The sequence below is a fragment of the Limosilactobacillus mucosae DSM 13345 genome (assembly GCF_001436025.1).
In the GTDB taxonomy this organism is placed as follows: Bacteria; Bacillota; Bacilli; order Lactobacillales; family Lactobacillaceae; genus Limosilactobacillus; species Limosilactobacillus mucosae.
This window is the reverse complement of sequence record NZ_AZEQ01000004.1, coordinates 57,672-111,791: the sequence shown is the minus strand read 5'-3', so window position 1 is coordinate 111,791 and position 54,120 is coordinate 57,672. Positions and strand designations below refer to the sequence as shown.

General features: G+C 46.1%; 56 protein-coding genes and 1 other annotated feature (1 of these 57 cut by a window edge). Of the genes, 5 read left to right on the top strand and 51 right to left on the bottom strand.

Going from position 1 to position 54,120, the window contains the following annotated elements:
* The first annotated feature begins 523 nt into the window (after window positions 1-523).
* A complete protein-coding gene (locus FC47_RS03010) occupies window positions 524-1,222 on the top strand; it encodes a VTT domain-containing protein (protein ID WP_006500198.1) in 699 nt (232 codons plus the stop codon).
* On the opposite strand, the gene FC47_RS03005 is transcribed toward FC47_RS03010, so the two are convergent.
* The 15 genes from FC47_RS03005 to ccpA form a co-directional block, all read right to left on the bottom strand.
* The gene (locus FC47_RS03005) at window positions 1,154-1,801 is read right to left on the bottom strand and encodes a TIGR01906 family membrane protein (protein ID WP_056967817.1); all 648 of its coding nucleotides are present in this window, start codon (window positions 1,799-1,801) and stop codon (window positions 1,154-1,156) included. The genes FC47_RS03010 and FC47_RS03005 overlap by 69 nt on opposite strands.
* Window positions 1,785-2,555 (bottom strand): TIGR01457 family HAD-type hydrolase, encoded by a 771-nt coding sequence (locus FC47_RS03000; RefSeq protein ID WP_056967815.1) that lies wholly within the window; start codon window positions 2,553-2,555, stop codon window positions 1,785-1,787. Before FC47_RS03000 ends, FC47_RS03005 begins: the two co-directional genes overlap by 17 nt.
* The gene (locus tag FC47_RS02995; RefSeq protein WP_033934482.1) at window positions 2,552-3,142 is read right to left on the bottom strand and encodes a YutD family protein; all 591 of its coding nucleotides are present in this window, start codon (window positions 3,140-3,142) and stop codon (window positions 2,552-2,554) included. The genes FC47_RS03000 and FC47_RS02995 overlap by 4 nt, the downstream gene beginning before the upstream one ends.
* Before the next feature lie 58 nt (window positions 3,143-3,200).
* Entirely contained in the window at window positions 3,201-3,806 is a 606-nt protein-coding gene (locus FC47_RS02990; protein WP_033934454.1) for a metallophosphoesterase, read from the bottom strand.
* Between the two features lie 64 nt (window positions 3,807-3,870).
* Window positions 3,871-5,070 carry an acetate/propionate family kinase gene (locus FC47_RS02985; RefSeq protein ID WP_006500203.1) on the bottom strand — a complete coding sequence of 400 codons (1,200 nt, stop codon included), beginning with the start codon at window positions 5,068-5,070 and terminating at the stop codon, window positions 3,871-3,873.
* A gap of 27 nt (window positions 5,071-5,097) precedes the next feature.
* Window positions 5,098-6,105: a class I SAM-dependent methyltransferase gene (locus FC47_RS02980; RefSeq protein ID WP_330945871.1), complete on the bottom strand. Its 1,008-nt coding sequence runs from the start codon at window positions 6,103-6,105 to the stop codon at window positions 5,098-5,100.
* A 219-nt stretch (window positions 6,106-6,324) separates the two neighbouring features.
* A complete protein-coding gene (locus FC47_RS02975; RefSeq protein WP_039945914.1) occupies window positions 6,325-6,861 on the bottom strand; it encodes a ComGF family competence protein in 537 nt (178 codons plus the stop codon).
* A 4-nt stretch (window positions 6,862-6,865) separates the two neighbouring features.
* Window positions 6,866-7,162, bottom strand: a complete 297-nt coding sequence (locus FC47_RS02970; protein WP_128513054.1) for a hypothetical protein — start codon at window positions 7,160-7,162, stop codon at window positions 6,866-6,868.
* Window positions 7,122-7,577, bottom strand: a complete 456-nt coding sequence (locus FC47_RS02965) for a type II secretion system protein (RefSeq protein WP_006500207.1) — start codon at window positions 7,575-7,577, stop codon at window positions 7,122-7,124. The genes FC47_RS02970 and FC47_RS02965 overlap by 41 nt, the downstream gene beginning before the upstream one ends.
* On the bottom strand, window positions 7,574-7,882 hold the full coding sequence (gene comGC / locus FC47_RS02960; RefSeq protein WP_006500208.1) for a competence type IV pilus major pilin ComGC: 309 nt from the start codon (window positions 7,880-7,882) through the stop codon (window positions 7,574-7,576). Before comGC ends, FC47_RS02965 begins: the two co-directional genes overlap by 4 nt.
* A 1-nt stretch (window position 7,883) precedes the next feature.
* On the bottom strand, window positions 7,884-8,915 hold the full coding sequence (locus FC47_RS02955; RefSeq protein ID WP_006500209.1) for a type II secretion system F family protein: 1,032 nt from the start codon (window positions 8,913-8,915) through the stop codon (window positions 7,884-7,886).
* Entirely contained in the window at window positions 8,875-9,849 is a 975-nt protein-coding gene (comGA, locus tag FC47_RS02950; RefSeq protein WP_052133567.1) for a competence type IV pilus ATPase ComGA, read from the bottom strand. Before comGA ends, FC47_RS02955 begins: the two co-directional genes overlap by 41 nt.
* Before the next feature lie 268 nt (window positions 9,850-10,117).
* Window positions 10,118-10,861, bottom strand: a complete 744-nt coding sequence (locus FC47_RS02945; RefSeq protein ID WP_006500211.1) for a YebC/PmpR family DNA-binding transcriptional regulator — start codon at window positions 10,859-10,861, stop codon at window positions 10,118-10,120.
* A gap of 82 nt (window positions 10,862-10,943) precedes the next feature.
* The gene (locus tag FC47_RS02940) at window positions 10,944-11,777 is read right to left on the bottom strand and encodes a hypothetical protein (RefSeq protein ID WP_048345513.1); all 834 of its coding nucleotides are present in this window, start codon (window positions 11,775-11,777) and stop codon (window positions 10,944-10,946) included.
* 17 nt (window positions 11,778-11,794) lie between these two features.
* Entirely contained in the window at window positions 11,795-12,811 is a 1,017-nt protein-coding gene (ccpA, locus tag FC47_RS02935; RefSeq protein WP_006500213.1) for a catabolite control protein A, read from the bottom strand.
* Window positions 12,812-12,980: 169 nt separating this feature from the next.
* On the opposite strand from ccpA, the gene FC47_RS02930 reads away from it, so the two are divergent.
* Window positions 12,981-14,081 (top strand): M24 family metallopeptidase, encoded by a 1,101-nt coding sequence (locus FC47_RS02930; RefSeq protein ID WP_056967814.1) that lies wholly within the window; start codon window positions 12,981-12,983, stop codon window positions 14,079-14,081.
* A gap of 61 nt (window positions 14,082-14,142) precedes the next feature.
* Here the strand turns inward: FC47_RS02930 and FC47_RS02925 are convergent, their stop codons facing one another.
* Window positions 14,143-14,619: a hypothetical protein gene (locus FC47_RS02925; protein ID WP_056967811.1), complete on the bottom strand. Its 477-nt coding sequence runs from the start codon at window positions 14,617-14,619 to the stop codon at window positions 14,143-14,145.
* A gap of 21 nt (window positions 14,620-14,640) precedes the next feature.
* On the bottom strand, window positions 14,641-15,057 hold the full coding sequence (locus tag FC47_RS02920) for a DUF948 domain-containing protein (protein WP_056967810.1): 417 nt from the start codon (window positions 15,055-15,057) through the stop codon (window positions 14,641-14,643).
* 119 nt (window positions 15,058-15,176) lie between these two features.
* Between FC47_RS02920 and FC47_RS02915 the strand changes: the two genes are divergently transcribed.
* A complete protein-coding gene (locus FC47_RS02915; RefSeq protein WP_033934447.1) occupies window positions 15,177-16,019 on the top strand; it encodes a mechanosensitive ion channel family protein in 843 nt (280 codons plus the stop codon).
* Between the two features lie 24 nt (window positions 16,020-16,043).
* Window positions 16,044-16,880 (top strand): HAD-IIB family hydrolase, encoded by an 837-nt coding sequence (locus FC47_RS02910; protein WP_048345508.1) that lies wholly within the window; start codon window positions 16,044-16,046, stop codon window positions 16,878-16,880.
* Between the two features lie 32 nt (window positions 16,881-16,912).
* On the opposite strand, the gene cbpB is transcribed toward FC47_RS02910, so the two are convergent.
* From cbpB to murI, 4 genes are all read right to left on the bottom strand, one after another.
* Complete coding sequence (cbpB, locus tag FC47_RS02905; protein WP_048345507.1) at window positions 16,913-17,395, bottom strand: cyclic-di-AMP-binding protein CbpB; 483 nt, start codon at window positions 17,393-17,395, stop codon at window positions 16,913-16,915.
* Window positions 17,396-17,481: 86 nt separating this feature from the next.
* Window positions 17,482-18,003, bottom strand: coding sequence for a metallophosphoesterase (locus FC47_RS02900; protein ID WP_048345506.1), 522 nt, complete (start codon window positions 18,001-18,003; stop codon window positions 17,482-17,484).
* A gap of 36 nt (window positions 18,004-18,039) precedes the next feature.
* On the bottom strand, window positions 18,040-18,633 hold the full coding sequence (locus tag FC47_RS02895; RefSeq protein ID WP_056967808.1) for an XTP/dITP diphosphatase: 594 nt from the start codon (window positions 18,631-18,633) through the stop codon (window positions 18,040-18,042).
* A 15-nt stretch (window positions 18,634-18,648) separates the two neighbouring features.
* Window positions 18,649-19,446 carry a glutamate racemase gene (gene murI / locus FC47_RS02890; protein WP_033934443.1) on the bottom strand — a complete coding sequence of 266 codons (798 nt, stop codon included), beginning with the start codon at window positions 19,444-19,446 and terminating at the stop codon, window positions 18,649-18,651.
* Window positions 19,447-19,698: 252 nt separating this feature from the next.
* On the opposite strand from murI, the gene FC47_RS02885 reads away from it, so the two are divergent.
* Window positions 19,699-20,256: a YslB family protein gene (locus FC47_RS02885; protein WP_006500223.1), complete on the top strand. Its 558-nt coding sequence runs from the start codon at window positions 19,699-19,701 to the stop codon at window positions 20,254-20,256.
* A 40-nt stretch (window positions 20,257-20,296) separates the two neighbouring features.
* Here FC47_RS02885 and trxA read toward each other — a convergent pair whose 3' ends face one another.
* The 30 genes from trxA to FC47_RS02735 all read right to left on the bottom strand — a co-directional run.
* A complete protein-coding gene (trxA, locus tag FC47_RS02880; protein ID WP_033934441.1) occupies window positions 20,297-20,608 on the bottom strand; it encodes a thioredoxin in 312 nt (103 codons plus the stop codon).
* Between the two features lie 104 nt (window positions 20,609-20,712).
* On the bottom strand, window positions 20,713-23,091 hold the full coding sequence (locus tag FC47_RS02875; protein ID WP_056967806.1) for an endonuclease MutS2: 2,379 nt from the start codon (window positions 23,089-23,091) through the stop codon (window positions 20,713-20,715).
* Window positions 23,092-23,149: 58 nt separating this feature from the next.
* Complete coding sequence (locus FC47_RS02870; RefSeq protein WP_056967803.1) at window positions 23,150-23,683, bottom strand: CvpA family protein; 534 nt, start codon at window positions 23,681-23,683, stop codon at window positions 23,150-23,152.
* A 137-nt stretch (window positions 23,684-23,820) separates the two neighbouring features.
* Window positions 23,821-24,138 carry a DUF1292 domain-containing protein gene (locus FC47_RS02865; protein WP_006500227.1) on the bottom strand — a complete coding sequence of 106 codons (318 nt, stop codon included), beginning with the start codon at window positions 24,136-24,138 and terminating at the stop codon, window positions 23,821-23,823.
* Between the two features lie 21 nt (window positions 24,139-24,159).
* Window positions 24,160-24,597, bottom strand: coding sequence for a Holliday junction resolvase RuvX (ruvX, locus tag FC47_RS02860; RefSeq protein ID WP_006500228.1), 438 nt, complete (start codon window positions 24,595-24,597; stop codon window positions 24,160-24,162).
* Window positions 24,594-24,857 (bottom strand): IreB family regulatory phosphoprotein, encoded by a 264-nt coding sequence (locus FC47_RS02855; protein WP_006500229.1) that lies wholly within the window; start codon window positions 24,855-24,857, stop codon window positions 24,594-24,596. The genes ruvX and FC47_RS02855 overlap by 4 nt, the downstream gene beginning before the upstream one ends.
* A 146-nt stretch (window positions 24,858-25,003) precedes the next feature.
* On the bottom strand, window positions 25,004-27,658 hold the full coding sequence (alaS, locus tag FC47_RS02850; RefSeq protein WP_056967801.1) for an alanine--tRNA ligase: 2,655 nt from the start codon (window positions 27,656-27,658) through the stop codon (window positions 25,004-25,006).
* 262 nt (window positions 27,659-27,920) lie between these two features.
* Window positions 27,921-29,297 carry a DEAD/DEAH box helicase gene (locus tag FC47_RS02845; RefSeq protein ID WP_056967798.1) on the bottom strand — a complete coding sequence of 459 codons (1,377 nt, stop codon included), beginning with the start codon at window positions 29,295-29,297 and terminating at the stop codon, window positions 27,921-27,923.
* A 23-nt stretch (window positions 29,298-29,320) separates the two neighbouring features.
* Window positions 29,321-30,265 (bottom strand): DHH family phosphoesterase, encoded by a 945-nt coding sequence (locus tag FC47_RS02840; RefSeq protein WP_006500232.1) that lies wholly within the window; start codon window positions 30,263-30,265, stop codon window positions 29,321-29,323.
* Between the two features lie 149 nt (window positions 30,266-30,414).
* Window positions 30,415-30,837, bottom strand: a complete 423-nt coding sequence (gene yajC, locus FC47_RS02835; RefSeq protein WP_006500233.1) for a preprotein translocase subunit YajC — start codon at window positions 30,835-30,837, stop codon at window positions 30,415-30,417.
* Between the two features lie 161 nt (window positions 30,838-30,998).
* Window positions 30,999-32,090 (bottom strand): tRNA-ribosyltransferase family protein, encoded by a 1,092-nt coding sequence (locus FC47_RS02830; RefSeq protein ID WP_056967796.1) that lies wholly within the window; start codon window positions 32,088-32,090, stop codon window positions 30,999-31,001.
* Window positions 32,091-32,129: 39 nt separating this feature from the next.
* Complete coding sequence (gene ruvB, locus FC47_RS02825; protein WP_370844339.1) at window positions 32,130-33,119, bottom strand: Holliday junction branch migration DNA helicase RuvB; 990 nt, start codon at window positions 33,117-33,119, stop codon at window positions 32,130-32,132.
* Between the two features lie 37 nt (window positions 33,120-33,156).
* Window positions 33,157-33,756, bottom strand: a complete 600-nt coding sequence (gene ruvA / locus FC47_RS02820; protein ID WP_006500237.1) for a Holliday junction branch migration protein RuvA — start codon at window positions 33,754-33,756, stop codon at window positions 33,157-33,159.
* A gap of 58 nt (window positions 33,757-33,814) precedes the next feature.
* Window positions 33,815-35,791, bottom strand: coding sequence for a DNA mismatch repair endonuclease MutL (mutL, locus tag FC47_RS02815; RefSeq protein WP_056967794.1), 1,977 nt, complete (start codon window positions 35,789-35,791; stop codon window positions 33,815-33,817).
* 11 nt (window positions 35,792-35,802) lie between these two features.
* A complete protein-coding gene (gene mutS / locus FC47_RS02810) occupies window positions 35,803-38,451 on the bottom strand; it encodes a DNA mismatch repair protein MutS (protein ID WP_006500239.1) in 2,649 nt (882 codons plus the stop codon).
* A gap of 105 nt (window positions 38,452-38,556) precedes the next feature.
* The gene (gene rny / locus FC47_RS02805) at window positions 38,557-40,116 is read right to left on the bottom strand and encodes a ribonuclease Y (protein ID WP_039945921.1); all 1,560 of its coding nucleotides are present in this window, start codon (window positions 40,114-40,116) and stop codon (window positions 38,557-38,559) included.
* A gap of 214 nt (window positions 40,117-40,330) precedes the next feature.
* Window positions 40,331-41,425, bottom strand: coding sequence for a recombinase RecA (gene recA, locus FC47_RS02800; protein ID WP_039945923.1), 1,095 nt, complete (start codon window positions 41,423-41,425; stop codon window positions 40,331-40,333).
* Between the two features lie 81 nt (window positions 41,426-41,506).
* Window positions 41,507-42,772: a competence/damage-inducible protein A gene (locus tag FC47_RS02795; RefSeq protein WP_006500242.1), complete on the bottom strand. Its 1,266-nt coding sequence runs from the start codon at window positions 42,770-42,772 to the stop codon at window positions 41,507-41,509.
* A gap of 114 nt (window positions 42,773-42,886) precedes the next feature.
* Window positions 42,887-43,471 carry a CDP-diacylglycerol--glycerol-3-phosphate 3-phosphatidyltransferase gene (gene pgsA, locus FC47_RS02790; RefSeq protein WP_056967792.1) on the bottom strand — a complete coding sequence of 195 codons (585 nt, stop codon included), beginning with the start codon at window positions 43,469-43,471 and terminating at the stop codon, window positions 42,887-42,889.
* Between the two features lie 25 nt (window positions 43,472-43,496).
* Window positions 43,497-44,516: a helix-turn-helix domain-containing protein gene (locus FC47_RS02785; RefSeq protein ID WP_006500244.1), complete on the bottom strand. Its 1,020-nt coding sequence runs from the start codon at window positions 44,514-44,516 to the stop codon at window positions 43,497-43,499.
* An 88-nt stretch (window positions 44,517-44,604) separates the two neighbouring features.
* The gene (gene yfmH / locus FC47_RS02780) at window positions 44,605-45,903 is read right to left on the bottom strand and encodes an EF-P 5-aminopentanol modification-associated protein YfmH (RefSeq protein WP_006500245.1); all 1,299 of its coding nucleotides are present in this window, start codon (window positions 45,901-45,903) and stop codon (window positions 44,605-44,607) included.
* A complete protein-coding gene (gene yfmF, locus FC47_RS02775) occupies window positions 45,903-47,159 on the bottom strand; it encodes an EF-P 5-aminopentanol modification-associated protein YfmF (RefSeq protein WP_006500246.1) in 1,257 nt (418 codons plus the stop codon). Before yfmF ends, yfmH begins: the two co-directional genes overlap by 1 nt.
* A 140-nt stretch (window positions 47,160-47,299) precedes the next feature.
* Window positions 47,300-48,142 carry an amino acid ABC transporter substrate-binding protein gene (locus tag FC47_RS02770; protein WP_033934429.1) on the bottom strand — a complete coding sequence of 281 codons (843 nt, stop codon included), beginning with the start codon at window positions 48,140-48,142 and terminating at the stop codon, window positions 47,300-47,302.
* A 17-nt stretch (window positions 48,143-48,159) separates the two neighbouring features.
* Window positions 48,160-48,801: an amino acid ABC transporter ATP-binding protein gene (locus tag FC47_RS02765; protein ID WP_033934428.1), complete on the bottom strand. Its 642-nt coding sequence runs from the start codon at window positions 48,799-48,801 to the stop codon at window positions 48,160-48,162.
* Window positions 48,802-48,816: 15 nt separating this feature from the next.
* Complete coding sequence (locus FC47_RS02760) at window positions 48,817-49,458, bottom strand: amino acid ABC transporter permease (protein ID WP_109588377.1); 642 nt, start codon at window positions 49,456-49,458, stop codon at window positions 48,817-48,819.
* Between the two features lie 175 nt (window positions 49,459-49,633).
* Window positions 49,634-49,864 (bottom strand) — a binding site (T-box leader).
* A 68-nt stretch (window positions 49,865-49,932) separates the two neighbouring features.
* Window positions 49,933-50,469, bottom strand: coding sequence for a rod shape-determining protein MreD (mreD, locus tag FC47_RS02755; RefSeq protein ID WP_033934427.1), 537 nt, complete (start codon window positions 50,467-50,469; stop codon window positions 49,933-49,935).
* A 12-nt stretch (window positions 50,470-50,481) separates the two neighbouring features.
* Window positions 50,482-51,333 carry a rod shape-determining protein MreC gene (gene mreC, locus FC47_RS02750; protein WP_039945926.1) on the bottom strand — a complete coding sequence of 284 codons (852 nt, stop codon included), beginning with the start codon at window positions 51,331-51,333 and terminating at the stop codon, window positions 50,482-50,484.
* Between the two features lie 116 nt (window positions 51,334-51,449).
* Complete coding sequence (locus tag FC47_RS02745) at window positions 51,450-52,457, bottom strand: rod shape-determining protein (protein WP_006500252.1); 1,008 nt, start codon at window positions 52,455-52,457, stop codon at window positions 51,450-51,452.
* A 170-nt stretch (window positions 52,458-52,627) separates the two neighbouring features.
* Window positions 52,628-53,266 (bottom strand): JAB domain-containing protein, encoded by a 639-nt coding sequence (locus FC47_RS02740; protein ID WP_006500253.1) that lies wholly within the window; start codon window positions 53,264-53,266, stop codon window positions 52,628-52,630.
* A gap of 51 nt (window positions 53,267-53,317) precedes the next feature.
* Window positions 53,318-54,120 carry the 3' portion of a bifunctional folylpolyglutamate synthase/dihydrofolate synthase gene (locus FC47_RS02735; RefSeq protein WP_039945928.1) on the bottom strand. It continues 517 nt past the right edge of the window, so the window shows 803 of its 1,320 coding nt (coding positions 518-1,320); its start codon lies beyond the right edge, outside the window — the gene reads right to left on this strand; it ends in the stop codon at window positions 53,318-53,320.

Here is a 54,120-nt window from a genome sequence, read left to right as displayed (position 1 = left end):
CAGTTTTCAAAGGTCTACCATGTAACCGATTCAATCGATCAGTTACAACATTTATTATTTTAACACTTGTTAGTTATTTGTCAAGAACTTTTTCAATTCTTTTTTCAAACGTTTTAAACAAGCGACTATAATAATATACCATGAAGTCATGTAGCTGTCAACAACATTTTTAAAGTCGTTAATAACTGTTAGAAACAAATCTGATTGTCATCAGCGTCTGCCTCATCGACAACGATAACTACTATACCGATATTCTGAGCTTTCGTCAACGCTATTTCCATATTTTTTAAACGTTTTTTCAAAACACAAACTTTAAAGCTCCAATACTATAAAATAATTCTCAAATTACGATCGATACGATCCAAAATAAGTACTATTGTCTATGTTATAAAAAGGGACTTTACTGAATGATTTAAAATTGTTTACGTTTTTGTTTAATTTGACGATTATTCTTCAAAAAGGCCCTAATTGCTGTTAAAATCTTAGCGATAATTGAATATAAGAAAAATAAAAGGAGTTTTATATGTCGACTTTAATCGATTTTATCCTTCACATTGACACCCATCTGATTCAGATTGTTAATCAATTTGGCGATGCCAGCTACCTAATCCTGTTTCTGATTATTTTTATTGAAACCGGTGCGGTAATTTTGCCATTTCTGCCTGGTGACTCGCTACTATTTGCCGCCAGTGCACTAGCTGCCAACGCAAGCTACCACTTAAATATCTGGATTTTTGCATTTGGCTTCTTAATTTCATGTCTTTTAGGCGATTCAATTAACTTCCTGATCGGTCAAAAAATCGGCAAGAGCCTATCAAATCACTCATGGTTCGGAAAATTGATCGATAAACAGAGTCTTGAAAAAGCAGAAGCATTCTTTGAAAAACATGGTGCTCCTGCGATCATCCTGGCTCGATATATGCCAATCATTCGTACTTTTGCTCCTTTTGCTGCAGCTGGATCCGGTTTCCCATATCGGCGTTTTATCCGCTACAGTATCGTTGGATGTGTAAGCTGGGTTGCCATCTGTTGCTCGTGCGGCTATTTCTTTGGTAATCTGCCTTTTGTCCAGGCCCATTTCTCGGCAATCATTCTGGCAATCATCGTGGTTACCCTGATGCCTGCCGTAATCAGCTTTATTAAATCAAAGCTCTCAAATAAGTCTGCTCAAGTAACGGTTGATTCGCCATTGAATCAAACTCAAGAGCAGGATGGTGAATAGCCACCAGATTCCAAACAGCATCGCGAAAAAATCATCGGGAAACAAATTAATAATTGGATTGCTGGTCGGTGAAAACACCCAATTCATATTAGAAAAAGCTAGATAATGGAATTTGATAAAAAAGTCATCAAAATCTACGATAATCATCATCCCGACGACTATCAACAATGCCAATAGATTCTTCAATGGACCTGACAGTTTCCAAAGCTGCCAGGTCTTTTTTTCATACTGTATGATTCCATATGCGCCAAACAATGCCAATCCAGTTATAGCAAGTGCCGTTATGATCAAGTGTCTGACATCGCTAAAATGCTCAACGGCACCTTCAGTCATTGGAATCCCGGCTAAGTGCAAAGGCGGCTGTGGCCAAGGCTGAACAAGATACATTAATAAATGACGATAATCTTTTAAAACCACTGCATTTGAAAGATTCAAAAAGTGCGATGGAATCCTTAAAATCAACGGCGAGATCATCAAGACTAAAAAAAGGGCAAGCCCAGCCGCCGCGACAGTTATCAACAGCAACGCAAGGATTGTCCCAATGGCTTCAACTATTTGTTTTCTAAACGTTCCATTCATCAAGCGTCTTCACCGTATAAGTTGGTTTAATTTCCGCATGTTCAATATCGGCTGGCTTTGAAAGACCGGTATAGACAAGGAGCGTGTCAACTCCAGTATTAATACCGGCTTGGACATCGGTCTGATAGTTATCACCGACCATCAGCACCTCTGATTTTTTCAGTCCACTAGCCTTTAAAGCCATCTCAACAATGGTTTTTTGCGGCTTGCCGATCATGATTGGTTCTTGCTGTGTAGCATAGCGAACCAGCTCAACCAAAGCACCAGCACTCGGAATCATCCCTTCTTCGCTTGGCAGATTGGTATCGCCATTCGTACCGATAAAAACAGCACCAGCTCGAATACAAAGCGTTGCAATCTTAAACTGCTCATAAGTCACGTTACGATCCAAGCCAACAACGACATAGTCAGGATCTTGATCAGTCAATTGCATGCCCTTATTTAACAAAGCATCTTTTAATCCTCGTTCCCCGATTACGTACACTCGGCGCTTTTGGCCAGCATGCTGTACCAAATAATCAGCGGTTGCCATTGCAGAGGTATATACATTAGCCGCCGTCACGTTAATATCATGATTTGTTCTTAGATTGGCAGCAACTTCTTTTGGACTGCGGGTACTATTGTTGGTAACAAACAGAATCTCTCGCTGATGCTCCTGCAAGCACTTGATAAAACGTGCAGCGGCTGGGATTCTTTCCTTACCGCGATAGACCGTACCATCTAAATCGATAAAATAGCCTTGATATTGTTTCATGCTTTCTCTCGCTTATTATTCTTATTTTTTACTATCAGTTTTTGACGATGCTTACCGGTTTTTACGCGACGCACTTCCTGGTTCTTACGTTCTTTTAAAGGCGGCTGCTTGAGCGATTGTCGAACCTCTTTGACAGCTGCGCCCGACTGATGTTTTTTACTGTTCCCAGAAACTTTGCGTCGATTTGAAAACCGTCTGCCAGGCCGCCGATTCTTTCTTGGCAGCTGCACCTCTTGATTATGGATGATGAAATAGGCACAGCCAAAGTTGCAGTCTTCATACAGATAGTCTTGAATCGTCTGCATCCCCTGCTCAGGATTATACTGTGGATTATCAGGGCCATAGAAGCCACGCAACCGCAGCTGTCCATATCCCCAATCACCAACTATATAGTCATACTTACCCAGAATGGAACTAAAACGATCAGCAAGTGCCTCAGAATTAAAAGCGTTTTTGTAGTCAGCAACCAGCGTGTAAGGATGATTGTTGATCAAAAAATGCTGCTGATCTTGCTGTAGAATCCGAAAAACGCCTTGCCGCTGCATCTGGCGACGTTCAATGTATTCTTCAACTTTACTGCGATTGATATCAGCCACTCCTTTCTTGTTTAATAAATATCCAAACCATTATACTCACTGCTATGATCTAATGTCGAGTCAGCTTTTCTGCCTTTATCCGGGCAATCGTCTCAACTTCTGCCAGTGTCAAGGGCTCGCCAAATGCCGGCCGTTTTTTTAGATATTCCAGTTCTGGGGAATCAATCCCGACATTAACGTTTTCTTTTACTGGAACGGCATAGTGATGAATATGACCATGCAGATTTATAATCCGAGGTGCAATCCCTAGCATCATTGGATAATGCGTCAGATAGTACTGACAATGATTATACTTAATCAAAGCCCCAACATCATGAAAACTGAATTTAGGCTGACCATTTAAGTCATAATTATGAGCAGCCAGATATTTAAACAGTTCTCTGCGATCATGGTTGCCTTTGATCAGCACCAGGTGACCATGCAGCGCATTTAAAATCTCAAAAATCGCTTCATCGGCTCGCTTGGCTGGCTTGGCAAAATATACGGCAATATCGCCTAAATGATATACAATGTCATTTTCGGCAACCTTAGCATTCCAGTGTTCAATAATCTGCTCATCCATCTGTTCGGTATCAGCAAACGGCCGTGGCGCAAAATCGTCAACTCCTAACAGATGCTGATCCAAAAAGTGGGTATCAGAAGTCACAAAACGCATCATTATCACTCCTAAACACAAAAATGGGACGCTCACCAGCGTCCCATTTTAATTTTAACAGCAACTACTTGCTGGCTTTTTTAAGTCGTTCGATATCATGAACGATCATTAATTCTTCGTTAGTTGGAATCAGCAGCGTCTTAATCTTAGCATCATCAGTCGACAGATCACGCTCTACGCCACGAATGTTGTTCTTTTCTGGGTCAATTGCAATACCAAAGTAGCCCAGCTTGTCAGCTACGGCCTGACGAACGGTGATGCTGTTTTCACCAACGCCCGCAGTAAAGACAATGGCATCTGCTCCACCCAGTTCAGCAATGTAGGCGCCGATGTAGCGAACGATCCGGTTGACATAGATATCCCAAGCCAACTGTGCGCGCTCGTTGCCTTCGTTTTTGGCCTTTTCAACATCGCGCATGTCGCTGGAAACTCCAGAAATTCCCAGCAGACCGGATTTGTGGTTAAGCATGTCAACCATTTCATCGCTAGAAACGCCCAGCTTCTTTTGGACGAAAGCAACCAGCGATGGATCAACATCCCCAGAGCGAGTGGCCATCGTAACCCCGGCTAATGGCGAAAAGCCCATCGAAGTGTCAAAGGACTTGCCACCCTTAATAGCAGTAATCGAAGCCCCAGCACCAATGTGGCAGGTAATCAGCTTTAGTTCTTCCAATGGTCGACCAAGCATTTCAGCTGCCCGGGCCGCTACGTAACGGTGACTGGTACCATGAGCACCATACTTGCGGGCACCGTACTTCTCGTACCATTCATAAGGAACACTATAAAGGGCATTCATTTTTGGCATATTGGCATGAAAAGCAGTGTCAAAAACGGCAACTGCAAATGCATCCGGCAAGACTTCCTTAAAAGCCTTAATACCTTGTAATTCAGCTGGGTCATGCAATGGTGCATATTCAGCCAGCGCATCGATCTTATTCATAACGTCTTCATCGATGACAACCGAATCCTTAAAGTATTCACCACCAGCAACAATCCGGTGACCAACAGCCGTAATTTCATCATAGCTGGCAACGATCTTCAAATCCAGCAGCTGCTTGAGCAGATATTGAACTGCAGCTTCGTGGTCAGCAAATGGCTTATCTTCTTTCAGCTTTTGACCGTCACCATACTTGATTTCGGCATGGCCAACTTCCAGACCGATACGTTCAATCTGACCTTCTGCTACTACTTCTTCGCTTGGCATGTCAAACAGCTTGAACTTGACGGTCGAACTGCCGGCATTAACAGCAATCGTTTTTGACATTGGCGTAATCTCTCCTTTTACTAACTCTCAACTTTTAAGATTTGCAGCAACCCATGCATCAATCTGATTCATAAAGGCTACAAATTCAGCACGCTTCTTGACTGACGGAAAACTGCCCAACAAAACCTGTTTGGCTTGATGACTGCCACCACCTTGACGCTGCAAAAGAAGAATCGATTTTTGAGCAGCTTGATTCTTAAAAAGATCAGCTGGCAGATTGATCAATCCTTGGAAATGCGCTACCGAGTGGATCCACTTAACAAAGCCCATCGTCTCTTCAGTCTGGAAGAGATTCGACGGTACCAAAAATATGCCAAAGCCGCCTGGTTTAAGGTAATTCATTGATTGTTCGATCAACAGATGATGAACGTATGAATGTCCTTTTTCAGCACGGGTCTGATAATTTTTTGTATTTTCATCAAGCGGGTAGTATCCAACTGGCAGATCTGAAACCGCCAAATCACTTTGCGGAATCGTCAAAGGCTCAATGGCATCTTGGTGAAACAGCTCAACCGGCTCTCTTTGTAATGAGACGCTGACGCTGGCAACTGCCAGCAGCTCATCATCATTATCGATCCCGTATCCCTGTACTGGCTGATCAATGGCCTCTTGCAGGTGGTTCATGACCGTTGTTAGCAGATTAGCCGTGCCTACTGCCGGATCAAAAATCGTATATGGATGATTGCGATCAATGATTTTTTCAATCAAATAGGCCATCATGATTCCCAAAGTATCGGGCGTCATTTGATGATTGGCTTGAATCGCATCCTTACGAATCACTTTTAACAGATCCAGCTGTAGAAGACGTCGTACTGTCTCGCGGTCGGTATGCAAAAGATCCAGCTGCTGATATAGCTTGTTTAACTCAGCAACCGTCTCTGGCTTAGGCAAACCATCCTCGACACGAACCTTGCCATTATCAACCAGATTTTCAGCATTTTCGAGAAATGCATCAAGATAAGAGCTGTTCAAATCTGCCTGTAACAGTTCCGTTGCGCGATCAAATGGTACAAATAGTTGTTCTGGTGTTGCCAGTTTTGGTCACTCCCATCCTCATTCGTCGTACGAAATTAGTTTACCTATTTTTACCGACAAATTCAAGGAAGCGCCTCGTCTTCTTGAAACTTAAAAGATGATCCGTCATTGAGACAGACGATTGTCAGCCTGTCCTCGTGCTTGACGATTCCTTTATTAAAGTCCGCATTATCTTTGCCATCAGTCAAATTTAGCATTGTCTGTGCAATGAATTGGTCGCTAAGACGATGAATCAGTTTTGCTTGGCCAGCCTGATATCGATACTGAGCCAAAACGGCTGCTGTCGTAATACTCAGCATGATCATCGCCGCCAGCAGCGTACTGCTTTTGCGACGGTGCCAGACAGATAACCGCTGTTTGCTGGTATCCATTGCTTCTTTTCACCTCAATTTCTAACCGTTGCCTGCCAAGCTGTTTAAATGTTGCCGTCTGAACCTGATAAAGCATTGGCAAATAACCACCACCATGCTGCAGCCGTAGGAATATTCGACCATTTTCAGCCGTCAGCTCATAATATTTCTTGGTGGCAGCTCCATACAACACCGCATGCTGTTCATCCTGGCATCGATAAAGGCTGAAATGTCGATCCGATAATTCCAGCTCGGTTACGAATAAATACCAATCCGTCGGCATATCCAAAGCACGCTGATTGACTTGATCAACAATCTTGACAGTCTGCCCCAACGCCAAAACTGTCACCATACTGATCAGTAGTGCCATTATGCTTTCTGCCAGCGTAAATGCTGATCGTCTCAAGCCATTACCGCCTTTCCAGTTTTAGAATGCACTTTCCCGATCGTTCAACGACTACCCTACTATGATCAGCGGTTGCCACTAGCTGAGCTCGAACGATCCTGACGCGGCCTTGGTGGCTTTTGAGAGCATCACTGGCCTCTTTAGCCAGTCGACTTGCTGCCAGCTGTTCATCAGCCAGTTTTCTTTGATGATTCAATTCATTTAGGCCAGTCATTAAACAAACGATACTGAGCGCGGCAATCGCCAATGCCGTTACACTCTCACCCAGCATGACTGCCCGATGCCTTTTTTTGCGTTGCATGTACATGATAACTCCCCCATGCCAACTGAATTCTGATTTGATAATCCGTATTGTCCAAGGTTGAAACAAACTCCTCTGTCTGTGGACTGACATAGCCCGTTTTTTTCATCTCGATATCATTGAACCGTCTGACCGACAACGTACTTGGCACATTTATATGCTCGGTGCCGCTTGCCCAGGAAAAGACAACCTGACTGTGGCTTTTTAGGTAAAAAACATGGGTTGACTCGTTACTGGTCTTTGATCGTACCTGAGCTGCCTGCCATGCTTGACGAAAGGTCTGCCAAAACTGACGCTCTTCGTTTTTCTGAATGGTTCGCTGCATTGAGGGCCAGCCAATCAGCATCGTCAACGCAGCAATTCCCAAGACAATTATCATTTCCAACAGAGTAAAGGCTGGCCGGCGAATTTTCATTTTCGCTCAGCCTTTCCATTGACGACTTTAATGTGCTCACTAGCTGCTTTTTGTGCCTGAGCTGAGGTTAGATATTGATTTTCAACCAGCTGATCTATGCTTTGGGCTTTTTGTCCGGTATCATTTTCATACAGATCAAGCTGGGTCTGGACGACATTGGTCATGGCATTTTCATGAATCTTGGTTGCATGTTCACGCTGTGTGCTAAGATTTGGCAAAATAATCAGCACCAACAGACTGATAATAAATAAGACGATGGCCATCTCCAATAGCGTAAACGCGTGCCGTTTCTGCTTCTTTAACATCTTAGTAAACCTCCTGCAGTGAGTGATAGATTGGCAAAAGAATACTGAGATACATTAAAAAAATCCCAGCAGCAATCAAAATAAAAAGCGCTGGCTGCACCAATACCAGAATATGCATCGTTGACTGCCGAAATTTTTTAAACTTGAGCTTGGAAAATAAAGTCAGTTCCTGGCCTAATTGTTCATTGGTCAAGCCACGATTGATAAAAATAGCCAGTTCATCCGGTAAGAAAGGTGCTTTCAAGATTAGGTCGGTCAACTGTCTTCCCTGCGAGCTGAGCTCAAATGCTGCCTGACCAACCTGATGCAATAACGAATCATCATCAAATTTATTCGTCAGTTGGCATATTTCATGCAAAGAGAAACCATGCTGCAGCAAAATAGCTAAATTGGACGTCAGATAATAACCATAGTATTCACGAAAGATTTTGCCAAACAGCGGCCAGCGACACTGATGTCTTACTTTTTTTAGCGTTGACATATGCCGCCAGTGAATTGCCGCCAATCCTCCATAGCTAAAAAAAACACCGCCTGTAATTATCAGTGTTTCACCAATTGGCCATTGCTCGCCGATTGGCAGCTGATTCTGCTGCTGCCAGCTTTGCAGCTCGGGAAAAACAAAAATCAGCAAAGCCGCCAAAATCGTCCCCAGCATCACCAATAAAATCAGCGGATATTCCAAAAGCGTCTTTAGCTGACGATGCTGCTGCTTTTGGACCTGTAAATACTGACCAATCTCTTTTAGCGTTATCGAAAGACTGCCATGCTGCTCAGCCAGCAAAAGCTGATAGTAAAGCTCAATTCTTAAATATGGCTTTAACGCATCTGCCAGCAGACAACCGGTCCTAAGCTGCTGATCAATTTTTGAAAAAAAAGCAGCCTGCTGCGGATAGGCTCGCTGTGAGAATTGAACTGCATGCTGCAGCGAGAAGCCAACAGCTAACAAATCATGCATCAGTAAAAACCAGTCAGCCTGTTGACCGGCTTTAAAATTAACCGGCTTGGTATGACTGGGCCACGCTCTTTTCCACACAGCCCTTGGCCACGCAATTTTTAAGCTGCTGCTGCCAAGCATCGGTCATCCCCACCTTTCGCTTTGTAAAACTTTCTTGCAATGCATCATCAGCCAATAGATCAAACAGTACCGCCAATTGTTTTTTTACAGTTGGCAAGAGTCGTTGATAGCAGACACAGCTGACCGCCTGCTGCAGATAAAAGTCATCAACGTTCAGCTGTTCTAGACGCGTCAACGCTCCGTAGACATTTCTGGCATGCACGGTTGCCATGACCAGATGACCGCTTAAGGCCGCTTGAACTGCCATCTGTGCCGTTTGTGGATCACGAATCTCGCCAATGATAAAGATCTGTGGTCGATGCCGCAAGCCAACCTTAAGCAGCTGCTGATAGCCCATCTCAGCCAATTCGTTGACCTGCAGCTGAATAAACATTGGCTCGGTAATCTCAACCGGATCCTCTATCGTCATAACAACACACTGGTCAACGAACTGACGCGCCAGATGATACATCGTCGTTGTCTTTCCTGATCCCATTGGTCCGGCAAACAGCATCAACCCCCGTTTTTTAGCAGTCTGCTGCAGTTTTTGCCATTGCGGCGGTACCAGCATCCGATAATCATTGCATAAACGATAGATAAAACGTACCACCAGTGATTCCTGTCCACGACAGTCACCAACCGACGACAATCTTAAGTCTACCTTTCCCCTAGGCGCGTGCCAACAAAGCGATCCTGACTGTGGGCGACGATGCTCACTGACTGACATATCAGCACGATACTTTAAATATGCAATCAAACGCTTGCCAAGTGGTAATGGCCATTGCTGATAAAGCTGCAGCTGACCCTCATGCATGATTAAAAGTCGATAGTAGCTGCGATATGGCAGAACATAGAGATCCGACACCCGGTAGCGAATTAAAACCGCAATGTCTCTTGAGAACTCGCTTTTCAAAATTATCCCTCCTCTAACAATGCTATATGCCAAAAGAAACAGGATGATATTTTTTTAATGCCGATTATTTGCTTGCAAAAGTTTTCTAATAAAAAAATCACGTCACTCTCGACTGTAAGCGTCGCTGTTGGCGTGATCTTCTAAAGATTAGCAGCCAAAAATAAGGGCTGCTCTTAAAATACCGAAATGCATTACCTGACATTGGTAAATATTGAATGCTTTGGAGAAAAAAAGACGCAGGCATTATTGCCCGCGCCTAAAAACGAAACTATTCAGCATCGTCATCGTCTTCGATAACCCCAGCTTCATAAATGTCGGCAACATCGTCGTTGTCAGTCAGTTCGTCAATCAAGTGCTTGTATTGACTAACCTTGTCGCTAGGAACAACCGTCGTGTTTTGAGGGATCATCGTTACTTCAGCCGTATCCAGTTCGTAGCCTTGTTCTTGCAGAGCATCACGAACGCTGGTCATGTCGCTTGGTGCCGTGAAGATCTGGAACTTGTCGTCAGTAGCCTTCATGTCTTCAGCACCGGCATCCAGAGCATCCATCAGCATGTCGTCTTCGCTCTTGTCAAGACCGTCACGCAGAATTTCAATCAAGCCTTTGCGATCAAACATGTAGGAAACAGAGCCACTGGCACCCAGTGAACCGCCGGAATGAGTAAATGCAGAACGTACTGCAGCGGCCGTTCGGTTCTTGTTGTCAGTCAAGGCAAAGACCATCACTGCAACCCCACCTGGGCCATAGCCTTCGTAAGTAACTTCTTCAAACTTGGCACCACCAGCACCAGTAGCCTTTTCAATTGCCCGTTGAATGTTCTTCTTAGGCATGTTGGCTGCATGAGCCTTGTCAATTACCAGACGCAGTTGAGGGTTGTTTGCTGGATCAGGATCACCTGTTTTAGCGGCTTGGTACAAGTCACGAGAAATCTTTTGGAAAATCTTGCCACGCTTGGCATCCTGAGCGTTTTTACGCCCTTGAATGTTATGCCATTTTGAATGTCCTGACATTACTAACTCCTCTTTTCTTATATAGATTTAGATAACAAACATTGAAATTTTACCAAATTAAGCTGGTAAATTCAAGACTTTATCAATGACGACGAACAATTCGCAGTCCACCGCGCAAAAGCCAGCCAACCAAAGCCAACGCCAACAGCAGCCAGGCAATTCTCCATCCCCTGGTTAAAACGTCATTGCCAATGGTTGCAATCGTTGAAGCATAATCAGGTTGTTCTTGAGCAGCCTGATTGATTCCCAGCTTGATCAGCCAGACAAAGCCAAAGTACAGTCCTGCTGACCAGGCAGTCGACCAGCTGAAAACGGCCAGAAAGCAGTGTTTAAATAAGCTCCAGACAATTAAGACTGCCAGCGCCACTCCACTGATCGCTAACAGCACGTTAACGACTGTTTTAACGGTCGTAATCGTTTTGGCAGCCGTTTGTACCTCATCGGTGTTCAGTTTTTGGTTGACCTGGTTCGTCAGCTGCTGATTGAACTCACTGGTTGCCGAAGAAGGGAGCAGTGATGTTGAAAGACCATATGATCCCAGTTCATCATCAACCTTTGACTGCAGTCTTTTTTCAACATTGGTAAGATCAAGCTTAATGCTCTTGCCAGCATAGACTTGTTTAACTGCCTGCCTTACCAAGCGATGCGTTTCCTTGGTTGTTAGCAGTGAGCCAGAAACGCCATATTCGCTTAAACTGCCATTGACTTCTTCTTGAAGCTGCGTGCTGATTGGCGAATCGGCCAGCTCATCAGCCGCAAAATCGGCATCCAAGACCGTTGCATTTAGCAAAACCGCGATTGCTATCACCATCGTCAGCAAGATCCCCAAAAAGGTCGCCCCAAAATGATGATGACGCGGCTGTTTAACGGAAACATCAGCCTGTTGTTTTTGACGATGCATCTCTTCTCGAGACATCAAAGATCAATCACCTTCTAGCGCGTTGACTGACGCTTTTCAAAACCATGTTCCAAAATAACGTCTTTGGATTCATCATCTTCTTTGTCTTCATCCTTGCTGTTCATCAACTTGGTCAATAGACGCATTGATACGGCCCCTAAATCATAAAGCGGCTGCGTAATCGTAGTCAGCTTAGGGCGTGTAATCTCAGTGGTCTTAGTGTTGTTTGAGGCAACAATCTGGAACTCATCAGGAACCTTGACGCCGTGATCAGTCAAACCGTTCAGCAAGCCCGCTGCTACGCCATCATCGCTGACAAAAGCTGCCTTGGCGCCACTGTCAGCAATAGCTTGAGATTGCTTGTAGCCTTCAGCATAAGAATCATGCGTCTCAAAGATCAGCTTTTCGTCAAAATCCTTGCCTGCTTCCTGCAAAGCCTGCTTGTAGCCTTCAATTCGGTAGCGCTTGTTGATGGTACTATCCTTTGAGCCTACTACCAGTGCCACCGGACCATCAACACGTTCAATCAGGTATTTAATGGCCTGTTTGGTAGCTTCTTGATAATCAATCCGGACCGTTGGCAGCTCGTCATCATTAGTAACGGAACCAGCCACAACAACTGGTACATTGGATGAGCTGAATTCCTGCCGCAGTTCTTCTGGAATGTCATGCCCCATAAAGATAATACCATCAACCTGCTTGGCCATCAGCCCGCGAACGACTTGCAGCGCCTTTCGATCATCAGCATCTGAGTTGGTCAGAATCATGTTGTATTTGTACATTGAAGCAATATCGTCAATCCCCAATGCCAATTCTGCAAAATATGCATTCGTAACATCTGGGATCACAACACCAACCGTCGTCGTTTTTTTGCTGGCCAGACCGCGAGCAACGGCATTCGGGCGGTAGTTTAACTGCTTGATAACGTCGAGCACTTTTTTGCGCGTTTCTGGTTTAACGTTGGGATTACCGTTAACCACACGAGAAACGGTCGCCATGGAAACACGCGCTTCACGTGCCACGGTGTAAATGGTAACTGATTGTTTTTCCATAATTTATAAGCCCTTTCTTTGTTGATTTTAGTTGCTTTCATCGGTTTTTCATAACCGCAATCAATATAACAAAATTAACGGTTTTGCGCAAACGTAATGATAAACAAATATGCTATAATATTAACAATTGCTTAAAAAAATCTCATCTTATGCATAAGGAGCAAGACAAATGAACAAATTATCACAATTGCGTCAAGCTGTCAATGAAGCACAGCTCGATGTTGCCTATCTCAGTGATCCAATGACCATTAAATATCTGACTGGTTTTGGCAGCGATCCGATTGAACGGGTTTTGGCGCTGCTGGTCTTTGCTGATCACGATCCTTTCCTGTTTGCCCCAGCACTTGAAGTAGAAGCCATCAAGGATACTGGCTGGCCCTATGACGTTTACGGCTACCTCGATCATGAGCAGCCTTATGCGATGATTGCCGAACAAGTCAAGAAACGCGTTGCCGCTCCAAGCAAATTCGGGATTGAACAAGGCTTTTTGACTGTTGCTCGACTGCGGGCCTTACAAGAGCAGTTTCCTAAAGCCAGCTTTGACTATGATATGACGCCAACGATTCAGCATATGCGTTTGATCAAGTCGCCAGACGAGATTGCTATTCTGGAAGAAAATGGCAAGTGGGCTGATTTCGCCTTTAAGGTCGGTTTTGATGCCGTCAAGATTGGCGCAACCGAAAACCAGATTGCCGCTGAAATCCACTATGCTCTGCAAAAACACGGCGTTATGCATATGAGTTTTGATACCTTGATTCAAGCTGGTGCCCATGCAGCTGAACCACATGGCGCTACCAATGACACCAAGATTCAAGACAACGAGCTGGTATTGTTTGATTTGGGAACCAACGTTGACGGCTACACCAGCGATGCCTCTCGAACAGTGGCAGTCGGAACGCTTAATGATAAACAAAAAGACATCTATCAAGTCTGCCTTGAGGCTCAGCTGGCTGCCCAAGAAGCTGCCAAGCCTGGCATGACCGCCGCGGAACTGGATAAGATTGCCCGCGACATTATCGACCAGGCCGGCTATGGCGAATACTTCATTCATCGTCTGGGCCACGGAATGGGAATGACCGACCATGAGTTTCCTTCAATCATGGAAGGAAACGACATGCTGCTTGAGCCTGGCATGTGCTTCTCAATTGAACCAGGAATCTACATCCCAGGTTTTGCCGGTGTCAGAATTGAAGACTGCATCCACATTACAAAAGATGGCAATGAGCCATTTACTCATACGACAAAGGAACTGCAATACGTTGGCAGATAAATTGCAAATCAAAAGCACTTCACCAGCAAAAGTGAAGTGCTTTTTTGTTGATTCATAATTTTTAATCTTGGTCGTTTGATGATGAACGATCATCCTGACTAGCAGCATCATTATCTTCATCAGATGCATCCGCAGTTTTGTCGATTACGATGTCATCTTGGCTTGAGGTGTCGGATTGGGCTTTGGCAAGTTCTTCTCTAATCTGAGCGGTCTGTTCGTCAAAATCATCGTTGGTAAAATGATTGACCGCTTGATCAGCACTTTTTTTAACCGTATCAGCGCCTTTTTTTACTGAGCCGGCCAAGTCGCTAAATTTATCGCCAAACTTGTCAACGGCCTGTTCCTTAACATCCTGCACCATTCCATCGGCAAGATCCAAGGCATTGATTGCATAGTCGGTTGCATAATCAACGGCATCATGCGTCTTATCAGCCACGGCCTGCTTAATCTGCTTTTTCTTATCGGCACTCAGCGCTTGCCAGGCTCCAAATGCGGCCGCACCACCAACCAAAAAACCAGCTAAAACTTTTTTCGTCATGTGCTTATCCTCCAATCAAAACTAGTTTTCCTTGGAACGATGCAGCTTGCTAAACAGGTTTAGTGCTGCTTTTTTACCGGCATTTGCCAACAGCTGACGTCCATGCTTAGCACTTTCATGCTGCGCGTTCAGCTTGTCAGTAAACTGGCGTGCCGCTGCGTTAACGTCGCTGGCACTCTGCCCAAGATCGGCAATGGCTTTTACTGCCGGATCCAGTTCTGACGACTTTTTGTTCAAGTCTTCCAATAATTCGTTGGTATTTCCTAAAACGTTTTCTAATTCATGAGTAAGTGCATCAACGTCTTTGCTTAATCCATCAATACTCTTAGTCGTTTCTTCCAGTGTCTTGCCCAAACGAGACAAAAACATTCCAATAAAACAAACCAGCACTACAAACGCGATCGCCGCGATCAGGCCGGCAATTTGTCCAGCAGTCATTTAAAAGCTCCTCCTTTGTAGTTACACCAAGTTTAACATATCGCATAATTTTTTGTTAATTATTATTAGCGGTTGACTTATGATATAGTTGTCTGGAATCTATATAAGGAGCGATTTCAATGAACAAGCAGATCCAACAGCTGACTAAATCTTTTGCCAACGTCGATCTGGACCAGATTGCCCAAAATATCGTCAATCGTCTATTTTCGATTTTACTGACGATCGTTATTTTTTTCGTGATTCTTTGGGCGGGCAAACTCATCATCAACTACGCCTTTAGTCATACCAAACGTTTTAACATGCTTGGCGCTCATCGCATGGCAACCTTTCACACCCTGACGCTCAATATTTATCGGTATACCTGCTTTTTCTTTCTGCTGTATGCCCTGCTTTCTTTGATTGGCGTACCGGTGGGAACCCTCGTCGCCAGTGCCGGAATCTTTAGTATTGCTTTGGGACTTGGCGCACAGGGATTCGTCAGCGACATGGTCAACGGTTTTTTTATTTTGCTGGAAAAACAGCTTGACGTTGGCGATGTCGTGGTAATCGGTACGGTTAAGGGCACGGTTTCTGGCATTGGACTGCGAACTACCCGCGTCACCAGCGCGGATGGCACGCTTAACTACATTCCCAATCGCAATATTACTACCGTCAGCAATCTTTCCCGCTCAACCTGGCATGCCAGCGTCGACATTCCTATTGGTCCCAATGCGCCATTGGATGAGATCAAAAAAGTCATTGCGGCTGTCAACCAAAAACTAATCACACAGGGCAAGTTCGGCAAGCATCCCGCTCCTAAAATCGTTGGTCCCGTTACGATTCCAGCAACTGCTTCTGCCAAGGCCTCATTGGTTTACCGCGTGGCTTTGACAACGACTTATGATGCCGAATATCAATTGACCAGTGACTGTCTGGCAGCTTATCTGACGGCTTTAAACAATGCCCATGTTTCGCTTGACTAACTTCACCAAGAAAGGTTTATGACTATGTCTATTCGTTTAATTGCTACCGATATGGATGGCACTTTTTTAAATAATGAGCACGACTACGACCATCACCGCTTTAAAAAAGTCTTTGACAAACTGACTAAAAATGGCGTTCAGCTGGTGGCAGCCAGTGGTTCCTCATACCCTCGTCTGCGTCGCGAATTTGCCGCAGTTGCCGACCAGATGATTTTTATCTCGCAAAATGGTTCGGTAATTCATTATGGCGATGAGCTGATTGATTGCTTTCCGCTGCATCATGATGACTTAAGGGCCGTTTTGGTCGCGTTGACCAGACTGTATGGTGATGACGACATCAATCAGCTGGTTATTTCAGGACCAACGACCTCATTTGTTGATCAATCCATGGATGAGAAAAATTTTGCCATCGTCAAGCTTTTTTATGAAAACGTTAAACGCGTCCCCAACCTACAAGACATTTTTAAATATCCGCTTGATGAGCCGCTTACTAAGATTTCGGTAAATTTTGCCGATCATATTGATATTACCGATGTTACCAGTGAATTGGATAATCTGCTGCCAGCCAATCTGATCATGGAAAACTCAGGCTTCAATACTGAATTGATTGGTGATGCTCATGCTACTAAACGCAATGCTTTAATGGCAATCGCCAGTCAATTCAATCTGCGTCAAAACGAAATCATGACCTTTGGCGATAATGAAAACGATCTGGGCATGCTTACGCTGACTTCTCACAGTTATGCTATGAAAAATGCTGCTTTGCCGATTCGCTTGGCCGCATCCAACGTAACGCGTCTGACTAATCAAGAGAGCGGCGTTTTGGATACGATCGAACATTATTTTGATTTTTCCCACTAAAAAAGAGCAGCCTAAGTCAGGCTGCTCTTTTTTTAGACATTTTCAGTTTCTGGCAGATCAAGCACCTCAAAATGCCGATCAAACGTGTGAGCCGCATAGTTAACGGCCTTCAACAATTCGCGACGCGTAACGATGCCGGTAAATTCACCGTGTTCAGACACGACCGTCAAAAATGACTGATCAATCAGCAGATGCAGATTTTCTTCCACGTCATAAGGATCAGTAATCACTGGGGCATCAGTCTGCATAACGTCTCTGACCTTCATCGTCTGCAGCTTATCCAGATTGATTCGGTCAGTTTCTAACAGTTCTTCGGTAATCATTGAAAGCGACAGTAATCCGCGATAGTGACTTTCATTATCGACGACAACGATCTTGGCATAATGATCCTTAGTCAGTACCAAGAATGCATGATACAGTGAATTGTCTTCATTGACCGTAGCAACCAGGCTGGCTGGAATCATGAATTTTTCACGGCGATCCATCATTAATTGGCGAATCTGTTGGTTAATCATTCTTAAATCATCCCTTCATCAACCTGCTTTTATTGTAATGCTTATGGACGTCAAATGCGACTGTTATTCCAAACCAAGATGATCGTCTATTGACGTAAAAAGACAAAGTGCAGATCATTAATCGGCTGCATCCTGCGATCATAGTACTGAACATCAAGCTTATTTGAGTCAGCCGTCACAATCGCCAAGGTTCCGCCAATATTTTGATACTGTCCACGTGGCTGACTGATGCTGCCCGGATTTAAATAAAGCGTTCCTTGATTAAACTCAACGGCTAATTGATGAGTATGACCATAGGCTGCAATTGTCGCTCTTTGCTCTTTAGCCAGCAGCATTAATGGCGTCAAGGTAAAATTGACTTGATAAAGATGACCATGCACGACCAAAATTCGTTCTTGGTCCGCGACTGCCAACTGAGACTGCGGATAGTCCAATCCCCAGTCGGTATTGCCAATCACGGTCTTAAATGGCTGCATGACCGGATCACTTGGCTCAAGGTTTGAATCACCGCAATGCAGCATTATGTCGACTTCATTGCCAAATCGAGCAGCTATTTTTTGTAAAATCGCGCGATCGCCGTGATTGTCACTGACAAATAATGCTTTCATTAAATCAACTCCCCTAAACTGTCATCGTCAATCAGGCTATGCCTGCCACCACTCATTAAAATGCTTCATAAAATCTGCTAAGGCGCGGCCCCGGTGACTGATGGCGTTTTTTTGCTCGCTGTTCAGCTCTGCCATGGCACAATGCAGCTCATCAACATAAAAAAGCGGATCGTAGCCAAAGCCATTGCTGCCGGTTAATTCATGCAGAATATGTCCATCGACGCGCCCATCAGCCGTCAGTTGGGCCCCATTTGGCTTTAAACCTACGATGGTCGTGTGGAAGTGCGCCGTTCTTTTTTCGTCAGCTACCCCAGCCATCTTTTCCAATAGCTTGGCATTATTGGCAGCATCATCATGGTCTTTGGCATAGCGGGCAGAATGAACTCCCGGCTCGCCGTTTAAAGCGTCAACTACCAATCCTGAATCGTCCGCCAAAACTGGTAAGTTCAGTTTTTCAACGGCTGTCTGGGCTTTGATCAGCGCATTTTCTTCAAATGTCTGACCGTTTTCATCAATTGCAAAAGCGGGAAAATCTGCCAGCGTCTTGATCTCAATTCCTTTTGGCGCCAGCATTTCAGCATATTCACGCGCCTTACCCGGGTTTTTGGTAGCAACTACAATGGTTTCCATAACTGCTTTCCTTTCTTAAAGTTCCAAATGTGCACACGTATAGTTCGAATTGCTCAGCCACTGATTGGCCCCTGATTCTAAGACCTTGACGTCGCCAGTTGAGTAAAGCTGGCTCTGTGGAAGCAGCGCAGCGTCATTGCAGGCATCGTGACTAATCAGCCATTTTTCGGCACTGTTGACTGCTTCTTTAGCGGGATCAACCAATGTTACCTTCTTACCGAGCTTTTGTTGAATCTCAGCTGCCAAGAACGGAAAATGCGTACAGCCTAAAATCAAGGTCTCAACCGGCTGTTGATCAAAAACTGCCAGCTGTTCATCAACCGTCTGTTTGGCAAGACTAGTTCCGGTCTGACCATGTTCAACGATTGAAACCAATGGCTGCGCGGCTTTTTCAACTACTAAGACATCAGGATCTAGTTGATGCAGTGCTTTTTCATAAGCATGATTTTTAATTGTCGACGCCGTTCCGATCACGCCTACTGAATCATGGTGCTCCTGCTGCAGTGCTCCCTTGGCTCCAGGAGCGATCATACCGATTACTGGAAACGGCATCTTCTGCTGCAGAGTTGACAAGGCGGCTGCTGTTGCCGTGTTGCAGGCAATGATCATCATCTTGACGTTTTGGCGCTTGAAAAACTCGCCAATGTTTAAGGCCAGTTGACAAACGTCCTGTTGCGTGCGCGTACCATATGGAAAATGTCCCTGATCGCCCACAAAAATCAATTTTTCGTGGGGCAGCTGCTGGTTCATGATCCGGATGACTGATAAGCCGCCAAGGCCGGAATCCATAATCCCAATCGGCCGTTTATCCATAATTGCAACACCTTTCTTCCAAATACTTGAAACTCCATTATCTATTTATTTGTCGTTATTTTCAAGTTTTGCGGCAAACCCGAGCTTAAAATCGTCAATTGATGATTTGCCAACCAGCAGTCAAACTCGTTTTGATCGCAAAAAAGCATCAGCATCAAATTAAAATAAGTTTTTAACGATATTTAAGGAACTAATGTCTGACTTTCTATTATAATGAATTATGATTTGCGAAAAGGAAGGATCGTATTTCTGATGAGTCAAAAAACCTACGACCGTTTGATACACAGTCATCGCGGCTTAATTGCCGGCACCATGCGCGATGTGATTTTGCCAGCAATTCTCGGCAAAGAAACTGACGGCATTCTTTATTGGATTGGCAAGGACCTGGCCCGTGAGTATCCGGTAGCATCGCTTGAGGACTTGATCGTTTTAACCGAGCAGCTGGGGATGGGAAAACTCGAACTGCGTCAAAAAAACTCAATTCAGCATGTTTGGCGTTTGAGTGGTCCCATCGTTGAGGAGCGATTGGCAGTTGATAAAGAGGAAACCTCTTTTTCTCTAGAGGCTGGTTTTCTCGCCCAAGAACTGGAATTTCAGCTTAGTGCCGTTACTGAAGCCGAGGTAATCGAGCACAAACGCAGCTACGTCGAAATCCTTGCTCAAAATGATCCTCAGTCCGATACTGAATCGGAAAGGACAGAACTGGCTGAATTTATTGAAATCGAAAAGCCAGCCTCTAAACAAGCTTCTGAAGCTGATTCTCAAAAGGGCCGTCGCTTTCGTCATAAAAAGCAGGCTCCCCAAAAATAAAAGCATCACTCATCATCTTGATTGAGCGATGCTTTTTATTTTAAAGGTATTGATTCAAAACCTGCTTGATCTGATCGGCAGAATGATAGCCAATCAGCTGATCGACCACCTGACCATCCTTTTTGATCATCAAGGTTGGAATACTCATAATCCGAAACTGCTGAGGCGTTGCCGGATTTTCATCAACGTCCATCTTGTAAAAGGCAACGTCAGGCATCTGTTCTGATAAGGCATCTACGACTGGCGACTGCATGCGGCAGGGACCACACCACGTTGCCCAAAAGTCGATCAAGACAACGCCTTGCTGGGTATCCTGTTCAAAAGTCTGATCGGTTGTAGTTTTAACTGCCATGATAAAGGCTCCCTTCATTGGTTGATGATCTTATCATACCAAAACTGCTGATTTTCGTCACTTAATTTGCTTACTTTTTATAAGTCGCACTTAATAAACTTATTCTACTGTAAATAGACGATCGTTGCCCCATCGCCACCAGCATTAGGCGCCGCGTAGGCAAACGACTTAACGCGCGGATTGCTGCGCAGGTATTCCCATGTTCCTTTTCGCAGCGCACCAGTTCCCTTACCATGAATTACGGTAACCGGTGAAAGATTATTAAGCAGTGCATGATCGATAAACTGAGCCAATTCGCTCATTGCCTGTTCATAGCGATGACCGCGCAGATCCAGGCGAGCTGACGTATGCCGTGTTTGAACCGTACGCACTGGACGACGCTTGGGTTCGCGCTCTTTTTCGGCGTTGGCGAGCTGCTGTTTGGATATTTTCTCCAGGTCGCTTTCGTCAATTTCCATCCGCAAGATTCCCAGTTGTACTTCCCATTTGTGGTTGCCGCGTTTCTCCAAAAGCTCGCCTCTTTGACCGTAAGATTTGACTAAGACGGCATCCCCCTTATGCAGGTCGCGCTTTTGCTTGGCTTTTTTCAAGACTGAGTTGTGCTTTAGGCGTGGATTTTGGTGCAGCGCATTTAAAGCTCCCTGTGCATCGATCAGTTCATTTTCCTTAACGCTGCCGCCTTGGGTAATCTCCAGTTGGCGCAAATGATGGATAATCTGATCAGCTTTTTTCTTAGCCTGCGAGACTAGATGGTTAGCCTTGGAACGAGCATCTTCATATAGTTTCTCGCGCTGTTCCTCAAACCGTGTCAGCTTGTCGTTAAGCTCTTGTTCCGTTGCTTTATTTTTGGTCAAAAGCACCTCAAGCTCCTCGCTGCGCTCCCGGGCCTGTTTACGCTGCTCAACCAGTTCGCCGATCATCTTGTTTAGATCCTGGCTGTCATCACTGACCAGCGATTGGGCCTCGGCAATTACGTCTTGACCAATTCCCAGCCGTTTGGCAATGGCAATCCCATTTGACTGTCCAGGAATCCCCAGCAGCAGGCGATATGTCGGCCGCAGCGTTTTTTGGTCAAACTCCATGCTGGCATTAATGGTTTCTGGTCGATCATAGGCAAAGGCTTTTAGCTCAGGATAATGAGTCGTAACTACAACGTCACTGCCTAACGCACCAATCTTGTCTAAAATCGCCATTGCCAGAGCCGCCCCTTCTTTAGGATCAGTTCCGGCTCCCAGCTCATCAAGCAGCACTAGGCTGTGAGCCGTAGTCTGATCTAGAATTGCCTTTACGTTTTCCATATGACCAGAAAACGTACTCAGATTCTGCTCCAGTGACTGCTCATCGCCAATATCGGCAAAAATCTCGTCATAAACTGCAATCGTGCTGCCCTCAGCTGCCGGAATAAACATGCCAGACTGTCCCATCAGCTGAATCAACCCCAGCGTCTTTAAGGTGATGGTTTTCCCACCCGTGTTTGGACCAGTGATCACGATGGCATGGTAGTCCTGTCCAAGCTTGATATCGTTGGCAACGGCTTTTTTAGGATCAATCAATGGATGCCGTGCTTTTTTCAGCACTACCTGACCGGCTTGGCTGAGCAAAGGCAGTGTTGCCTTGGTGTCATGGGCCATTTTAGCCTTGGCATTGACAAAATCCAGATGTCCCAGAATCTTGGCATTATTCTGAATATCCAGCCGATAAGGAGCCAGCATCGTTGAAAGAGCTGCCAGGACTCTTCTGACCTCTTGCCGTTCCTCGATTTGCGATTGACGCAGACGATTATTCAGATCAACTGTACTGGCTGGCTCAATATACAGCGTTTGACCACTGGCACTTTGATCATGAACTACCCCGCCAAAACGGCTTCGCTCACGACTCAGCACTGGCAGCACATAACGTTCATTGCGGACCGTAATAATCGGCTCGCTTAGATACTTGGCCATTTTGCCATGCGTATATTTTTCCATCTGCTGGCGAATCTCAGCCTCAGTTTTAGCAATCAGCTGCCGAATCCCATGCAGCTTGCTGGAAGCCTCATCCAAAACAGCACCAGTATCCTGATCGATTGACTGTAAAAGCCGCTTGGTAATGGAAGGAATCGTCACCAATTCATCAACTTCTTTAGGCAGTACCTGCAGCATGATTTTTTCGGCATGCAGTCTTTCAAAAAAATGCTGGACGCTCATGCTGGCCCGCAAGACCTTGGCAATCTGCGCCAGTTCGGCACCATTTAAGCTGGCCTTGATCTTTAAACGCTTCATCTGCGGACGAACATCTGCCAGTTTGGGAATCGGCATACCGCCTTTTAAGCGCAGAATGTCTGCTCCATCCATCGTTTCTTTCTGCCAGGAAAGTACCGTTTCATAATCAGACTGCGGCATCAGCTCAGCAAGTTCCTGCTTGCCGGTTGCCGATGCCAGATACTTTGCCAGTTGATCTTTAATTCGCTGAAATTCTAATGTTTCTAAAATTTTTTCGTTCATTTAAAACTCCTTTCAGTCCGTATCAAGCACCTATTAAGCTTTAAAGACTGATGCCGATCTATCCCAATAGCTGAAGAGCTGCCTTGGCCATCCCCGGCGTATCCCTGATCATCAGCTGAGCAATTCCCGATTGAGCAAGCTGATCTTGCCACCATTGACTAGGAAACAGCTGAAAAATCATCAAAAACATAAAAATAATCAAATAGCCGACCAAGACGTCCAGTGCCCCACCAGCCCAACGATTGGCCGAGCCAAGTACAGGAAGACGATTCAGCCAGTTGGTTCTTTTCAGCAGCCAATGTCCAAAAAAAGAAATCGTGCTGAAGATGATCATAAAAGCCAAGCCATTATAGAAAAAAGAAGTTGGATCAATACTGCTCAAGAGACTGCCACTAACCGAGCCGGTAGTATTGCTGCCAATCTGAGGCAAAAATTCAGCCAATGCGCCGCCCAAAAAGCGCGCCCCCACTTTAGCGGCCAGCCAGCTGATCAAATAGGTACAAGTCGAGATCAGCATGCCTAACAGGCCACGGTTGGTGCCGTTAATCCAGCAGCCAATCAAGAGAACTAAAATTACTGTCGTTAAAATCATTTTCCGGCCTCATTAATCTACAGTATCAATTCAATCAATAATAAATAAGACCCAGCATCCGGATAAACCGCACGCCAGGTCCCGATATCTTAACCTGAGCTGGCTAAAAAAGTCTCTTTTAGCCTCTCTGGTCGGACTTAGGCATTGAAATTGCCTTCATCATCAATAAACGTATTAAGCACTTCTTGAACCATTGCCCATTCTTCATCACTTTCAATTGGCATCAGCTGAATGTCGCCACTGTCAACGCCATCCATGTCGCTGGCTGGTTCAAATGAAAAGGCCTCAATATCAACTTCATCGGCATTTTCTTCATCCAATGGGTAAAGACAGATATACCATTTGCCGTTTTGATCGGACTTAAAGCGCATTGCTTCTTTGTAGAGCTCTTCATTGCCCTTTTCGTCGACCAGCGTAAAAATCTCTTCGTTGTCGCGTGGTTGATTTTCGCTCATAAGTAACTCCTTTATCGCTCTTTATAGCTTTTGAACCAGCTTGCCATGCCGATCGAGATAGTTTTGCAGGATCAGCGTTGCAGCCAACTCGTCAATTACTTTCTTTTGCTTGCGTCTTGAAATATCAGCCTGTTCGACCAACATTCGATGAGCCTCAACCGTAGTCAGACGCTCATCTTGAAAATCGATTGGCAGGCCAAATTTTTCTACCAGCAGCTCGCCATAATGATGTGATGCCTCAACACGTGGTCCCTCGGTATTATTCATGTTCTTTGGCAGGCCGATCACAAAACCAGCAATCTGCCGACTTTTAACCAGTTCTGCCACCCGATCAAGACCAAACTCGCCGGCTTCCTCATCAATCGGAATGATCTCTACTGCCTGTGCCGTCCAGCCTAGTGGATCACTTTCAGCAACGCCAACGGTCTTAGAGCCGACATCCAGTCCTAAGAGTCTCATTTGGCGTCTCCATTATGCTGCAGATAGAAGCGCACGAGTTCTTCAATGATTTCATCACGCTCATGTTCACGAATCAAGTTACGGGCATCATTCAAGCGTGGAATATAGGCTGGATCGCCAGAAAGCAGATAACCAACGATTTGGTTGATTGGATTGTAGCCTTTTTCTTCTAAGGCTTGGTATACAGTATTTAAGGTTTCTTTGACGTCTTTTGGCTTTTCTTTTCCAAAGTCAAAAAACATGGTCTTGTCACTTGCCATCTTTTCACCCCCGACCTTTCTTTATCAGTATTTAATTCTACTATACCACTTAATAAATCACAATCAGCAAGCTTTTCCTTAATCAACCTTTAATGAAAAAAAGACGCAGTGCCGTTTTGACACTCCGTCTTCTAAATTGCATGCAGCTATTTATTCAGATATTCGGCGGCCTGCTTTAGTGCAGTTGGAATTCCCGCCGGCTTTTTGCCACCGGCTTGTGCCAGGTTAGGACGGCCGCCACCGCCACCGTTGATTGCTGGGGCAATCGCCTTAATAACATCGCCAGCCTTGATGTCTTTAGTCTTGTTATCGCTAACGGCTACCAGCATGTTGGCCTTGCCTTCACTGCCAGTTGCCAAAACCAAAACATCAGACAGCTGCTTGGCCCGCCAGCTATCAGCCAGCTGCCGCAATTGTCCCATACCGGCAACGTTGACTTGCGCTGCAATCAACGTTCCCTGCTTAGTATCTTGAACGTTGTCAAAGACCGCGTTGGCTTGTTGGGCAGCCAGTTTGGCCTCCAAAGCCTCATTTTGCTTTTGAGCTTCTTTCAGCTGACTTTGCAGTTCTTCAACACGATGCGGTACTTCTTTCAGCTGAGCAACCTTCAATTCACCGGCGGTTTGTGTCAGCAGATCGTCATGTTCCTGCATGAACTTGAAGGCATCGCTTGAGGTAACGGCTTCGATCCGCCGTACGCCGGCACCAACCCCACCTTCAGAAACAATCTTAAACAGGCCGATCTCATTAGTGTTCTTAACGTGATCGCCGCCACAGAATTCAGTGTTGTAATCGCCGATCTTAACGACCCGTACCTTGTCACCGTACTTGTCAGAGAACAGGGCAATGGCATCCATCTTCTTGGCAGCTTCCAGATCGGTTTCAACCGTCGTTACCGGGATTTCTTTCCAGATCTGTTCGTTGACCATATCTTCAACGGCTTTCAGATCTTGGTCCGTTACCTGGCCAAAGTGATTAAAGTCAAAGCGTAAGTAGTGCTGTTCAACCAGAGAACCGGCCTGCTGCGTGTGTCCGCCTAAAACGTTGCGCAGAGCCTGATCAAGCAGGTGCGTAGCGGTATGGTTCTTTTCAATCTTCAAATGACGCAGCCGATCAACCTTCAGTGCATAGCGGGCACCTTTTTTCAATGGCGACTGCAGCTCCACCCGATGCAGGTTTTGCTGGTTTGGCGCGTGCTGAACGTCAACAACGCGGCCAACCAGATTACCGAAGTTGTCGATAATGTCCCCCGTGTCGGCAACTTGGCCACCCATCTCGGCATAAAATGGCGTGACGTCAAAAATAACCTCGACATCCTTGTCGCCTGGCAATGCCTCTTCAACGTGCTGACCAGCTTGAGCCAGCCCGATTACCTTGGCATTTTGAACTTCCAGATCGGTATAGCCAACATACTTGCTTGGCTCCTTGAATTCAGTCCAAACGTCCGTCTGAACGCCCATCCCGTTGTCAATATCACGAGCTTTGCGGGCCCGATTCTGCTGCTCGGTCATGGCAGCTTCAAAACCAGCTTCATCAACGCTAAGACCTTCATCAGCCGCATATTCCTTGGTCAGTTCAATTGGGAAGCCATAGGTATCATACAGCTTAAAGGCCGTCTTGCCATCGATCTTATTGCTGCCATCTGCCTTGGCCTTTTCAATCACGTCGTTTAACAGACTCAAGCCACCGTTTAACGTCGTGTTGAAGCGTTCTTCTTCAGACTTGATAACTGAGGCAATGTAGTCGGCATTTTTTAAGACGTCTGGATAGTATGATTCCATAATCTTGCCAACCGTTGGCACCAGCTTGTACAAGAATGGCTTGTCAATGCCCAGCTTCTTGCCGGCAACGACCGCGCGCCGCAGCAGGCGACGAATTACATAGCCACGCCCAACATTGGATGGCAGGGCACCATCACTGATTGCAAACGTGATCGTCCGGATATGATCAGCAATGATCTTAAAGAAGACGTCATCATCCTTGTCAACACCATACTTCTTAACACCGCTGAATTCTTCAGTCTGTTTGATCAGCGGCATAAAGAGGTCGGTTTCAAAGTTGGTTGGCGCGTTTTCAAAAATGGAGACAACCCGTTCCAGCCCCATCCCAGTATCGATATTCTTATGCGGCAGCGGCTCATAGGTATCCTCTGGCGTGTGATTGAATTGAGAGAAGACGATGTTCCAGATTTCCAGATAACGTTCGTTTTCACCACCAGGGTAATTTTCTGGATCATCTTCAGGTACATTGTTCATTTCCTGGCCACGGTCATAAAAGATTTCCGTATCAGGACCAGATGGACCTTGACCAATGTCCCAGAAGTTGTCTTGGTTGGCCAGCAGGTGATCTTCGGCAACCCCGGCTTCCAGCCAGCAGCGGTGAGCATCGTTGTCTTTTGGGTAATAAGTAACGTACAGCTTTTCAGGATCAAAGCCGAACCATTCGTCACTGGTCAGCAGCTCCCAAGCCCAAGGAATGACTTCTTTTTTAAAGTAGTCGCCAACCGAAAAATTACCCAGCATTTCAAACATCGTATGATGACGCGCCGTTTTACCAACGTTTTCAATATCATTGGTCCGAATACTCTTTTGCGAGCTGGTCATCCGCGGATTTTTAGGTACGACCTCCCCATCAAAGTACTTTTTCATCGTAGCAACCCCAGAGTTGATCCAGAGCAGCGTCGGGTCATCAACCGGCACCAAAGAGGCACTTGGCATTTCGGTATGACCGTGTTGAATAAAGAAATCCAGGTACATGCGGCGTACTTGGGCACTATTGAGGTGCTTTAATTCCTTGCTCATGTTATCTTCCTTTCCTGGTAAAAACAAAAAACCATCCTTGCGAATCAGAGACGCCTTTTGACGCGGTACCACTCTGCTTGCAACGATGGATTTCGTTTACCTCTTTAAATTTCCGAATTTCGGAAGCTGATTGTTGAATTGTGAATCTGGGGAGCACCTGATGATGATCGTCGTTTTTCACAGCAGCCAAAACGTTTCTGAAAGCTCACATCAAAAAGCATATCCCAAACAGTCCATATTATAAGCGAGCTGACCTTAAAAATCAACGACCATTATTTTCCCGCTCCCGCCGATGCTGACGCTGACGCTGGCGTTTTGCCTTACGCATTTCATGACGCTTGGCGAGCTTGCGTTTTTCCTGCTCATCTTCTTTGATCGCACGCTGGATCCGTTTCTTGTAGCCAGGCTTGACCTTCTTTTTGGTCTTTTTGACAAAGCCACGCAGCGTCGTATCCAGACTTTCCTTGCGACGATGATAGTTTTTCCGTCGATTACGGTCATAAGTCGTTACGATCTGCCCATTCTTAAACGTCTTTGGGGTAAACTTAATGCCGCGCTCTTCCAATTTGGCAATCATCTCGTCTTCTGCTGGAGCATACAGCGTAATTGCCGTCCCCTTCATATTGGCACGCCCCGTCCGACCAACGCGGTGAACAAAGTATTCCAGATCACTTGGAATATCGTCATTGATTACCAATGATACGCCATCAATATCGATTCCCCGCGCAGCCAGATCAGTCGCAACGACATATTGATAGTCAAGGTTGTGAATCTGGCGCATGATCCGTTTCCGTGCTCTTGGCTCAAGGCCGCCATGAATCAAGGCAACCTTTAATCCTTGCTGCTGCAGGTAGTCGGTAATCTCTTCAGCGCGCTGACGAGTATTGGCAAAAATCAAGGCCAGATATGGATCGCCCAGCGTCAAAAGCTGATAGATCATCTCATTTTTATCGCGGCCTTTAGTCGACATCAGCCAGTTATCGACATTGGGATTGATTACCGTTTCAGTAGGAATCTCTTCAACGACGGGATTTTCCATATATTTCTTCAAAAATGGCCGCAGCCCTTGAGGAATCGTTGCTGAAAAGACCATCATCTGCAAGTCTTCTGGAAAATGGCTGGCAATGCCGTCAACCTGTTCCAAAAAGCCCATATCAAGCGTCATATCAGCTTCATCAACGACAAAGCGGTGAGCAGTATGAATATCCAAAGCCTGCGAGTTGATCAGATCCAGAATGCGCCCCGGCGTACCGATTACCAGCTGAGGCTGTTTGCGTTGCAGCTGATCAATCTGATGCTGCTTGTCGGTACCCCCAACGTAATTGTGAATCGTAAACTTTTGTGGTGCAAACCGATTCAGCTGCTTGGCTGCGTTATAGATCTGGTAAGCAAGTTCACGACTGGGCGTGGTAATTACAACCTGCACGTTTTGATTTTGAGCGTCCAGCTGTTCAAAAATCGGCAGCAAAAAAGCATGCGTCTTACCGCTCCCGGTCTGGGACTGACCAACCACGCTCTTATTGGCAAGCACGATTGGAATCACTTTTTCTTGAACCGGTGTCGGCTTAACGAAATGAAGATCTTTTAAGGCATCCATTAAAAAAGGTTGAAAATGAAAATCAGCAAATGTTTCAGTCATTGAGGTTGGATTTCCTTTCTTGGTTAGGCATTGGCAGCCAACTCGTCCAGCTGACTGACCACTTCTTTGATTTCTTGTTCATCACGAGCCTTGGCACCACTGGCTAATGGATGACCGCCGCCTTGATGCTTTTTGGCCAGCTCATTGATAAAAGGACCTTTAGAGCGCAGACGAATCCGATAATGGCCATCCTCTTGTTCAACAAAGATTGCCCATGCCTTGACTCCTTGAATCTTGCCCAGCAAAGGCACGACAGCCGAAGTCCCAGCTTCAGTCAAGCCATAGCGCTTCAGGATTGCATCGGTCAAGACTACATAGGCTGCTCCGCTTTCCAATAGAGTCATGTTTTCATAGACGTATGCCGATAAGCGAGCCATGGGCAGCGTAATCGTATCCTCACGCTGACAGATTGTTGCCGCATCCGCACCGGCAGCCATCAGCTCACCCGCAATCCGCATCGTGTTAGGCGTAGTTGCCGGATACAAAAAACGACCCGTATCGCCAACGATTCCAGCATACAGAGCATGAGCAGCCTTTTGTGGCAGCTTCAGTTCGTTTGTGAAACGTTCATAAAACTCATAAATCATTTCCGAGCAACTGGAAGCATCGTCTCTAACCCACATCAAATCACCATAAGGCTCGTCATTAGGATGGTGGTCGATCTTGATCAGCTCATCGCCATTGTTGAACCGACGATCATCAATGCGGGGAGCGTTAGCCGTATCAGTCACGATCACCAAAGCATCGTCATAGACGTCGCTTTCAATTTCATCCATCGTACCGATCCAATCAAATCCTGGGATGTGCTTGCCAACGACGTAGACCTGCTTGTAGGGAAACGAAGCCTTTAAAATCTCAGCCAAGCCAACTTGCGAGCCGATTGCATCGGGATCAGGACGCTGGTGGCGATGAATGATGATTTTGTTGTACTTTTTTATCTGTTCAAGAATTGACGTTAACTCGTCCATTTAACAAAATCCTCCTTGCATATTAAATAAATTGCTATTTTAAAACCATTCACCAGTATATCAGCAATTAACGTTTTTTGCTTGTTCCTTAAACGTAAAAATCCCGATGAGCTGTTTGCCCATCAGGATTTTTAGCGTTGAGTTACGGATTACTTGTCCGCGTCAGCACTGTCGCTTTCAGCCGGCTTTTGATCATCAGCAGCTTCAGCCGATTCACTGGCTGGTGCGGCTTCGCTTGCCGGAGCGTCACTAGCTTCACTGGCTGGTTCTTCGCTGGCCGCAGCCTGACTGGCAGGTTGGGCTTCAGCAGCTTGGGTCTTGCTTGGAATTACCCGTGCAATTGCGGAAAGGTCAAAAGTCAAGTAGACGCCTTCACAATCAATCGTTACCGTTTGATCGGTAGTATTGATTTCATCAATCACCCCATGCAGACGGCTGATCATTACGACCTGATCACCCTTCTTCAAGTGATTTACCATTGATTGATGCTCTTTACGTTGCTTTTGTTGTGGCCGAATCATAAAGAAATACATGAAGGCAATCATCAAAACGATAATGATGATGCTAGACATTCCAGATCCGGTACTGCTTGCAGCTAAAATTTCCACTGCCGTTCATCCTCTCTTAGTAAATTATAATTATATGCTCAATAAACAACTTTACCAAAAAAACGACACAAATACCACTGGTTCAATCAAAAAGACCGTCAGCTGACTGAATGAAACGTTTTTTTCTAAATCAGGTTGTCAAAAATCGCCGTGATGGGTTGATCATGCATGATCGCTAAACGAGCCTGACTTACCAGCTGCCGCAGATACCAAAGATTATGCTGACTAATCAAGCGCGGACCAACGGAATTATCCATATGCAGCAGATGTCTCAGATAAGCTCTTGAATATTGCTCACAGACTGGACAATGGCAGTCTTCAGCGAGTGGTTGTGGGTCAGCAGCAAAACGCGCCTTTTTAATCGGCAGCAGTCCTTGAGCGGTTAAAGCCTTGCCATAGCGTCCCCAATGAGTCGGTAAAGAGGTTTCAATCAGATCGATGCCGTTTTTAAGCGCGCTGACCAGCTGTGCTGACGATTGAATGTCAACCACCATCCGTGCCTTATCGGCAGGCAGCAGATCGACGCTTAGCTTCAAGACGCGATCAAATTCCTTGTCATTGTCAATATCGCTTAAGCCACCGATTACATAGCCGGAAAAATCCATTTTAGCTAAAGCCTCGATACTCTGTTTTCTTAACTGGGCAAACCCAGCGCCTTGCATCACGCCAAACAACGCCGGCGAATCAGCAGTCAGTTTCTGAACGGCCGCAGCTGCCCAGGTAGAATTGATTGCCACGGCTTTTTCAACATAGTCATACGGTGCATAATAAGATGGCGTCTGGCTCAGCATCAGCATGATATCCGGCTGCAGTTCGGTTTGTGATTCAATTACCGTTTGCGGGGTCATCAAACGAACCGCACCCGTCTTGACGTCATGAAAACGCACGCCGTCTTTAGTCAGATGATTCTTCTTGACCAATGGCAGATGCCGAAAATCACCGGGCTTGGCAATCACCAGACCATCCCAAGCCATGAAACGATGCAGGCCGCCCAAGTCACGGACTGTTTCGGTTCCAGGATTTTGCGAGATGATGCTCTCATCGATGCTAAGTCCCTTGATCTGGGATCGTTTGACTTCAGCCGGCGCCAGATCATGAACCGTTAAGGCCGGTGCAGGCATGATCAGACTTGGCGTCTCAAGCGTCTGGCGACCGATCGTCAGCTGGGCTGCTCGGGCTGTTTCTGCATGATGCTGCAGTTTAAAATCAAACTTCAAAACGGTTATCCTTTCCTTTTTACCTGGTGTACCTAAGTTCTAATCACTGGGCAAAGCGACCCCTAAATGACGGTAGGCGGCTGGCGTTGCAACTCGTCCTCTTGGCGTGCGGGCAATAAAGCCGATCTGCAACAGATATGGCTCGTACATCTCCTCAATCGTCCCCATCTCTTCGCCAACGTTGGCCGCAATCGTTTTTAAGCCTACTGGGCCGCCATGATAGTAGTCAATCATCGTATGCAGAATGCGGCGGTCAATCTCGTCTAAGCCACGCTCATCAACCTGTAGCAGCTTGAGTGCCTTGTTAACGGTGACTGCATCAATGGCATCGCAGCCTGCAACCTGGGCAAAGTCACGCACCCGTTTCAAAAGTCGGTTGGCAATCCGCGGCGTACCTCTTGAACGCATTGCCAGCTCACGGGCGCCGGTTGGTTCAATCGGCATGGCAAAAATCTTGGCCGATCGAAAAATAATCTTTTCCAATTCTGCCTGACTGTAATATGCCATATGCTCAATAATGCCAAAACGATCTCGCAAAGGCGCCGATAAGACTCCCGCTCGCGTCGTTGCGCCAATCAAGGTAAACGGCGGCAGCGGAAAATGAATTGGATGCGCAGCTGGTCCTTCACCAACGACAATATCGATAAAATAGTCTTCCATTGCTGAGTAGAGCATTTCCTCAACCGTTTTCGGCAGCCGATGGATCTCATCGATAAACAAGACATCGCCTGGATGAAGCTCATTTAGCATTGCAACCAGATCACCCGGCTTTTCAATAGCTGGCCCGCTGGTCGTTTTGATGCCAACGTTCATCTCATGAGCAATCACCATTGCCAGCGTGGTTTTCCCTAACCCCGGCGGTCCATATAGCAGCACGTGGTCCAGTGCCTCTTCACGACTGCGCGCAGCTTGAATATAAACAGAAAGCTTTCTTTTGATCTGTTCCTGGCCAATATAGTCAGCCAGCCATTGCGGCCGCAGACTGGTTTCACCGGCACTTTCAGCTTCGTTTTCAACCTGTGCCGACATCAAGTGCTGATCGTCGTCCAAAAAGGTTCCTCCTCTCTTAGCTCAGCAAGCGCAGTCCCTGCCGCAGATAATCATCAGTCGACATTGCCGGTTCCTTGCTAAGCGCTTTTTGTACTTTTTTCACCGACCGTTCCGGATAGCCCAGTGCCGTTAAAGCAGCCAAGGCATCCCTTAATTCAGTCGTCATCTCGATATCGCTGGCTGGCACGTTGAAATCCAACGGCTCATTGGCACGCAGCTGATCAATCTTGTCATGCAGATCCAAGACGATTTGGCCAGCCGTTTTCTTGCCAATCCCAGGAAACTTGGTCAAGTAGCCGACGTTGTCATTGGCAATAGCATCAATCAAGCCCTGGTGATCCGGATTGGCCAGAATTGCCAAGGCGCTTTTGGGACCGATTCCCGATACGTTGATCAGCTGCATAAAAAGCTGCTTTTCTTCTGCACTGACAAAGCCATACAAGGTAATCGCATCTTCTCTAACGGCTTGGTATACATAAACCTTGACCTTATCGCTGGGATTGACCTGCCAACGAAACGGATTGGCACAGGCCAGCCGATAGCCTACGCCATTGACGTCGATTACGATGTAGGTTGGCGCTGTATCAACAATTGCCCCAGTAAGATATTCAAACAATTTTTATTCCTCACTTTTTAACTGTTGTTTTTCATTATACCACACAAACGTTCGCCATCTAGAATGAATGGGCATCAAAATCCCGCGAATAGGCTTGGTGATGATCCTGAATCCGTTTAAAAAGCTTCTCTAGATCAGTATCAGTAAAGCGAATCGTGACTGGGCGGCCATGTGGACAATTAAACGGATTTTGACACTGAGCCAGCCTTTCCAACAGTGCCTTAGCCTGCTGATTATCCAGATGATGATTAGCCTTGATCGCACGTTTGCAGCTCATCATCATTGCCGTTTTCAAACGAAAATGCGCCACGCTCAGTTCTGTATCGCTCAATATCCAATCAATCATTTCTTTGGCCGTTGCCTCTTCTTGTCCTTCAACAAACCAAGTGGGATGCTCAGAAAGGACAAAACTGTTCTGTCCAAACGGCTCCAGATGCAAGTCAACCCCGTTAAGAATGTCGAGATGCTCACTGATTTTTAATGCCTCAGCTGTCGAAAAGCTTAAGACCAGGGGCGTCAAAAATGCCTGCTGATCATGACCAACCTCGCCGATCTCATACCGAAAGCGCTCAAAGTTGATTCGTTCTTGGGCAGCATGCTGATCAACCAGATAAAGACCATCTGAAGCCTGAGCCAGCAAAAAGGTGCCATGATACTGCGCTAGATACTGCAGATCAGGGAAGCGCTGGTTTTCCTGATCGCCTGCATCGTCAATATCCAGCGCCATTTCTTCAGTCTTTACGTCTGCTTTTGTTGGCTGACTGATCGAAATCGGCTGCTCAAATGGTGGTACCTGCGACTCATTTTGATAGCGCTGGTCAAAAGCAGCCATTGCAGGCCGGGTCAGATCCTCACGCTCTTTGATGACAACCGGTGCAGCAGCCTGATGCTCATCATCTTCAGCTGCGGTAACCGTCGGCGGCGTAGCTTGAGCCGGTGCTTTTTCATCAGCCGTCTGGTAGGCAGGTACGGCTTCAGCAAAATGCGCTGCTTGAGCTTTTTGCTTATCTTTTAGCTGCCGTGCCTGTGAGCCAGCGTCCGGAATCAGATTCTGATTAGCCAGGCTATGATAGACAGCCTGTTCCAAAAGACTCGCCAACTGATCTTCTTTGCTTAAGCGGACCTCACGTTTGGCTGGATGCACATTGACATCAACCAAGACCGGATCCAGATCGATATTAATAACGGCAAGCGGAAACCGTCCGACCATCAGCTTTGACTGATAGCCGGCAATAATCGCCTTAGTCAATGCATAGCTGCGCACATAGCGATGATTGATCGTCAGCGTGATATGGCTTCTTTGGGCACGCGTCAGTTCTGGTCGCGAGATATAGCCAGAAATTCTAAAATCTGGATTTTCCCCTTGGACTGGAATCATCCCGCGCCCAACGTTAACGCCATCGATAGCGGCAATGACCTGCTGCAGTCTGCCATTGCCTGCTGAGCGAAACATTTCTCGCCCGTCATGAGTAAACGAGATTGCAACATCAGGATTAGCCAAAGCCAAACGATTGACGATATCAACCAGATGACTCAGCTCGGTTTTAGGTGACTTCAAATACTTTAGCCGCGCCGGGGTATTATAAAACAGCTCCGTCACTAAAATATCCGTTCCTTGCCGCGCAATTGCCGGTTTAAGCGACTTCTCCACGCCACCGCGAATATGATAGGCCGTCCCTTCTTGTCCTTTTGTTGCCGTTGTCATGATTACATCAGCAACTGAGGCAATACTAGGCAGCGCTTCCCCACGAAACCCCATCGTCTGGACGCGAAACAGATCGCGCGCTGATTCGATCTTGCTGGTTGCGTGCCGCTTAAAGGCCATTGGAACGTCGCTTCTGGCAATTCCGTCACCGTCATCGATCACGCGAATACTGCCTAACCCAGCTTCAGTTACCACGACGTCAATTCGATGACTGTGCGCGTCCAAAGCGTTTTCTACCAGTTCCTTTACGATTGATGAGGGACGTTCAATTACCTCACCAGCCGCAATCTGATTGGCCAAAATGCTGCTTAGTTGATGAATTTTTCCCATGAATGCTCAGCTCACTTTTGTTTTGCCAGTTTTGTCTGCCATTCGTAGACCTGGTTCATGATTTCCATTGGCGTCATTCCCATTAAATTTAGATTCTTAAGCTGACTGATCACTTTTGCTTCTGGACCTGATGCAGACTTGACAGTTTTTGGTACTGGAGCAAACAGTTCCAGCTGCCCATCTGGTTCGGCGGCAAGTGGCGTTGGCTCATCAGCATCTGGTACCGCAACTGATGATGAAGCAGCCGGCGCAGCGATTTTTTCAGCTGGTGCGGTCAATTTGATCTCATCTTGACTTTCCAACTGATTGAGAATTTGAGCAGCCCGTTTCAACAGATCTGCCGGCATTCCCGCCAGTTTGGCAACATGAATCCCATAAGACTTATCAGCCGGACCATCCTCAATTTTATGCAAAAAGACAAGCTCGCCGTTTTCTTCAGTTGCGCCGACATGAACGTTATGCAGGTGCTTAAGCGTCTGCTCCAGATCGGTCAGTTCATGATAGTGCGTGGAAAACAGTGTCTTAGCGCCGACATGATCATGAACGTACTCAATAATTGCCTGTGCCAGTGCCATGCCATCATAGGTTGCCGTGCCTCGTCCGATCTCGTCAAACAAAATCAGACTGTTAGCCGTAGCATGCTGCAGTGCATTGTTAGCTTCCATCATTTCGACCATAAACGTACTTTCACCAGCAATCAAGTCATCAGCAGCGCCAATTCGCGTAAAAATCTGATCAAAAATCGGCAGGTTCGCCTGATCAGCTGGTACAAAGCAGCCCATCTGCGCCATAACTGCTGTTAGAGCCAGTTGCCGCATATAGGTACTTTTACCTGACATGTTGGGACCTGTGATCAAAAGAATCGATGTCTGCGGATCCATCAAAACGTCATTTGGCACGTACTTCTGGTAGCCCATTACCTTTTCAACCACTGGATGCCGGCCGTTTTTGATTTCCAGACGGTGCGCTTGGTTCATCTGTGGCCGTACAAAATGATAGTCTTCGCTGACCACTGCAAAACTCTGCAAGACATCCAGCTCTGACAAGGCCTTCGCCAGTGACTGCAACCGATTGATTGCCTGCTTGACGGTTTCGCGCACGCCTACAAACAGATCGTACTCCAAAGCAGTTGATTTCTCCTGCGCGCCTAAAATCAAGGCTTCCTTGGCTTTTAGTTCTGGCGTGCTGAAGCGCTCGGCATTCGTCAGTGTCTGCTTGCGTTCGTAACGTTCAGTCGGCAGCTTGCTTAAATTGGCCTTAGTAACTTCAATATAGTAGCCAAAAACATGATTATAGCCAATCTTAAGGTTGCTGATGCCGGTTGCTTCGCGTTCTTTGGCCTGCAGCTGTGCAATCCACTGCTTGCCATTATTCATCGCGTCACGGTACTGATCAAGCTGGTCGTTGTACCCTGTCTTGATCACGCCGCCGTCAGTAACCGAGATTGGCGGTTCTTCAGCAATCGAGCGTTCAATTAAGTCGGCAATATCAGACAAGGGATCCAGTTTGGCTGCCAGATCATCAAAAACCGGCGCGTCAAGCGTTTCTAAAATATACTTGATTTTTGGCACCTGCAGAAGCGATGTCTTTAACTGAATCAAGTCGCGGCCATTTACGCTGCCATATGCAACCCGGCCAGCCAGGCGCTCCAGATCGTATACTTGGGTCAGTTCCTGCTGCAGATTGCTTCTTTCAAAATAGTTGTCCAACAGTACCTGAACCTTATCCTGCCGCTGCTCAATCTGTTCAGCATCAATCAAAGGGCGATCCAGCCAGCGTTTTAGCAGCCGACTGCCCATTGCCGTTTTCGTTTCATCCAAGAGCCATACCAACGTTCCCTGGCGCTTGCCGCTGCGCATATTGGTCGTTAATTCCAGATTGGTCTTGGAATAATGATCGATTTTCATATAGGAGCTCGGCTGATAAGAGATCGCCTTTTGCAGATGGTCAAGCGAGCGTTTCTGCGTTGTCAGCAGATATGAGACAAGCTGCGCAACCACCTGTTTTTCGCCAGGTCGTTCGAGGTCTTGCGTCAGGTAGCTGACTTCGGCATTTTTTAAAATTTCAGACTGTTTGGATAGTAAAATGTTGCGTTTGGTCAGCTGCTGTTCTATTTCAGAAGACAGCGAGTCATCAGCGACGATTTCTTTGGTCTGCAGGTTGATCAGCTCGTTTAAAGCCGCGTTTTTTCCTTTCAGCGTGGTAGTCTTTAATTCACCGGTTGCCAGATCTGCATAGGCCAGCTCAAACGTTGAGCCCTGCTGATTCAAAGCAGCTAAATAGTTGTTATTGCGAGCCGCATCACCGCTTTGATCCATCTGCGTTCCTGGGGTAATCAAGCGCGTAACGGCACGCTTAACCATTCCCTTGGCTTTTTTAGGATCTTCCATCTGTTCGCAGATAGCAACCTTGTATCCCTTATCGATCAGAATGTCAACATAGCCATCAACAGCCTTATGCGGAACGCCGCACATTGGAATTGGGTTGGCAGCACTGTGATTGCGTGTCGTCAGCGTCAATTCGAGGATCTGGGCACCCTTGACGGCATCATCATTAAACAGCTCATAAAAATCACCCAATCGATAGAACAAAAAAGCATCTGGATATTGATCTTTAACTTGTTGATATTGTGCCATCATTGGCGTAAGCTTTTTAGCCAAAAATTTTCACCTGCTCCATTTATATTAATTTCTTTATTTTACATGAATTTGAATCAAAAACGCAAAACAGGGACTGAAGAACCGCTTCTCCAATCCCTATTTTTACTATTTAGCATAATCGACGGCGCGTACTTCACGAATAACCGTAACCTTGATATGGCCAGGATATTCCAGCTGTCCTTCGATCTCCCGCTTAATATCATGTGCCAAAGCCGTGGCCTGCAAGTCCGTAATCTTGTCTGGCTTGACAATAACGCGAACCTCCCGCCCGGCTTGAATAGCATAGCTGTGATCAACGCCCGGATTGCGGTTGGCAATCTCTTCTAATTTTTTGAGTCGTTGAATGTATTGCTCAAGCGACTCGCTTCTAGCACCTGGACGCGCACCTGAAACTGCATCAGCCGCCTGAACCAATACGGCAATGACTGATTCGGCCGGTACGTCGCCGTGGTGAGAGGCAATCGTATTAATCACAACTGGATTTTCTTTGTACTTGCGAGTCAGCTCGACCCCCAATTCGACATGTGAGCCATCAACCTCATGATCGACGGCCTTGCCGATATCATGTAATAAACCAGCGCGTTTCGCTAGGGTAACGTCTTCACCAAGCTCGGCAGCCATAATGCCTGCCAGCTTGGCAACCTCAATTGAATGGTCCAAAACATTTTGGCCATAGCTGGTCCGATATTTCATCCGACCAATCGTTTTGATCAGATCAGGATGCATCGCATGCAGTCCCAGATCAAATACGGTCTGTTCGCCAGTCTCACGCAGCTGAGCATCCATATCTCGGCGAGCTTTTTCAACTGCTTCTTCGATCTTGGCAGGATGAATTCGACCATCTTGGATTAAGCGTTCCAAAGCCATTTTAGCAATTTCACGCCGCACCGGATCAAAACCACTCAAAACGACCGCTTGTGGCGTGTCGTCGATAATCAGATCAATCCCGGTTAAAGTTTCCAAAGTTCGAATGTTACGTCCTTCACGCCCAATAATTCGACCTTTCATATCGTCATTAGGCAGGGCGACAACGGAAACGGTCGCTTCTGAAACCGTGTCAGCAGCACTGCGTTGAATTGCTTCAACAATCAGCTGCTTAGCCTTTCTGTCAGCTGCCAGTTCAGCAGTCTGCTCACTTTCGCGGATCATAACCTCGCGTTCCGTCTTCAACTCATTCTGGAGCTGTTTTAACAACAGTTCTTTGGCATCTTCATGCGACATCTGAGCTACTTTTTCCAGTTCAGCCTGACGCTGTTCAATCAATTGCGTTACTTGTTGTTGACTTTTTTGAATCTGCTCGTTCCTTTGATCCAGTTTATGTTCGCGGGAACTGACTGCATTTTCTCTTTTTTCAAGGGCATTATCCTTGCGATCAAGGGTGGTTTCGCGCTGCAGCATCCGGTCTTCTTGACGCTGAACCTCATCGCGACGCTTTTTAAGCTCTTGCTCCACACTTTCCCGATATCTGTGACTTTCTTCTTTGGCCTCTAAAATAGCCTCTTTTTTGGCCGTCGCAGCATCTTTTTTCGCAGCAGCGATAATTCCCTCGGCGCTATTGTGCGCCTGTGCAATTTGTTTCTCATAAGAGACTTTTCGAATTACATAGCCGACAATAATACCGACAACCATAGCGAGCGCGGCGATAAACAAGCCGAAAGCACTCATCGTTTCACCTCCGCATCAACTATTTTATGTTGTTGGTTGAATTAACAATTAATTAATAGTGAACAAATGAAAATCTGCACACAAAGTAATTTTAATCGTGCTTATGAATAGTGTCAATAATTCAAGTTAAACAAATCTTAATGTAGCTTCTGTGACATTAAGATAACTAAATAAAAACTCAAATCCAGCTGCGGCCGAATTTGAGTTTTATTGCTTACTTATCGTCAGTTTCCGTTGCCACGTCAAGACTTTCCTGCTGTGGTTTTTTGTTTTTGGCAGTCTCATTTTCGCCATCAGCTGCTGTTGTCAATGAAGCATCCGGCTCCATACCATAGGCAACTCGAACTTTGTTAGTCAGCTCGGCCATTGCTTCAGGATGTTCATCCAGCCACTTCTTGGCATTTTCACGTCCCTGACCAATTCGTTCGTTGCCATATGAATACCAGGCACCACTCTTTTTAACCAAGTCTTTTTCAACAGCCATATCCAGGACTTCACCAGTCTTAGAAATCCCTTGACCATACATGATATCGACTTCTGCTTTTCTGAATGGCGGTGCAACCTTGTTCTTAACGACTTTGATTTTGGCACGGTTACCAATAACCTCAGTCCCGTCTTTCAACTGTTCACCACGACGGATTTCCATTCGAATCGTGGAATAGAATTTCAGTGCTCGGCCACCTGGCGTCGTTTCCGGATTACCAAACATAACCCCGACCTTTTCCCGAATCTGGTTGATAAAAATGGCAATCGTCTTAGTTTTATTGATTTCACCAGAAAGCTTGCGCAGTGCCTGCGACATCAGACGTGCCTGCAGACCAACGTGAGTATCACCCATCTCGCCCTCAATTTCAGCACGCGGAACCAATGCCGCTACTGAGTCAACGATCACGATATCAACCGCGCCGCTGGCAATCAAGGCATCAGCAATTTCCAAGCCTTCTTCACCGGTATCTGGCTGAGAGAGCAACAGGTCCTTGACATTAACCCCTAATGCCTGTGCGTATTGTGGGTCTAATGCATTTTCAGCATCAATATAGGCTGCCGTCCCGCCACGCTTCTGAACTTCAGCAACAGCATGCAGGGCCACCGTTGTTTTACCGGAACTTTCTGGTCCATACATTTCAATAATTCGGCCACGCGGATAACCGCCTACCCCCAGTGCTTCATCAATTGCCAGCGAGCCACTGGAAACCGTCGCAATCTTGGTATCAGCTGCGTCACCCATTCGCATGATGGAGCCTTTGCCGAAGTTTTTTTCGATTTTACGCAGTGCATTTTCCAGCGCTGCCTGTCGTTGATCAGCCAAAATGTTTTCCTCCTTATTTCCGAAGTTGTCTGTAACTATCTTATCAGTAATCATGGGTAAAAGACAAGCGAAAAGTGAACGTTAGTTCGTTTTATTTTGCAAAGCCCAATAGGTAAACAACAGTCCCATCTGAACGCTGCGTTGGCGAATCCATTGGCGCGTTGCCATTTTTTGCGAGAGATGCAGCTGGCTGGTCTGAGTTGGCTGCCCCTTGATTGCAATCCCGATCCAAACCGTTCCAGCAGGCTGACCTTCTAAATCATCTGGGCCGGCGACCCCAGTAAATGAGACGCCAACATCGGCATTCAGTTTCTTTTGACATCCCTCGGCCATTGCTTTGGCAGTTTGAGCACTGACGACGCCATATTGGTCGATTACGGCTTTAGGAACGCCCAACAGCTGTTCTTTTGTCTGCGCGGCATACGTTACAAACCCACCATTAAAGACTTTCGATGCGCCTGGAACGCTGCAGATCGTACTTTGAAACATACCGCCCGTCAGACTTTCCGCACCGGTAATCGTCCATTGATGCTCTCGCAGCAGCTTAACGACTTGTTCAGCCAAGGTGATGTGTTCGCCAATTCCAAAACAATATCGGCCAACACGCTTGAAAATGGCTTGTTCAGCAGCAGCCAGTTTTTTTTCTGCTTGAGCCTGCATTGCGTCATGAATGGTTAGACGAACTTGAATCTCGCCAGGCTGAACGTATGAGGTTGCCAAGACGTCATCAAGTTTGGCTTCATCTAATACCTGCTCAATCTCATCCATCAGCTGCGATTCTGGGAGTCCTAAAAAATGCAGATTATGACTGAAAATGGCTTTATCATTGCCAAACTGCTGTTTTAAAAGCGGCAAGAGGCTCTGGGTTACCATCGGCTTGAATTCACGCGGTGGCCCGGGTAAAACGACATAGGTGTGCCCTTGATGGTTCAAGTAGGCACCATCAGCCATTCCGGTAGGATTAGCCAAGATCTGACCGCCTTTTAGATAATAGGCCATTTTAATGTTTTCTGGCGTCATTTTGGTTTTTCTGATCACAAAATCGGCTTGAATCTTTTGCCACTGCTCATCATCCAAAGCCAATTCAACGCCAATTGCCGCAGCCGTGCTTGCCATGGTCTGATCATCCAGCGTTGGTCCCAAGCCGCCACAGACAAAGATCAGCTGAGCACGTGTCTGTGCCTGACTGATGGCTGCCTGAATCCGCGTTGGATCATCATCAGTCGTTGTCTGCCAGTGAGCATCAATATCCAGCCGCCGCAGCTGATCAGCTAAGAAGCGGGCATTGGTATTGACGATCTGTCCTAAAACGATTTCAGTTCCAATTGAGATAATTTCTGCTTCCATAAGCATCCCCCTCAACTTAATATATGCCGATTATCGGCTTATGCATTAAAAAAAGCAAAAAAAGCAAGTTCTAAAGCGCAGTGGCTCTAAGAACTTACTTTAATTTAGCCAATTTTATTTAAATCCATCCGCAAAAACGCCACGACCCTTAACAAAGTAGTCGATTCCTGAGTAGACCGTAAAGAACAGGCAAATGTACAGCATAATCTGACCAAATGGAATATTCCAGATTGCAAAGATCACATTGTGCAAAAGCAAGAAAATAATGGCGATAAATTGAGTCGTCGTCTTAATCTTGCCCGGCATCTTGGCAGCCAGCACCGTTCCATTTTGTTCTACCAGCAATAGACGCAGGCCCGTTACCGAAAGCTCACGCCAAATAATAATAGCAGTCACCCAGGAAGGTACGACCCCTTGACCCGTCAGGGCGATAAAAGCCGTCATTACCAACAGCTTATCAGCCAATGGATCGGCAAACTTACCGAAATTGGTTACTAAATGGTCACGACGCGCAATTCGACCATCCAGATTATCAGTAATCGTGGCCGCAATAAACAGGATCGCCGCAATCAGTTCGGCAACTGGAATCGTAGCACCCCAAAACGTAACGCTGCCCCAATCAAATGGCACTACCATTAAGATCAGGAAAAATGGAATAATGATCAGCCTAACGATGGTTAATTTATTTGGTAAATTCAACGAAACTTCCCCCTATTTCACTAAATTAACGCGTACTGGATACGCTCGTCTGCGTTGATGAGGTTGACGCAACCCCAGACGTCGTACCTGACCCAGCAGTTGAAGACGTGCTTTGCGAAGTACTGGTCGTCACGGCAGATGAAGAAGTTGAAGAAGCTGAAGACGATTGCGTAGTATTGCCAAGCTTAATCGTAACCGTCCGCGTGTTTGGATAAGTGTTGTTCTGCGTCAGATCAACCGTGGTGTTGCCAAGCTTGACTGTAGTAGCGCTGGCATTGCCAAGCGTCAAGACGATCGTTTGGGCGTTCTTGGCAATATTGATTTTTTCCGTTTGGTTGGCGCTCATCGTCTTGCTTAAACGCTGTGAGTTATCAACCGTTACTGCATTCCATGCTTGTCCAGAAGTCTTGATCGTCAAGGTCGTGTCCTTGGTTAAGGCATCACCGGTAAACGTAACCGCACTGCTGGTCCGCGTTGAAGCCGTCAGTTTGATGCTGTCAGACGTCTTCTTTGAACTGGACGATGACTTCTTTTTGCTTGAGCTGGAAGACTTCTTGCTTGATTCACCTGAAACCTTGACCGAACTGTTGTCAATCTTGGTTGAAGAATCACGATGACCTCTAACGATTGCCGTCAGCCAAATTGCCGCCAGAACAATAACGACGATGACAATCGCAATCACCGTTGGCAGATACTTTCTGGCATCGTTAACCTTGGTAAGCTTGCGTTTGGAAGTTGCCCGTGTCTCAACGGCTTGAGCAATATGTTCCGAATATTCATCAGTCTTGGCTTTAGGCAGATCGTCATCGTATTCCTTTAACAGATCCTCGCCGTCCAGCCCAACCGTATCAGCATACTGTTTGACAAATGCCCGAACATAAAAATCGCCAGGCAGCTCATCAAACTTTTCGTCTTCGATGGCAATCAAATAGCGTTTTTGAATCTTGGTCGCCTGCTGCAGGTCATCTAAGGTATATCCCTTGGCTACCCGAGCATCATGAAGCTTTTTACCAACTTCTGGTCGTTTTTCTTCGTTTTCACTCATACCTAATCCTCGTTCTTTTAAATTTTAAATTAGTCCATAACCTAAAATAGTATAGCATACTATCGCGACGGCAAATTTTAAGAAACGCTTATTTCGTTGGCGGTACGATTTGATAGACCGAGAGCCGCTCTGGTTTGACGAATTGATCAATGGCAATTGCCAGCTCATCATAATCAATACTGCGCAAAATCTCAATTTCATCCAGCAGCGTTGCATGATCAAAATAGCTGCCACCGTACAGCATTGCAATGTTTTCCGGTGAGTCCAGCTGATTGATCAAGCGGCCCAGCATCGCGTGCTTTACGTCTTCAAACTGATTTTTCACTGTTGCCAGCTGTTCAGGCGCCTCTTTTAGAATCTGAATCATGGCATCGGCAAACTGCTCCATTTGATCAGTATCCGTGCTGAAGGTTGCCAAATGAAAGCCGCGCTGAATCTCAAAATTATAATTAAAAGAATCGTCTATAACACCAGTATCATACAAACGTAAAAAGTTGGCTGACGTCTCATCAAACAGCATTGCCAGCAAAAGATTGATCCGCCATTTATAAAGCAGCCGTTCCTTACCGTTTTCAAAACTTTGAATGCCGCGCAGTCCGACCATTACCTTAGGCCGCTCAACTGCCATCGTCAATGTACGAAACGGAATGACGTCGTTGGCGGTCGGATCGCTGATTACCGCGGTTCGCTTAGGCAGCTTAGGCGCATCAAAATGCTTGACTGCCTGATTTTGCTCAACCCACGCTAGAACCTGCTCAACATCAAGTCGTCCAGCAACAAACAGATTCATATTGGCTGGTTGATAAAAGGTACGATAGGCATCGTAAAGAATTGGTGCCGTAATCTTTTGAATCGATTCCTGGGTGCCGGCAATGTCAATATGCATCGGGTCATTAGGATACAGGTTGCCCAGCATCCCAAGATATAAACGCCAACTGGGATCATCATTATACATGGTGATTTCTTGACCAATGATTCCCTTTTCCTTAGCGACGGTTTGTTCAGTAAAGTATGGATCCTGAACAAAATCCAGCAGTACATCTAGGTTTTCGTGGAGGTGAGAAGTCGTTGAAAACAGATAGCGCGTCTGCGTAAAGCTGGTAAAAGCATTGGCATCGGCTCCCAGCTTGCCAAATAGGTCAAACGCGTCATGATCGGCCTTTTCAAACATTTTATGCTCTAAAAAGTGCGCCACGCCATCCGGAACCGTCAACAGCTCATTTTTTTGATCAGGCACGAATGTATTATCAATTGAGCCAAATTCAGTTGACAAAACAGCATAGGTCTTATGAAAGCCTTCCATTGGCAGCATCGTTACCAAAAGACCATTATCCAGCTGCTTTTGGTACACGTTTTGATTGAATTCCGAATATTTGAATTGCTGCATTATTCCTCACCATCCAAAAAATAGACTGCCTGCAGCTGAAGCTTTTTAGCCAAATTGGCAACCTGCTCTTTAGTCACCTGCTGTAGTGATTCAATAACGTTTTCTGCTGGCAGCCGATTACTCATACAGTCAACCAGCCAATGCTCAACAATGCCGCCAGGAGCATCCAGCCCAGTCTGATACTGGTTGATCAAGGCATCCTTGACTTCCTGCATGACCGTTTCGCTAAAATCACCCTGCTGAACTGCCTTGACTTGAGCTTCGATTAATTGTCGCGCCTGGTGATAGTTTTTGGCATCGATCCCCGTCTGAATTGCCAGATGACTGCTGAACAAACGCAGCTGACTGGATGCATAGTAAGCTAGGCTGGCTTTTTCCCGCACGTTGGCAAATAACTTGGAATATGGCGTGCCGCCTAAGATTCCATTCATGACCAAAGCAGCATAGTAGTTTTCATCACGATAGAAAACCGGAAAGTGATAAGCCAGGTTCAGTTTGGCCTGATTAACGTCTTGGCGCTCACTCAGCTCACGAACGCGATGATGAAACGGCTGACGATAATAGATGTCGTTAGGCAGTGGCGACTGACGCGGTGATAACGGCCACTGTCTGAAAAGATCAAGTACCGCCTGCGGATCCACATTGCCATAGACAAAAATGTCAATCTGGTCATGAGCCAGCATATCATAATAGGTCTCAACCAAAGATGCCGGCGTTAGCTTGTCCAGATCCTCCAGCCGACCATAGCTGGGAATCCGCATCAAAGAGCTTTGGTCATAATAAAGACGGTCCAATTGCCAGGCAGCGTAGTACTGTTTGTTTTCTTTAATAGAAGCCAGCTCATTGGCAACGTTTTGCCGCTGGGTCTTAAAGGTTGCTGCATCAAAAGCGCCATCCGTTATTAAAGGACGAAAGATCATCTGATACAAGATATCCACCAGACTGGCAAAAATACCTGGCTGAGCAAAGCGATCGTCAACTGCCTCAGCCCGTACCCGCAGCGTATGTGCATAGCCAATGCGACTGACGCTGGCACTGGCATCGGCGCCGTATAGATGATTCAAGGCCTTGGCAAATGCTGTCTGCGTTGGATATGCTGCCGTACTGGTTTCCAAAAGATTGGCCAACAGATTGCGCGCTGCCGAATTCTCTGCCGTCTGTGGCGTTGCAAAGTTGATCAGAATTCGATTAACGTGAAACCGCGACGTTGGCTCAACATGCAGTCTAACGCCCGGCTGCAGATTAAAATCCACCATATTACCCTCATTTCCAAAATTGATTAATGTTTTTGACTGTCATAATTCATTCTTACTGATAGATACAATATTCCATATTACTTGATTCGCCCATAAATTACAAACGAGGGCCCGTTAAATCGCGCCCTCGTTGGTTAATTTTATTTTTTTACTGGTCCCAGATAATTGCTGCTGACGCCAAACCACTTCTTATTGATTTGCCGCAGCTCGCCGTTTTTCTGGAGTCTAGCCAAACCTTCGTTAACCTTCTTTTGCAAGGTCTTGTCACCCTTGCGCATCCCAACGGCAAAATAGTCTTGCGGCATCTGCGGATCTGAGTAGACTCGATAGGCCGAGCTGTCTTTTTGGTGCTTAATGTAGTAGTCCGCATAGACCTCATCCATTAAAATGCCTTGAATCCGCCCCGCATTCAAATCGATAAATGCATCAGGGAAGGTATCATAAAGCACGGCCTTGTGATTCTTGATCTTATCTTTTAACAGTTTAGGATACTCGTCTAAAGCCATTGCTCCCGTTGAGCCATTTTGGACGCCTAGACTCTTCCCCGCCATATCGTTGAAATTATTGATGTGATCTTTTTTCTTGGTAACCAGCACTTGTTTGTTAAGCAGGTAAACACGACTGAAAGCAACTTTTTTAGCTCGTTGCGAAGTTACTGAATATCCGTTCCATAACAAATCAATAGTACCATTTTTTAATTCGGTTTCTTTCATTGACCAATCGATCGTTTGAAAATCAACCTTAATGCCATATTGTTTAAAGACTGCTTTAGCCAGATCAATATCATAGCCAACCAGCTTGCCATTTTTTTCCCGAAAGCCCATTGGCACGAAACTGTCATCCAGACCAATCACAACCTTGCCCCGCCGCTGAATCTGTTTCCAGGTGTCTTGCGTATCAGCACGCTGGGTAACGTTTTGACAGCCACTCAACAGCATAACCGGCAAAATCAACAGCAGCAGCCAATATTTGAACTTCTTCAATTTTCCGGCCCCCATTACTATTGCTGATCCAAAGCTTTAACCTGCAGAATATCGTCAGCGACTTTTTGAGCAAACTCCATATCATGCGTAACCACCAGCTGCGTCATACCGTCTTTTTTTAAGCCCAAAATCAGCTTGGCAACCTCATCACGCAGATTAGGATCAAGAGCAGAGGTTGGCTCATCGTAGCAAAGGATCTTAGGCTTCATCGCCAGTGCCCGCGCAATTGCCACACGCTGTTTTTGACCACCAGAAAGCTGATATGGATACAAATCGCCTTTACCATCCAAACCCAGTTCCTTTAAGAGATTTTCGGCATCCTGCTGGGCGGCGGCTTTTGCTTTTTTCAAGACCAGCGTTGGTGCCAGCGTAACGTTTTCAAGAACCGTCAGATTAGGGAAAAGGTTAAAGTCTTGGAAAACAACTCCGATCACACTGTCAGAGCGATCCGTTCCCTGTGGATCAAAAGGACGACCATCAATCAAAAACTTACCGCTGTCGGCTGCCTCTAAACCAGTAATGCAGCGCAAAAGCGTTGTTTTACCTGCACCGGATGGACCAACGATGCACAAAATCTCACCATCTTTAACCGTTAAGTCAACGCCGTCTAAAATCTGACGCCCACCAAAGCTCTTTTTAAGTTCTTGCACTTCCAGCATATTCATGGCCTCCTTTTACTTAAAGTACGAATAGCGCTTTTCAACCTTGTTCAGGATAAACGTGCAGATCCCGATTAAGATTAGGTAGATCAAGCCAACCAAAAGCAATGGTACCAAAGTTACGTCCCGTGCCGTAGCAACATTGCCGGCCCGCAACAGATCGCCCAGACCAATTACGTATACCAAAGATGAGTCCTTGACCAGATTGATGACCTCGTTGCCGATCGAAGGAATTACGATCTTAACGACCTGTGGAATCACGATCTTGCGCAGCGTCTGACCATAGCTTAAGCGCAGAACCCGCGCTGCCTCATATTGGCCTTGATCAATTGACTGAAAGCCGCCCCGAAAGATTTCGGCAAAATAGGCACCATAGTTGAGAATAAATGCAAACAGCGCGGCATCGTAACGCTGAAAAACAATCCCAACAATTGGCAAGCCATAAAAAACAAAAATTAATTGCAGCAGCAGCGGCGTACCCCGCATCAGCCAGACATAAAGCTCAAGCAGCCATTGCAGTGGCCGAAACTTGGAAGTCAATCCTAAACTAACTAAGATCCCCAAAGGCAGTGAACCAAGCAGCGTCCAGAAAAACAGCTTTAATGTCATGCCAGCGCCTTGAAACAGCGATGGCAGAATTTCCATAACATAGTGCATTGACATGATAAAACCTCCCTCAAATGCTTCGATAACAAAAAACGTCCTCAACAGTCATAACAACTGTCGAGGACGCCGCAGCGTGATCCCACCTCGGATTTGCAACGGCTTCACAGCCATTGCCTCATTAAGTTCAAATTTTCCAGAAAAGCAAAAACGCCCCCGAGCACATGGCTCAGAGGGCGTTGCCGCGGTTCCACCTCATCATTGCAGTCAGCTCACGCTAAACTGCCTCAGCGAGTTCAAATTTAAACTCTGTGCTGTAACGGGCTTCCCCGGAGCGACTTACTAAATTCGATCGCCCAACTCGCAGATGTGATTCACTGTTGCCTTCTGGTCGCTTCCCATCAACCGCGACTCGCTAAGCAGACGGCTAAACAGCTACTAGTCTGTTCTTTGTTTTTGTTATCGTTTTTTAATAATTGTCAGTATCTTACTATCATCCAACAGCCTTGTCAAGACCTCACCGTAAATTTAGCGGCGTTCGATATCAGCAGCCCAAGTAATCAGCTTTTGCAATGGAAAATACAAAAACAGCAGATATACCAGATTCAAAAGCAACGTTGGCAACAGCGTATCCAACAAAAAACCGCCCAGGCCAACCTTGGCAATTCCCACTGCAGCATAGGCCCAATAGTTAAAAAGCTCAAATACCGTCAGATCGATCAAAAAGACCAGGACAATCATCGGAAACGATGACGTGATATATTTAGCCAGCAATTTCGTCAGACCAACAACCATTGGATAAAGGAACATGAACAGTCCCAGGATCCCTGAATAATAGAGATCGCAAAAAATCCCCGCGACGACCGAAAATCCAATCAACGGAATCTGAATGTCGCCTTCAAAAAAATACGAGCAGACCAGCCAGACAATGACCAATTGACTGACCATTGCATAGGGATAATGAAAGAAAAAGCCTGCAAATATCTTGCTTAAAGAACCATCTAAAAAGAGGGCAGCGAACAGACCCAAAGGAAACACATATCTCAACCGGGATAATCTATACATGTCACACCGCCTCTAATCGTTTAATTCCGCTACCGTAACGATATTGATCTCGTTAAAGTTCGTAGCCGGTTTGATGTAGACTTTCTTAGCCAGTCCATAATCATCCTTGCCGATACGTGAGACTTTGCCGACATAGAGTCCTTTTGGCGTAATACCGCCCATTCCGTTGGTTACGACCTTAGCGCCTTTTTTAATCTTAGCCGTTGAGGTTACCTGCCCCATAATCAGCTCATTGGTTCTGGCATTATAGCCCGTAATGATCCCGTTGACGCTCTTACCATCAGTGCCATTAATCACAATTGAAAAACGATTGGATGACTCGCTGGTATCACTGAGCAGTTCAACTTTACTGTTGGTCTTGTTAACTTCCGCCACTCGGCCAATCAAGCCGCCGCCAGAAAGTACCGGCATGTTCTTTTTAATACCGCTGGTCTGCCCCTTGTTGATCACTAATTGCTGCTGCCATGAAGAAGGCGTCCTGGACATTACAGCTGCACTAACGGTTGAATAGTCGGTCAGCGAGTTCTTGAGCTTCAATTCTGCTTTTAGCTGCTTGTTTTCCTTAGCCAGCGTTTGGTCACGAACCTTAACCTGGGCCAGCTCAGATACTTTCTGCTTCAGCTCGCGATTTTCCGTGTAGGCATTCATCAATCCGGAAACTGAATCAGCGACGCCCTGTACGGCATTGACCGGATATGCCACAATGCCATCGGCAAAGCCGGCGATGTCATTGCCAAACTGCTGAATCAGCGGTGGGGTCGAACGACGGTTGCGCATCGCAATCGAGCCGCCCATTAAGCCAAAGCAGACTACTAGAATTACCACTGTAATTACCAAGCGGCGATTCGAAAAAAACTTCTGCATTTTTATCCTCCAATGCACCCAGATACATTTAACGGGACTGGGCAAAACAAATCGTTTTGCGACCAGCCCCGCCCTGTTAACTGTGTATCAGTTATTCTCTTTACTCGATTGCGTGACTACTTGCTTTTTTTCATCACATCAATGCTCTTCAGTGACTCACCAGTCCCGATAGCAACACAGTCCAATGGATCATTGGCGATAAATACAGGCACCTTGGTAGCATCGGCAATAACTTCTGGCAAGTGCTTAAGCAAGGCACCGCCACCAGTCAGCACGATCCCATGGTCAATTACGTCAGCCGCAATTTCCGGTGAGGTTTCTTCCAACGTTCCCTTGATGGCTTCGATAATCGCTTCGACAACATCTTGCAACGCGTTGGAAACATCAACTGCCGAAACTTCTTTAGTCTGTGGCAGACCAGTTACCAAATCACGACCACGGACTTCGGTAGTTCCCATTTCCTTAGCTGCCTCAACAGAAGCTGAGCCGATATCCCACTTGAGCTTTTCAGCCGTACGTTCACCAATCAGCAGATTCTTGTTTTGACGAACGAACTGTGCGATCGCATCATTCATCTTGTCACCGGCCATGCGAATCGAACGACTTGAAACGATGCCACCAAGTGAAATCGTAGCAACATCCGTCGTACCGCCACCAATGTCAACAACCATACTTCCAGTTGGATCCATAACCGGCAGACCAGCACCAATTGCAGCTGCAAAAGGTTCTTCGATCACATAGGCATCACGTGCGCCAGCCACCCGCGTTGCATCAATTACGGCACGTTTTTCAACTTCCGTAACGCCACTAGGTACGCAGACCATTACGTATGGTTTGCCGCCATTTTTGCCGAGTGCCTTTTCCATATAGTGCTTCATCATAGCAACCGTCGTATCATAATCGGCAATCACGCCGTCTTTCATTGGGCGAATCGCCACAATGCTTGCAGGCGTGCGTCCAATCATATCACGTGCTTCTTCACCAACCGCGATGACCTCGCCGCTCTTTTTGTTGCGGGCAACTACGGATGGTTCACGCAAAACGATGCCTTTGCCTTCAATGTAAACAATAGTATTGGCAGTACCAAGATCAATGCCAATATTTTTTGCTCCAATTCCTAGCAATCTGTTTCTTCCCTTCGTATACAAAAGTAGTCGTTCATTTTCATAATACAATAGCGTTGATATTATACCATAGCCGAACGTTAAATTAACAGACATTACTATACACCAAACGCCAGAGAAAAACAGCATTGCTATTCAGCATTCAGGTTTCCTTAACCGAATTTTAAAATTCAATTCGCAATTTGATCATTAAATGCCGCATGAGCCTCTTGACTTTCACGCCAGCTGTAATAGTCCTGGCTGCCAATCACAAGACAGTCCAACAGATGCAGTCCCAGCAGCTGACAGCCCCGTTCCAGCCGTCGCATAAAGCTCAGATCCTGTCTGGATGGCTCGGGATCGCCTGAAGGATGATTGTGAACCATGATCAGGCCAAATGAATTCCAGTGCAGCACGTAGCGAAAAATTTGATCCGGATAAAGCATACATTCCGCTTGACCGCCTTTAAACAGACAGCGTCGTGCTATGATCTCGTTATGCACATCCGTACAAAGCACTTCGACTGACTCTTGCATCTGTCCAGCCATCTCATCCATTAAAAACTGGCCAACCTCATTACTGGAATAGGCGTGACCTAAAATATCATGCGGACAGGTTAAAATCAGATTTCCCAGCTCAATTGCTGCCAAAACCGGTTTAAGACGTTTGCGATCATATCCCAAAAAAGCATCCTGTTCTTCCATCGTCATATTGCGAAAAACAGCTGGCGTGGGAAAAAGTTCTAAAAAATGATTGGCAAGGTCTCCTTCTTGATCAAAAACCATATTAACTAATGCCACATAGCGCTGCTGGCAAGTTTTTTCAGTCATTTGATTACCTCCTCTGCCATTACTATATGCAAGACAGAGCAGATTTTATTTTTAATCAGCAAAAAAACGCCGAACCTCTGAGATAAAGTATAACGAGCCGGTAATCAAGATTGCATCATCGGCTGAAACTTCCCTTGATAATCTCAGCAATCCCTCTTGCCAGCTGGGTGCCGTCTCAATTGGCCAATGTGTTTTGATGTCTTTAGCTGCCTTTTCTAAATCAGCGCTCGGCCGCTTGGGACCCGGACCGGCAAAATTGGTCAGCATCAAATGAACATTGGGCAGACTGGCAATCTCTCCCAACATTAACTGATATTGTTTATCAGCCAAAATTGCTACCAAAACATAGATTTCCATTTCTTTAAAGTCATTTTGCAGCGTTGTCGTCAAAGCTTGCATTCCGGGCAGATTATGAGCACCGTCTAAAACAACCAACGGCGAGTCATTGACGATTTCTAACCGCCCCGGCCAGCGTGTATTGGCCAAGCCGTTTTGAAAAGCCTGGACGTCAATCGGCACGCCCAGTCGTTTCAAATAAAGCTGCGCCATGGTGAGTGCAACGGCTGCATTATCAACTTGATACTCGCCAAGCAGGCTTAACTGAAATTTTTGCCGATGAAGCATTAGTCCATCATATTCGATTTCATTTCTTAACTGATGATTGTTCAGTTTTTTAGCCGTAAACTGTCGCCCGTTTTCATATAATGGTGCCTGTTTTTCTTGTGCATCTGCTATGATTGTCTGCCGCGCAGTCTGAGGCAACCGGCCAATCACTACCGGTACATTTGGTTTGATGATACCCGCTTTTTGGCATGCAATCTCAGCCAGCGTATCACCCAAAACATGCATATGAT

Coding starts and splice junctions, on each gene's coding strand:
- FC47_RS03010 (WP_006500198.1), top strand. CDS start 524: ATGTCGACTTTAATCGATTTTATCCTTCACATTGACACCCATCTGATT.
- FC47_RS03005 (WP_056967817.1), bottom strand. CDS start 1,801: ATGAATGGAACGTTTAGAAAACAAATAGTTGAAGCCATTGGGACAATC.
- FC47_RS03000 (WP_056967815.1), bottom strand. CDS start 2,555: ATGAAACAATATCAAGGCTATTTTATCGATTTAGATGGTACGGTCTAT.
- FC47_RS02990 (WP_033934454.1), bottom strand. CDS start 3,806: ATGCGTTTTGTGACTTCTGATACCCACTTTTTGGATCAGCATCTGTTA.
- FC47_RS02985 (WP_006500203.1), bottom strand. CDS start 5,070: ATGTCAAAAACGATTGCTGTTAATGCCGGCAGTTCGACCGTCAAGTTC.
- FC47_RS02970 (WP_128513054.1), bottom strand. CDS start 7,162: ATGCAACGCAAAAAAAGGCATCGGGCAGTCATGCTGGGTGAGAGTGTA.
- FC47_RS02965 (WP_006500207.1), bottom strand. CDS start 7,577: ATGAAAATTCGCCGGCCAGCCTTTACTCTGTTGGAAATGATAATTGTC.
- comGC (WP_006500208.1), bottom strand. CDS start 7,882: ATGTTAAAGAAGCAGAAACGGCACGCGTTTACGCTATTGGAGATGGCC.
- FC47_RS02945 (WP_006500211.1), bottom strand. CDS start 10,861: ATGTCAGGACATTCAAAATGGCATAACATTCAAGGGCGTAAAAACGCT.
- FC47_RS02940 (WP_048345513.1), bottom strand. CDS start 11,777: ATGTCTCGAGAAGAGATGCATCGTCAAAAACAACAGGCTGATGTTTCC.
- ccpA (WP_006500213.1), bottom strand. CDS start 12,811: ATGGAAAAACAATCAGTTACCATTTACACCGTGGCACGTGAAGCGCGT.
- FC47_RS02930 (WP_056967814.1), top strand. CDS start 12,981: ATGAACAAATTATCACAATTGCGTCAAGCTGTCAATGAAGCACAGCTC.
- FC47_RS02925 (WP_056967811.1), bottom strand. CDS start 14,619: ATGACGAAAAAAGTTTTAGCTGGTTTTTTGGTTGGTGGTGCGGCCGCA.
- FC47_RS02920 (WP_056967810.1), bottom strand. CDS start 15,057: ATGACTGCTGGACAAATTGCCGGCCTGATCGCGGCGATCGCGTTTGTA.
- FC47_RS02915 (WP_033934447.1), top strand. CDS start 15,177: ATGAACAAGCAGATCCAACAGCTGACTAAATCTTTTGCCAACGTCGAT.
- FC47_RS02910 (WP_048345508.1), top strand. CDS start 16,044: ATGTCTATTCGTTTAATTGCTACCGATATGGATGGCACTTTTTTAAAT.
- cbpB (WP_048345507.1), bottom strand. CDS start 17,395: ATGATTAACCAACAGATTCGCCAATTAATGATGGATCGCCGTGAAAAA.
- FC47_RS02900 (WP_048345506.1), bottom strand. CDS start 18,003: ATGAAAGCATTATTTGTCAGTGACAATCACGGCGATCGCGCGATTTTA.
- FC47_RS02895 (WP_056967808.1), bottom strand. CDS start 18,633: ATGGAAACCATTGTAGTTGCTACCAAAAACCCGGGTAAGGCGCGTGAA.
- murI (WP_033934443.1), bottom strand. CDS start 19,446: ATGGATAAACGGCCGATTGGGATTATGGATTCCGGCCTTGGCGGCTTA.
- FC47_RS02885 (WP_006500223.1), top strand. CDS start 19,699: ATGAGTCAAAAAACCTACGACCGTTTGATACACAGTCATCGCGGCTTA.
- trxA (WP_033934441.1), bottom strand. CDS start 20,608: ATGGCAGTTAAAACTACAACCGATCAGACTTTTGAACAGGATACCCAG.
- FC47_RS02875 (WP_056967806.1), bottom strand. CDS start 23,091: ATGAACGAAAAAATTTTAGAAACATTAGAATTTCAGCGAATTAAAGAT.
- FC47_RS02870 (WP_056967803.1), bottom strand. CDS start 23,683: ATGATTTTAACGACAGTAATTTTAGTTCTCTTGATTGGCTGCTGGATT.
- FC47_RS02865 (WP_006500227.1), bottom strand. CDS start 24,138: ATGAGCGAAAATCAACCACGCGACAACGAAGAGATTTTTACGCTGGTC.
- ruvX (WP_006500228.1), bottom strand. CDS start 24,597: ATGAGACTCTTAGGACTGGATGTCGGCTCTAAGACCGTTGGCGTTGCT.
- FC47_RS02855 (WP_006500229.1), bottom strand. CDS start 24,857: ATGGCAAGTGACAAGACCATGTTTTTTGACTTTGGAAAAGAAAAGCCA.
- alaS (WP_056967801.1), bottom strand. CDS start 27,658: ATGAGCAAGGAATTAAAGCACCTCAATAGTGCCCAAGTACGCCGCATG.
- FC47_RS02845 (WP_056967798.1), bottom strand. CDS start 29,297: ATGACTGAAACATTTGCTGATTTTCATTTTCAACCTTTTTTAATGGAT.
- FC47_RS02840 (WP_006500232.1), bottom strand. CDS start 30,265: ATGGACGAGTTAACGTCAATTCTTGAACAGATAAAAAAGTACAACAAA.
- yajC (WP_006500233.1), bottom strand. CDS start 30,837: ATGTCTAGCATCATCATTATCGTTTTGATGATTGCCTTCATGTATTTC.
- ruvB (WP_370844339.1), bottom strand. CDS start 33,119: ATGTCGGCACAGGTTGAAAACGAAGCTGAAAGTGCCGGTGAAACCAGT.
- mutL (WP_056967794.1), bottom strand. CDS start 35,791: ATGGGAAAAATTCATCAACTAAGCAGCATTTTGGCCAATCAGATTGCG.
- rny (WP_039945921.1), bottom strand. CDS start 40,116: ATGAGTGCTTTCGGCTTGTTTATCGCCGCGCTCGCTATGGTTGTCGGT.
- FC47_RS02795 (WP_006500242.1), bottom strand. CDS start 42,772: ATGGAAGCAGAAATTATCTCAATTGGAACTGAAATCGTTTTAGGACAG.
- FC47_RS02785 (WP_006500244.1), bottom strand. CDS start 44,516: ATGAGTGAAAACGAAGAAAAACGACCAGAAGTTGGTAAAAAGCTTCAT.
- yfmH (WP_006500245.1), bottom strand. CDS start 45,903: ATGCAGCAATTCAAATATTCGGAATTCAATCAAAACGTGTACCAAAAG.
- yfmF (WP_006500246.1), bottom strand. CDS start 47,159: ATGGTGGATTTTAATCTGCAGCCGGGCGTTAGACTGCATGTTGAGCCA.
- FC47_RS02765 (WP_033934428.1), bottom strand. CDS start 48,801: ATGCTGGAAGTGCAAGAACTTAAAAAGAGCTTTGGTGGGCGTCAGATT.
- FC47_RS02760 (WP_109588377.1), bottom strand. CDS start 49,458: ATGCACTATGTTATGGAAATTCTGCCATCGCTGTTTCAAGGCGCTGGC.
- mreD (WP_033934427.1), bottom strand. CDS start 50,469: ATGTATAGATTATCCCGGTTGAGATATGTGTTTCCTTTGGGTCTGTTC.
- mreC (WP_039945926.1), bottom strand. CDS start 51,333: ATGCAGAAGTTTTTTTCGAATCGCCGCTTGGTAATTACAGTGGTAATT.
- FC47_RS02740 (WP_006500253.1), bottom strand. CDS start 53,266: ATGACTGAAAAAACTTGCCAGCAGCGCTATGTGGCATTAGTTAATATG.